This is a genomic window from Nocardia sp. NPDC004860, from assembly GCF_040609015.1.
Classification (GTDB): Bacteria; Actinomycetota; Actinomycetes; order Mycobacteriales; family Mycobacteriaceae; genus Nocardia.
Window position 1 is genome coordinate 1 of the sequence record NZ_JBEXJI010000022.1, and the last position, 55860, is coordinate 55860.

55 protein-coding genes and 3 pseudogenes (1 of these 58 only partly in view) are annotated in these 55860 nt (G+C 66.0%); 34 read left to right on the forward strand and 24 right to left on the reverse strand.

Annotated elements, in window-relative coordinates:
- Positions 1 to 76 precede the first annotated feature (76 nt).
- The 3 genes from ABZV44_RS31145 to ABZV44_RS31155 all read left to right on the forward strand — a co-directional run bounded on the left by ABZV44_RS31145 (position 77) and on the right by ABZV44_RS31155 (position 3281).
- On the forward strand, positions 77 to 280 hold the full coding sequence (locus ABZV44_RS31145) for a hypothetical protein (protein ID WP_354844022.1): 204 nt from the start codon (positions 77 to 79) through the stop codon (positions 278 to 280).
- Positions 281 to 835: 555 nt separating this feature from the next.
- Positions 836 to 1402 (forward strand): type 1 glutamine amidotransferase domain-containing protein, encoded by a 567-nt coding sequence (locus tag ABZV44_RS31150; RefSeq protein ID WP_354844024.1) that lies wholly within the window; start codon positions 836 to 838, stop codon positions 1400 to 1402.
- A 67-nt stretch (positions 1403 to 1469) separates the two neighbouring features.
- On the forward strand, positions 1470 to 3281 hold the full coding sequence (locus tag ABZV44_RS31155; protein ID WP_354844027.1) for a glycoside hydrolase family 15 protein: 1812 nt from the start codon (positions 1470 to 1472) through the stop codon (positions 3279 to 3281).
- A 109-nt stretch (positions 3282 to 3390) separates the two neighbouring features.
- Here ABZV44_RS31155 and ABZV44_RS31160 read toward each other — a convergent pair whose 3' ends face one another.
- Together ABZV44_RS31160 and ABZV44_RS31165 are read right to left on the reverse strand one after the other, a co-directional pair.
- Positions 3391 to 4377, reverse strand: a complete 987-nt coding sequence (locus ABZV44_RS31160) for a TIGR03557 family F420-dependent LLM class oxidoreductase (protein WP_354844030.1) — start codon at positions 4375 to 4377, stop codon at positions 3391 to 3393.
- 154 nt (positions 4378 to 4531) lie between these two features.
- Positions 4532 to 5341 (reverse strand): annotated as a pseudogene (locus ABZV44_RS31165) (lysophospholipid acyltransferase family protein); the annotation flags it as partial.
- Between the two features lie 939 nt (positions 5342 to 6280).
- Between ABZV44_RS31165 and ABZV44_RS31170 the strand changes: the two are divergent.
- From ABZV44_RS31170 to ABZV44_RS31185, 4 genes are all read left to right on the forward strand, one after another.
- A complete protein-coding gene (locus tag ABZV44_RS31170) occupies positions 6281 to 7348 on the forward strand; it encodes an iron-containing redox enzyme family protein (protein ID WP_354844033.1) in 1068 nt (355 codons plus the stop codon).
- Positions 7348 to 8001 (forward strand): HemK2/MTQ2 family protein methyltransferase, encoded by a 654-nt coding sequence (locus tag ABZV44_RS31175; RefSeq protein ID WP_354844461.1) that lies wholly within the window; start codon positions 7348 to 7350, stop codon positions 7999 to 8001. The genes ABZV44_RS31170 and ABZV44_RS31175 overlap by 1 nt, the downstream gene beginning before the upstream one ends.
- 34 nt (positions 8002 to 8035) lie before the next feature.
- Entirely contained in the window at positions 8036 to 8179 is a 144-nt protein-coding gene (locus ABZV44_RS31180; protein WP_354844464.1) for a CDGSH iron-sulfur domain-containing protein, read from the forward strand.
- Positions 8180 to 8329: 150 nt separating this feature from the next.
- On the forward strand, positions 8330 to 8818 hold the full coding sequence (locus ABZV44_RS31185; RefSeq protein ID WP_354844036.1) for a DNA starvation/stationary phase protection protein: 489 nt from the start codon (positions 8330 to 8332) through the stop codon (positions 8816 to 8818).
- Between the two features lie 37 nt (positions 8819 to 8855).
- Here the strand turns inward: ABZV44_RS31185 and ABZV44_RS31190 are convergent, their stop codons facing one another.
- Both ABZV44_RS31190 and ABZV44_RS31195 read right to left on the reverse strand, forming a co-directional pair.
- On the reverse strand, positions 8856 to 10310 hold the full coding sequence (locus ABZV44_RS31190) for an ornithine decarboxylase (RefSeq protein WP_354844039.1): 1455 nt from the start codon (positions 10308 to 10310) through the stop codon (positions 8856 to 8858).
- A gap of 43 nt (positions 10311 to 10353) precedes the next feature.
- The gene (locus ABZV44_RS31195; RefSeq protein WP_354844042.1) at positions 10354 to 10497 is read right to left on the reverse strand and encodes a hypothetical protein; all 144 of its coding nucleotides are present in this window, start codon (positions 10495 to 10497) and stop codon (positions 10354 to 10356) included.
- Between the two features lie 453 nt (positions 10498 to 10950).
- Between ABZV44_RS31195 and ABZV44_RS31200 the strand changes: the two genes are divergently transcribed.
- The 4 genes from ABZV44_RS31200 (at position 10951) to ABZV44_RS31215 (ending at position 13087) form a co-directional block, all read left to right on the forward strand.
- Complete coding sequence (locus ABZV44_RS31200) at positions 10951 to 11556, forward strand: alpha/beta hydrolase (RefSeq protein ID WP_354844045.1); 606 nt, start codon at positions 10951 to 10953, stop codon at positions 11554 to 11556.
- The gene (locus tag ABZV44_RS31205) at positions 11541 to 11810 is read left to right on the forward strand and encodes an alpha/beta fold hydrolase (RefSeq protein WP_354844047.1); all 270 of its coding nucleotides are present in this window, start codon (positions 11541 to 11543) and stop codon (positions 11808 to 11810) included. The genes ABZV44_RS31200 and ABZV44_RS31205 overlap by 16 nt, the downstream gene beginning before the upstream one ends.
- 98 nt (positions 11811 to 11908) lie before the next feature.
- Positions 11909 to 12109: a hypothetical protein gene (locus ABZV44_RS31210; RefSeq protein ID WP_354844050.1), complete on the forward strand. Its 201-nt coding sequence runs from the start codon at positions 11909 to 11911 to the stop codon at positions 12107 to 12109.
- A gap of 558 nt (positions 12110 to 12667) precedes the next feature.
- Positions 12668 to 13087, forward strand: coding sequence for an STAS domain-containing protein (locus ABZV44_RS31215; protein WP_354844053.1), 420 nt, complete (start codon positions 12668 to 12670; stop codon positions 13085 to 13087).
- Between the two features lie 994 nt (positions 13088 to 14081).
- Here ABZV44_RS31215 and ABZV44_RS31220 read toward each other — a convergent pair.
- The gene (locus ABZV44_RS31220; protein WP_354844056.1) at positions 14082 to 14633 is read right to left on the reverse strand and encodes a hemerythrin domain-containing protein; all 552 of its coding nucleotides are present in this window, start codon (positions 14631 to 14633) and stop codon (positions 14082 to 14084) included.
- A gap of 420 nt (positions 14634 to 15053) precedes the next feature.
- Here ABZV44_RS31220 and ABZV44_RS31225 point away from each other — a divergent pair.
- From ABZV44_RS31225 to ABZV44_RS31250, 6 genes and pseudogenes are all read left to right on the forward strand, one after another.
- Positions 15054 to 15257, forward strand: a pseudogene (locus ABZV44_RS31225) (gas vesicle protein K); the annotation flags it as partial.
- Positions 15258 to 15514: 257 nt separating this feature from the next.
- Entirely contained in the window at positions 15515 to 15670 is a 156-nt protein-coding gene (locus ABZV44_RS31230) for a DUF6131 family protein (protein WP_354844059.1), read from the forward strand.
- 355 nt (positions 15671 to 16025) lie between these two features.
- Positions 16026 to 16199, forward strand: a complete 174-nt coding sequence (locus ABZV44_RS31235; RefSeq protein ID WP_354844062.1) for a CsbD family protein — start codon at positions 16026 to 16028, stop codon at positions 16197 to 16199.
- A gap of 170 nt (positions 16200 to 16369) precedes the next feature.
- On the forward strand, positions 16370 to 18481 hold the full coding sequence (locus tag ABZV44_RS31240; RefSeq protein ID WP_354844065.1) for a catalase: 2112 nt from the start codon (positions 16370 to 16372) through the stop codon (positions 18479 to 18481).
- A 297-nt stretch (positions 18482 to 18778) separates the two neighbouring features.
- Positions 18779 to 19171, forward strand: coding sequence for a phage holin family protein (locus ABZV44_RS31245; RefSeq protein WP_354844068.1), 393 nt, complete (start codon positions 18779 to 18781; stop codon positions 19169 to 19171).
- Between the two features lie 48 nt (positions 19172 to 19219).
- On the forward strand, positions 19220 to 19876 hold the full coding sequence (locus ABZV44_RS31250) for a UdgX family uracil-DNA binding protein (protein WP_354844070.1): 657 nt from the start codon (positions 19220 to 19222) through the stop codon (positions 19874 to 19876).
- Positions 19877 to 20057: 181 nt separating this feature from the next.
- Here the strand turns inward: ABZV44_RS31250 and ABZV44_RS31255 are convergent, their stop codons facing one another.
- From ABZV44_RS31255 to ABZV44_RS31265, 3 genes are all read right to left on the reverse strand, one after another.
- Positions 20058 to 20279 carry a hypothetical protein gene (locus ABZV44_RS31255; protein ID WP_354844073.1) on the reverse strand — a complete coding sequence of 74 codons (222 nt, stop codon included), beginning with the start codon at positions 20277 to 20279 and terminating at the stop codon, positions 20058 to 20060.
- 89 nt (positions 20280 to 20368) lie between these two features.
- Positions 20369 to 20689 (reverse strand): hypothetical protein, encoded by a 321-nt coding sequence (locus ABZV44_RS31260; protein WP_354844075.1) that lies wholly within the window; start codon positions 20687 to 20689, stop codon positions 20369 to 20371.
- Positions 20629 to 20901 (reverse strand): hypothetical protein, encoded by a 273-nt coding sequence (locus ABZV44_RS31265; protein ID WP_354844078.1) that lies wholly within the window; start codon positions 20899 to 20901, stop codon positions 20629 to 20631. The genes ABZV44_RS31260 and ABZV44_RS31265 overlap by 61 nt, the downstream gene beginning before the upstream one ends.
- A gap of 146 nt (positions 20902 to 21047) precedes the next feature.
- Between ABZV44_RS31265 and ABZV44_RS31270 the strand changes: the two genes are divergently transcribed.
- A complete protein-coding gene (locus ABZV44_RS31270) occupies positions 21048 to 22484 on the forward strand; it encodes a CYTH and CHAD domain-containing protein (protein ID WP_354844080.1) in 1437 nt (478 codons plus the stop codon).
- 112 nt (positions 22485 to 22596) lie between these two features.
- A complete protein-coding gene (locus tag ABZV44_RS31275; RefSeq protein ID WP_354844082.1) occupies positions 22597 to 22992 on the forward strand; it encodes a hypothetical protein in 396 nt (131 codons plus the stop codon).
- Between the two features lie 296 nt (positions 22993 to 23288).
- Here the strand turns inward: ABZV44_RS31275 and ABZV44_RS31280 are convergent, their stop codons facing one another.
- Positions 23289 to 23864 carry a TetR/AcrR family transcriptional regulator gene (locus tag ABZV44_RS31280; protein WP_354844085.1) on the reverse strand — a complete coding sequence of 192 codons (576 nt, stop codon included), beginning with the start codon at positions 23862 to 23864 and terminating at the stop codon, positions 23289 to 23291.
- A gap of 26 nt (positions 23865 to 23890) precedes the next feature.
- On the opposite strand from ABZV44_RS31280, the gene ABZV44_RS31285 reads away from it, so the two are divergent.
- Both ABZV44_RS31285 and ABZV44_RS31290 read left to right on the forward strand, forming a co-directional pair.
- Positions 23891 to 24535, forward strand: coding sequence for a nitroreductase/quinone reductase family protein (locus ABZV44_RS31285; RefSeq protein WP_354844087.1), 645 nt, complete (start codon positions 23891 to 23893; stop codon positions 24533 to 24535).
- Positions 24536 to 24986: 451 nt separating this feature from the next.
- Positions 24987 to 25793 (forward strand): hypothetical protein, encoded by an 807-nt coding sequence (locus ABZV44_RS31290; RefSeq protein ID WP_354844090.1) that lies wholly within the window; start codon positions 24987 to 24989, stop codon positions 25791 to 25793.
- Between the two features lie 308 nt (positions 25794 to 26101).
- On the opposite strand, the gene ABZV44_RS31295 is transcribed toward ABZV44_RS31290, so the two are convergent.
- From ABZV44_RS31295 to ABZV44_RS31310, 4 genes are all read right to left on the reverse strand, one after another.
- Positions 26102 to 27808, reverse strand: coding sequence for a thiamine pyrophosphate-binding protein (locus tag ABZV44_RS31295; protein WP_354844093.1), 1707 nt, complete (start codon positions 27806 to 27808; stop codon positions 26102 to 26104).
- A gap of 59 nt (positions 27809 to 27867) precedes the next feature.
- Positions 27868 to 28653, reverse strand: a complete 786-nt coding sequence (locus tag ABZV44_RS31300; RefSeq protein ID WP_354844096.1) for a type 1 glutamine amidotransferase domain-containing protein — start codon at positions 28651 to 28653, stop codon at positions 27868 to 27870.
- A 216-nt stretch (positions 28654 to 28869) separates the two neighbouring features.
- Entirely contained in the window at positions 28870 to 30150 is a 1281-nt protein-coding gene (locus ABZV44_RS31305; RefSeq protein ID WP_354844100.1) for an MFS transporter, read from the reverse strand.
- A 59-nt stretch (positions 30151 to 30209) separates the two neighbouring features.
- A complete protein-coding gene (locus ABZV44_RS31310) occupies positions 30210 to 31172 on the reverse strand; it encodes an alpha/beta hydrolase (RefSeq protein WP_354844102.1) in 963 nt (320 codons plus the stop codon).
- 105 nt (positions 31173 to 31277) lie between these two features.
- On the opposite strand from ABZV44_RS31310, the pseudogene ABZV44_RS31315 reads away from it, so the two are divergent.
- The 3 genes and pseudogenes from ABZV44_RS31315 to ABZV44_RS31325 form a co-directional block, all read left to right on the forward strand.
- Positions 31278 to 31526: pseudogene (locus ABZV44_RS31315) on the forward strand (alpha/beta fold hydrolase); the annotation flags it as partial.
- A gap of 187 nt (positions 31527 to 31713) precedes the next feature.
- Complete coding sequence (locus ABZV44_RS31320; RefSeq protein ID WP_354844105.1) at positions 31714 to 31911, forward strand: three-helix bundle dimerization domain-containing protein; 198 nt, start codon at positions 31714 to 31716, stop codon at positions 31909 to 31911.
- Positions 31912 to 31923: 12 nt separating this feature from the next.
- A complete protein-coding gene (locus ABZV44_RS31325; RefSeq protein WP_354844108.1) occupies positions 31924 to 32157 on the forward strand; it encodes a hypothetical protein in 234 nt (77 codons plus the stop codon).
- Positions 32158 to 32236: 79 nt separating this feature from the next.
- Here ABZV44_RS31325 and ABZV44_RS31330 read toward each other — a convergent pair whose 3' ends face one another.
- Together ABZV44_RS31330 and ABZV44_RS31335 are read right to left on the reverse strand one after the other, a co-directional pair.
- A complete protein-coding gene (locus ABZV44_RS31330) occupies positions 32237 to 32665 on the reverse strand; it encodes a response regulator (protein ID WP_354844467.1) in 429 nt (142 codons plus the stop codon).
- Positions 32666 to 32894: 229 nt separating this feature from the next.
- On the reverse strand, positions 32895 to 33383 hold the full coding sequence (locus ABZV44_RS31335; protein ID WP_354844111.1) for a thioesterase family protein: 489 nt from the start codon (positions 33381 to 33383) through the stop codon (positions 32895 to 32897).
- Positions 33384 to 33469: 86 nt separating this feature from the next.
- On the opposite strand from ABZV44_RS31335, the gene ABZV44_RS31340 reads away from it, so the two are divergent.
- The gene (locus ABZV44_RS31340; RefSeq protein ID WP_354844114.1) at positions 33470 to 34153 is read left to right on the forward strand and encodes a helix-turn-helix domain-containing protein; all 684 of its coding nucleotides are present in this window, start codon (positions 33470 to 33472) and stop codon (positions 34151 to 34153) included.
- A 465-nt stretch (positions 34154 to 34618) separates the two neighbouring features.
- Here ABZV44_RS31340 and ABZV44_RS31345 read toward each other — a convergent pair whose 3' ends face one another.
- Entirely contained in the window at positions 34619 to 35194 is a 576-nt protein-coding gene (locus ABZV44_RS31345) for a TetR family transcriptional regulator (RefSeq protein ID WP_354844117.1), read from the reverse strand.
- A 113-nt stretch (positions 35195 to 35307) separates the two neighbouring features.
- On the opposite strand from ABZV44_RS31345, the gene ABZV44_RS31350 reads away from it, so the two are divergent.
- Positions 35308 to 36183: an SDR family oxidoreductase gene (locus ABZV44_RS31350; RefSeq protein ID WP_354844120.1), complete on the forward strand. Its 876-nt coding sequence runs from the start codon at positions 35308 to 35310 to the stop codon at positions 36181 to 36183.
- Here ABZV44_RS31350 and ABZV44_RS31355 read toward each other — a convergent pair.
- Both ABZV44_RS31355 and ABZV44_RS31360 read right to left on the reverse strand, forming a co-directional pair.
- Positions 36168 to 36470: a hypothetical protein gene (locus ABZV44_RS31355; RefSeq protein ID WP_354844123.1), complete on the reverse strand. Its 303-nt coding sequence runs from the start codon at positions 36468 to 36470 to the stop codon at positions 36168 to 36170. The two genes, ABZV44_RS31350 and ABZV44_RS31355, sit on opposite strands and share 16 nt — an antisense overlap.
- 78 nt (positions 36471 to 36548) lie before the next feature.
- Positions 36549 to 37238 carry an alpha/beta hydrolase gene (locus ABZV44_RS31360; protein WP_354844126.1) on the reverse strand — a complete coding sequence of 230 codons (690 nt, stop codon included), beginning with the start codon at positions 37236 to 37238 and terminating at the stop codon, positions 36549 to 36551.
- A gap of 387 nt (positions 37239 to 37625) precedes the next feature.
- Here ABZV44_RS31360 and ABZV44_RS31365 point away from each other — a divergent pair, with 387 nt between their 5' ends.
- Both ABZV44_RS31365 and ABZV44_RS31370 read left to right on the forward strand, forming a co-directional pair.
- Positions 37626 to 38366 carry an SDR family oxidoreductase gene (locus ABZV44_RS31365; RefSeq protein WP_354844129.1) on the forward strand — a complete coding sequence of 247 codons (741 nt, stop codon included), beginning with the start codon at positions 37626 to 37628 and terminating at the stop codon, positions 38364 to 38366.
- A gap of 353 nt (positions 38367 to 38719) precedes the next feature.
- Positions 38720 to 40225, forward strand: a complete 1506-nt coding sequence (locus tag ABZV44_RS31370; RefSeq protein WP_354844132.1) for a catalase — start codon at positions 38720 to 38722, stop codon at positions 40223 to 40225.
- Between the two features lie 240 nt (positions 40226 to 40465).
- On the opposite strand, the gene ABZV44_RS31375 is transcribed toward ABZV44_RS31370, so the two are convergent.
- From ABZV44_RS31375 to ABZV44_RS31385, 3 genes are all read right to left on the reverse strand, one after another.
- Entirely contained in the window at positions 40466 to 41851 is a 1386-nt protein-coding gene (locus ABZV44_RS31375) for a mercuric reductase (RefSeq protein ID WP_354844135.1), read from the reverse strand.
- A 100-nt stretch (positions 41852 to 41951) separates the two neighbouring features.
- Positions 41952 to 42524: an NADPH-dependent FMN reductase gene (locus ABZV44_RS31380; protein WP_354844137.1), complete on the reverse strand. Its 573-nt coding sequence runs from the start codon at positions 42522 to 42524 to the stop codon at positions 41952 to 41954.
- Between the two features lie 369 nt (positions 42525 to 42893).
- On the reverse strand, positions 42894 to 43394 hold the full coding sequence (locus ABZV44_RS31385) for a transglycosylase SLT domain-containing protein (RefSeq protein WP_354844140.1): 501 nt from the start codon (positions 43392 to 43394) through the stop codon (positions 42894 to 42896).
- A 376-nt stretch (positions 43395 to 43770) separates the two neighbouring features.
- Between ABZV44_RS31385 and ABZV44_RS31390 the strand changes: the two genes are divergently transcribed.
- Positions 43771 to 44442 (forward strand): cyclase family protein, encoded by a 672-nt coding sequence (locus ABZV44_RS31390; RefSeq protein WP_354844143.1) that lies wholly within the window; start codon positions 43771 to 43773, stop codon positions 44440 to 44442.
- Here ABZV44_RS31390 and ABZV44_RS31395 read toward each other — a convergent pair whose 3' ends face one another.
- Positions 44443 to 44934 carry a helix-turn-helix domain-containing protein gene (locus ABZV44_RS31395; RefSeq protein ID WP_354844146.1) on the reverse strand — a complete coding sequence of 164 codons (492 nt, stop codon included), beginning with the start codon at positions 44932 to 44934 and terminating at the stop codon, positions 44443 to 44445. It abuts the gene before it with no gap.
- 95 nt (positions 44935 to 45029) lie between these two features.
- On the opposite strand from ABZV44_RS31395, the gene ABZV44_RS31400 reads away from it, so the two are divergent.
- Positions 45030 to 45536: a hypothetical protein gene (locus ABZV44_RS31400; RefSeq protein WP_354844148.1), complete on the forward strand. Its 507-nt coding sequence runs from the start codon at positions 45030 to 45032 to the stop codon at positions 45534 to 45536.
- 292 nt (positions 45537 to 45828) lie between these two features.
- Here the strand turns inward: ABZV44_RS31400 and ABZV44_RS31405 are convergent, their stop codons facing one another.
- Entirely contained in the window at positions 45829 to 46338 is a 510-nt protein-coding gene (locus ABZV44_RS31405) for a transglycosylase SLT domain-containing protein (RefSeq protein ID WP_354844151.1), read from the reverse strand.
- A 411-nt stretch (positions 46339 to 46749) separates the two neighbouring features.
- Between ABZV44_RS31405 and ABZV44_RS31410 the strand changes: the two genes are divergently transcribed.
- Positions 46750 to 50031, forward strand: coding sequence for a protein kinase (locus tag ABZV44_RS31410; protein ID WP_354844154.1), 3282 nt, complete (start codon positions 46750 to 46752; stop codon positions 50029 to 50031).
- 290 nt (positions 50032 to 50321) lie between these two features.
- On the opposite strand, the gene ABZV44_RS31415 is transcribed toward ABZV44_RS31410, so the two are convergent.
- A complete protein-coding gene (locus tag ABZV44_RS31415; protein WP_354844157.1) occupies positions 50322 to 50831 on the reverse strand; it encodes a transglycosylase SLT domain-containing protein in 510 nt (169 codons plus the stop codon).
- Positions 50832 to 51210: 379 nt separating this feature from the next.
- Here ABZV44_RS31415 and ABZV44_RS31420 point away from each other — a divergent pair, with 379 nt between their 5' ends.
- From ABZV44_RS31420 to ABZV44_RS31430, 3 genes are all read left to right on the forward strand, one after another.
- A complete protein-coding gene (locus ABZV44_RS31420; RefSeq protein ID WP_354844160.1) occupies positions 51211 to 54474 on the forward strand; it encodes a protein kinase in 3264 nt (1087 codons plus the stop codon).
- A 129-nt stretch (positions 54475 to 54603) separates the two neighbouring features.
- Positions 54604 to 55233 (forward strand): PAS and ANTAR domain-containing protein, encoded by a 630-nt coding sequence (locus ABZV44_RS31425; protein ID WP_354844470.1) that lies wholly within the window; start codon positions 54604 to 54606, stop codon positions 55231 to 55233.
- A gap of 159 nt (positions 55234 to 55392) precedes the next feature.
- A protein-coding gene (locus ABZV44_RS31430) for a HoxN/HupN/NixA family nickel/cobalt transporter (protein WP_354844473.1) crosses the window boundary here: on the forward strand, positions 55393 to 55860 show its beginning. The gene runs 606 nt beyond the window's last position; the window shows 468 of its 1074 coding nt (coding positions 1-468); it begins with the start codon at positions 55393 to 55395; its stop codon lies off the right edge, out of view.

Here is a 55860-nt window from a genome sequence, read left to right on the forward strand (position 1 = left end):
AGCGCGAGGCCCAGGCCGAGAAGGACCGTGCCGTGGCCCAGGCTCAGGAAGCGCGTCAGCGGGCGCAGCAGAATCGGTGACGGGTCGCGGCCGATCTCCCAACGACAAGGACGAGCTCGCGACCGTGGTGCGCCTCGCCGAGGCCCTCTCGCCCACCCGCCCGCATCCGGAGGTGGGTGTCTCCCTGGCCGCGAATCTCCTGATCGGCCCGCCCCTGGCGGTGTTCGACCGGATCGGTGACGCCATCCGCGGATGGCGTCGGCAGAGCAGCATCGCCTAGCGCCGCGTCTCGCGGTACCCATATCGAAATCCCCTGGCCTGCAATGGAAAAGGCCAGGGGATTTCGGGCGGTCCGAGTGAATCCCCAGTAGCGCTGATGCCCGCCGTTCGGAAGGCCGGCCATCCCGAGCAGCAAAGCCGCCGACGGCGACATCACCGAGACCGTCGGCGACCTGCCTTCGAACCTGCACGCCAACGGCGAGCTCGGAGGAACGCGACGTAATCCCGGGTGCTGGTTGATGCCGGTTGGGTTGGGTACCCGACGGATATCTAGATCAGATGGTCTGGCAGTGCACTACTTCCGGCGGCAGTCGCGGTCCGTATAGGACGCACCGGCAACGGCGGCGGTACCTCAACGGCGAGGTAGGCGAGCGAACCGCGACAGCTGAGGCGGAGAGTCGGCCCATCGCTGACGAAGGGAACTGCGATGACGTATCGGCACATCGCACTCACCGATGCCGTTGCACGGCAATCGTTGTCACGGCTCGAGTATGAGGTGGCAATCGCCGGGCTCTGAAGGAGTCCGGCGAGACGACGAGACGAGAGGAGAACTCCTGTGTCAGTAGAACTCGAAGGCGTCCGCGTCCTGATCATTACCGCCAATACGGGGGTGGAGCGCGACGAGATAGCGGTACCCAGGGATCAACTACGTGCCCGCGGCGCGCACGTGACCCACGCCGCGGTGGAAGCGATCGATGTGTACACCTTCCGTCACGATCTCATTCCGTCCGAAACGCTGCGGCCGGACGCCGCCCTCGCCGATGTGGATCCCGGTGCGTTCGACGTATTGGTCATTCCGGGTGGCACGGTCAATGCCGATAAACTCCGAACCGACTTCGGGGCAAGGGAACTGGTCCGATCCGTAGTCGCGGCCGGCCGTCCGATCGCGGCGATATGCCATGGTCCGTGGCTGCTGGTCGAGGCCGCGGTGGTGGCGGATAGGACGGTGACGTCGTATCCGTCGTTGCGTACCGATCTGATCAATGCCGGCGCGGCCTGGGTCGACGAGCCGGTCGTCCGCAGCGATGGCGACGGCTGGACGCTCATCACCTCACGCAATCCCGACGACCTACCCGATTTCGTCGACGCCATCACCGCGGAGTTGAGCGTCCGGACGTCGTGACGCAGCAGTCCCCTCTCGCGAGGGCGATGTGGTTCAGCGATTACCCGCAGCAATCGCGTGGTAACCCGTGAGCGTGGAGCCGACGCCGATCGAGCAGCCGCATGTGCTGCGGGAGTACGCGTTCGTCGCCGACGGTGAACGCGGCGCGCTGATCGGTCCGCGCGGTGACATCGCGTGGCTGTGCGCACCCCAGTGGGACGGTGCCCCGGTGTTCGACACCTTGATCGGGGGCGCGAGTGTGTACTCGGTGACGCCGGAGGAGCGCTTCGTGTGGGGCGGCTACTACGACTCCGGCAGCCTGATCTGGAATTCGCGCTGGGTGACCAGCTCCACGGTGATCGAGTGCCGCGAGGCGCTGGCCTTTCCCGCTCACGCGCACCGGGTCGTGGTGCTGCGCCGGATACGCGCACTGGACGGTGAAGCGCGGGTCGTGGTGGAGTTGAACCCGGCCCACGAGTACGGATCGGCCCCCCTCCGCGACGTTCGGTGTGCCGCGGGGGTCTGGGAGGCGCGGTGCGGTCGGCTGCGGCTGCGGTGGAGCGGTGGGGCCGCAGCGGTATTCCACGAGAATTCACCCTGCCCCGGTTGGCGATTGCCGGTGCGAGTGCCGGCCGGGCATCACCACGACCTGGTGCTCGAACTCTCGGACACCGGCTGGACCGGCCCGCCACCAGACCCCGGAACCTGCTGGCAGGCAACAGATCTCACATGGAAGCGGGAGATTCCGGCATTGCGAGCGAATGCCGCCCCGCGCGACGCCACCCACGCGTATGCCGTGCTGCGCGGAATGACCAGTGCCGGAGGCGGCATGGTCGCCGCGGCCACCACAGGCTTGCCCGAACGGGCGGAGGAGGGAGCCAATTACGACTACCGATACGTGTGGATCCGCGACCAGTGCCTGGCCGGGCAGGCCGTCGCCGCGGCCGGGGCGCTGCCGCTGCTCGATTCGGCTGTGCGGTTCACCGCGGAACGGCTTCTCGCTGACGGGCCGGCCCTGATGCCCGCCTATACGTTGCGCGGTGAGCCGGTGCCGCCGGGTCGGGCCGTCGATCTGCCCGGCTATCCGGGTGGTCAGGCGGTGGTCGGGAACCGGGTGCGAGAGCAGTTCCAGCTCGACATCTTCGGTGAAGCACTGCTGGTGTTCGCCGCGGCGGCCCGCCACGACCATCTGCCCGGCGATTACCAGCGGGCGGTCGCCCTCGCGGTGGATGCCATTGCCGCGCACCGCGATCGCCCCGATGCCGGCATCTGGGAGATCGACGACGAGTGCTGGACCCACTCGCGGCTGATCTGCGCGGCGGGATTGCGTGCGGTGGCCGAGTTTCCCGCCACCGGAGCCGACGCAGCGGCCTGCCTGCACCTGGCAGTGGCGCTGGTGTCGCAGGCGGCACGCACCAGCGTGCATCCCACCGGACGCTGGCAACGGTCGCCTCAACACCCGGAAGTGGATGCCGCGTTGCTGCTGCCGATCATCCGGGGTGCGTTACCGCGCGGCGATCCACGCGATCGGGCCACGGTGGTGGCGATCGCGCGCGAATTGTCCAGCGATTTCTACGTGTACCGCTATCGCGAAGGGCACAGTCCACTCGGCAGCAACGAGGGCGCGTTTCTGCTGTGCGGTTTCGCGATGGCGATCGCGGCGGCCGACCTCGATCATCCCGTCGTCGCGGCGCGCTATTTCGAACGCAACCGTGCAGCATGTGGCACACCGGGATTGTTCGCCGAGGAATTCGACGTCACCCAGCGCCAGCTACGCGGCAATCTGCCCCAGGCATTCGTGCACGGGCTACTACTGGAGGCCTCCAATCACCCGGCCCTGCAACGGGAATGGGCCGAACTCGAGCGCGGAGACCGCGGGCAGGGACAGGATCGACCGTGACCGGCTCACCGACCACCGGGATGGTCGGCCCTGTCGGAGACCGTGGGATGAGCCAGCCGGTGTGCTCCCCGGCGGCACTCGATCGCCGCGATGCTCTCATCGGGCGCGGTCACCCGTCGGCGGCGCGGAGTTTGGTCAGTAGCGGTTGCGCGGCCTCGGCGAGGAAACGGTCCTGCAGTTCGTCGCCGACCTGGACGAGAGCGATATCGGTGTATCCCGCCTGCTGGAAGGGGCGCACCGCGTCGATGATGGCGTCGAGGTCGGGTCCGCACGCGATCGTGTCCGCGATGTCGTGGGGGCGCACGAACTGCGTCGCGGCCGCGAAGCTCGCCGGGGTCGGCAGGTTCGCGTTCACATCCCACCCGCCCGCCGACCACCGGAACTGCTCATGGGCACGCTGAATTGCCTTGTCGCGGTCGGCATCCCAGCTGATCGGCAGCTGTCCGGTCACCCGCGAAGTAGCCGGGCCGGAGTCGTTGACGTGCGCGCGATGCCAGGCTTCGACCAGTGCGGGCGCGGGGCTGGTGCTGATCATCTCGTCGGCCAGTGGTGCGAATCGTTGCACCGAGCGGGGGCCCGACACCGCGACCGCGATCGGCACCGGCTGCTGGGGCAGGTCCCAGATCTTGGCGGCGTCGACGCGATACCAGTGGCCGTGCCGATCGACCGTGGCTCCGGTGTGCAGGTCGCGAATGATGCCGATGGCTTCGGCGAGGCGGTCCTGCCGCTCCTCGAGCCCGGGCCAGCCCGCCCCGACGACATGCTCGTTGAGGCTTTCACCGCTGCCCAGACCGAGGGTGAATCGTCCCTCGGCCAGGATTTGCAGGGTCGCTGCCTGCTGGGCGACGACCGCGGGGTGATACCGCATGGTCGGGCAGGTCACATAGGTCATGAACGGGATCCGCGAGGTCGCCTGGGCGACGGCGCCGAGTACGGTCCACGCGTGCGGCGCGTGGCCCTGTTCCTCGAGCCATGGTGAGTAGTGGTCGCTGCTGACCAGGAAGTCGAATCCGGCCGCTTCGGCGGCGACAGCGTAGCGGACGAGCTCGCGCGGGCCGCTCTGCTCGGTCATCAGTGTGTATCCGAATCGGGTCACGGTCACTCCCTTGTCGCTCGGCTGGATATCGGGGGGCTACCCGCTGACGAGTCGCCTATCCGCGCGGATGTCTTCGATCGCGCCGATGCCGGCCTGTAGGGGTCGAACTGGACGAAGAGTCACGTCAGCCAGGCAAGACGTGCCGGGACTATCGCTAGCCCGTGAACGGATTGCGACGCTCGATCAGCCGTCTGTACAGCGTGTGCTGGATCGTTTCGCGGACCTGATCGGTGATCTCGAACATGGTCATCGGATCGTCGGCGGCCTCGGGGCCGTACGCGCCGGTGGGGATGGGCTCACCGAACTCGATGTGCCACTTGGACGGCAGCGGGATAGCGCCCAGCACACCCAGGTGGGGGAACAGTGGCGTCACGGGGAAGTACGGCAGTCCGAGCAGCCGGGCCAGCGGGGTGAGGTCGGCCAGTTTCGGATAGATCTCCTCCGAGCCGACGATCGAGCACGGAATGAGCGGCACACCGGTCCTGAGGGCCACCGAGGCGAAGCCGCCGCGCCCGAACCGCTGCAATTTGTACCGCTCGCTGTAGGGCTTGCCGACGCCCTTGAAGCCCTCGGGGAATACGCCCGCCAGCTCGCCGGTGCGCAACAGTCGCTCGGCGTCGGTGGGGCAGGCCAGCGTGTGCCCGGCCTTGCGGGCGAGTTCGCCCAGGATCGGCAGCTCGAAGACGAGGTCGGCGGCCAGCAGTCGAAGCGCCCGCCGCTTGGGATGGCGATCGTGCACGGCCACCTGCAGCATCAGCGCGTCCAGCGGCAGCACGCCGGCGTGGTTGGCGACGATCAGCGCGCCGTCGAACTCGGGGAGATTCTCGATGCCAGTGACCTGCACCCGGAACCACAGCTGCGACAGCGGCCGCAGGGCCGGCAGGATCAGCGATTCCAGCAGGTGCTCGTCGAGGCCGAACTCGTCGAGCCGGTAGTCCCCGGTGAGGCGGCGGCGCGCGAAGTCGACCGTGCCGCGGACGCCAGCGGTGATATGGCCTGCCACCAGATCGCCGAGGGTCACGCGAGGACCGCGACGACGGCGAGTTTCCCGATACGCATGATGTGAGCCACCGTTCGATTCGTTCTTCGGAACTGCAATCGTGGAGTGTGGTGCACAGAAGCGGGGCGAGCGGTTCGATCTTATCCCGGTCCGGTCCCGCCCGCCGGGGCGGGTGAGGGCTTCGACGGTCTTGGCCGGCTGGGCCCCGGTGTTCGTCCCACCGATGCCGGTCGAACGGAAGCCCCTGCCGTCCAAGGAATTTCGGCATCGGCAGTGAGAGCGGGGTGGCACGTGTTCGCGGGATCGGCACTGGAGTTCATCCGGCCCGACATCGGTAGACCCCCGGGTCAATGCCTTTTCCTCGTCGGCGGCGAGGCCCGATGCTGGTGGTAGAGCCTGCGCGGCGAGGGTTCGGCTCGGCTCGTGGATCTCGCCGCGCAGGGTGTGCGGACTGCGACCCGCGGTGATCTTCTCGCCTGGCTCAGGGGCGGGATCTGCAGGTCAGTCGGGCGGGCGGTCCCGACAGAACAACGGTGTGCCACACCGTCGAGTAGCTCGCGACCGCGAGTGCGCACGGATGGCCCCGATCAAAACCCGCGCGTGTGTCGACTCGGGCTCTCACCACTGCTGCCGACGATAGGCCATCCCCACCTCGGCCGTCGGGTGTTCGGCCGAGGAAATGCTTCCGCCGATGCGCTACACCGCCACTTCACGGTCGCCATCGTCGTGTTGGTGATCTGGGTATTCGGATTTGTTTCCCTACGCCGATTCAGCAGGCAGCCGTGGGCGCTGGTACCGCTGGTAACGGCTCACTGTCCGCGCGGGCGTCGTGCGACCCGGTTTGCACCAGGGGGAAATGAGTAGCCTGGGAAGACAACCCGTCCGCGTTCGGAGGAGTTGATCGTGTGGACCGAGGCCTCTGGAAGAAGGGTGCTTCCGCACCCGTGCGGTGAGCTGTCGGCGGGCGTGGTCGAGGCGCTCGGAAAGCCCCCCGGCTCAGCGATCCCGGCGGCATCGGCGCCGGCTGATCCCTACGGCCGCGATCTGCATTTGGCGCTGCATACGTGCTATGGCCTGTATTACGAGGGTTTCGACGGTGTGGACGCGGGCTGGGAATGGGATCCGGGCCTGTTGTGCGTGCGTGCGGAGCTGGAACGCCATTTCCTCGCGGCGCTGCGCGCCGATGTCGCCGATGGCGTTGATGTGGAGACCGAACTCGAGGAACTGTTGATCGTTCCCGACGAGGAGTCCGGTGTCGCGGCGTTTCTGCGGGACCACGGCAAGCCATGGCAGGTGCGCGAGTATTTCGTGCACCGGTCGATCCTGCACCATCAGGAGGCCGATCCATACGCGTGGCTGATTCCGCGGTTGCGCGGCCGGGCCAAGGCGGCACTGGTGGCCGTCGAGTTCGACGAATTCGGCGGTGGCCACGGTGACAGGATTCATCAGCGGCTGTATGCGAATCTGCTGGAGGGGGCGGGCCTGGACCCGTCGTATCTGGCCTATCTGGATGTGGTGCCGGCGCCCATGCTCGCGATCGTGAACATGATGTCGCTGTTCTGTCTGCATCGTGGCCTGCGGGCTGCGGGTGTCGGTCACTTCGCGGCCGTGGAGATCACGTCCTCGCCGGCGTCGCGCCGCATGGTCGAAGCATTGGAGAGACTTGGAGCCGACCCGGCGTGTATCACGTTCTATCGCGAACATGTCGAGGCGGATGCGGTGCACGAGCAGCTCATGCGACGTGAGGTGATCGGGGACCTGCTGGCACGCGAACCGGACACACGCGCCTCGATAGTTTTCGGTATCCGGGCCACGAACCTGCTCGAGGACCGTTTCGCCGATCACCTGATGAGCTGTTGGCGTGACGACCGCACGTCCTTGCTCGGCCCGGAAGCACCCGATGGAAAGGATCAAAATTCGATGGTCCATTTGCGCATACCCAGCGAATTCGTGGCTATTCACCGTAGGTGATGTTGATTCGGACACCAGGTGTGTACAGGCCCCAGGCCGACACCCACCTGCTCATCACCGCGATGTCCGCTGCGGGCATCCCGCCGCACGGTCGTGTGCTGGATGTGGGTACCGGAACCGGGGTGCTGGCGATCGAAGCGGCCCGGATCAAGGCCGCGTCGGTCACTGCCGTGGACATCTCCCGGGCCGCGCTGGCGTCCGCGTGGATGAACAGCCGGCTGCGGGGCCTCGAGGTCGAGTTGATCCACGGTGACTTCGGCTCGGTGTTACGTGGCCGGCGCTTCGACGTGGTGGTATCCAATCCGCCGTACGTGCCGTGTCTGGACAGCAAGCGTCCGCGGGGTGCGGCGAGAAGCTGGGACGCGGGGGTAGACGGCAGGGCGGCGATCGACGCCCTGTGCCGGCTCGCACCCGAATTGCTTTCCACGACTGGAATCCTGCTGATGGTCCATTCCGCGCTGTGCGGCGTCGACAGCACCTTGAACCGCCTGCGGGAGGCCGAGTTGAAGGCCGCGACAATCGCGAGGGCGAGTGTCCCGTTCGGCCCCGTGCTGCGCCGGCGTGCCGGATGGATGGTCGATCGCGGGCTCTTGCGCCCCGGCCAGAGTCACGAGGAACTGGTGGTGATCCGTGCCGATCGAACCCGAAAATGACCGACGAACAATTACTTACACCGTAGACGGGCCCATGCTGGTCGAGGGACCGGTGCGACTGGTGACCGCTGACGGCCGCACGATTGTTTGCGACCGGTGCGTGGTGGCACTGTGCCTGTGTCGCCGCTCGGCGATCTATCCGCTGTGCGACACCAGCCACCGCAAACGTCGCCGCTGACCGGCGTCACCGTGGACGAATGGTCATCGGTGATGGCGGGCTCATTCTGGCTCACCGGTAAATCTCCGAGTACCGGGCGGTTGGGTTGAAACCGGACGGGGCGGGTAGGGCGTGAGGGAATCGTTGTGCTCACGGAGGAGGTCAGACAGCATGCCCGATCAGCCCATCACCAGCCCGCTCGACATCGATCGGCAGCGTGCGGCCGGAACCGCGCTGCGCGAAACGGTTGTCGATCTGATCGATCTGTCGTTGATTGCCAAGCAGGCGCATTGGAACGTCATCGGCCCGCATTTCCGGTCGCTGCATCTGGCTCTTGACGAAGTAGTCACCGCCGCACGGCAATTCACCGACGCCGCGGCCGAGCGGGCGACCGCGATCGGGGTCAGTCCGGATGGTCGCGCTGCCACCGTCGCACAGGAATCGGCGGCTGCCGGGATCACCGATTGCTGGCAGCGCGATACCGCGGTCATCGACGCCATGGTCGGCAATCTGTGGACGATCATCATCCGGCTACGCCAACGCATCGAAAGCACCGCGACCGCGGACCCGGTGACCCAGGACCTGCTGATCGATATCGCCGCCCGTCTCGAGCAGCTCCACTGGATGTGGCAGGCCCAGCAGGCGCCGGTGCCGAAATAGTCGTGCGCCCCGGAGAAACACGGCAGCCGGGTACGCCTCAGCGGGCGACTACTCGCAGTGTTCGTAATTCGGCGTCGGCGGGGTCGGGTACGTTCATGCCGGCGGCGAGTCCGGAGCGTAGATAGTCGACGACCGCGATGTCGATGAGTTCCCCGGGCACGATCACGGGGATGCCCGGTGGGTAGGGGGTGACCTGTTCGGCGGCGATACGGCCTGGTGCGTGTTCGATGGGCACGGTGTCGTAGGGGCCGAAGAACGCGTCTCGCGGCAGCAGTACCGACTCGAGTTGCAGGTCGCGTGGTGAGGGCAGCCGAATATGGTGGGGGACAGGGTTGTTCACCTGAACCCGCCAGGCTGTGAGCGCGTCCACCAGGGCGTCGACGGTGGTCTGGTCGTCGGCGATGGACAGGGTGGCCATGATGCGGCGGTGGTCGATGTGGCCCAGGTCCAGGCGCCGATTCTCGCGCATCCAGTCCGCGACCTGGTATCCGGTAGCGCCGGTGCCGGAGATGTCCATCAGCACCTGCAGGCGGTCCAGATCGTGGGAGGCTTCCGCACCGAGCAGTTCGTCGTGCATGACGCTGATTCCGGGGATCCGGGCCAGGGCCTCGCGTGCCCGATCAGCGGTTTCCAGTGCGGCGCTGAGTAATTCGTGGCCGTGTTCGACCATCTGCCGTCGCCAGCCGTCCATCGCGGCGTAGAGCAGCACGTTGGGGCTGGTGGTCATGAGCAGGTCCGCGCACTGGCGCAGGTGATCACGGTCGACCAGATCGCCCTGGACGTGGAAGATCGACCCTTGTTCGAATCCGGCGCCCATCTTGTGCACGCTCACCACACAGATGTCGGCCCCGGCGTCCATGGCCCAGGTGGGCAGGTCGGGGTGGAACGGCAGATGTGCGCCCCAGGCCTCGTCCACGATGAGCGGTTTGCCGTACGCATGGCATATCTCGGCGATGGCGGCGATGTCGGCACACGTGCCGTATGGGCTGGGGCTGACGATGAGCGCGCCGGCGGCCTGCGGATGGCGCTGCCAGGCCTGCCGCACCTGCTCTGGTGAGGGTGGATGCGAAAAGTGCCGTGCCGCATCCCATCTGGGTGCGATCCAATACGGCCGGACCCCGGAGAACACCAGCCCGGCCACGATGGATTTGTGGCTGTCGCGACCGAGAATGAGCCCACCGTCGCCGCCGGCCACCGCCAGCATGGCGGCCTTGATCGACAGCGAGCTGCCGCAGGTGGAGAAGAACGCGTAGTCCGCGCCGACCGCGTCGGCCATCAGTTCCTCGGCCCGTGTCAGCCGATGGCCGCGGGCGAGTCGGTCGTCCATGCCCGGCGATGCCAGCACATCGGCGCGCAGCGCGTCGCCCAGCACCGCGGTCACCCGCGGGTCCGCGCCGCGACCCTGCCGATGTCCGGGCGGGGTGAAGCCATAACGGCCCAGCCGCCTGTAGTCGGCGAGCGCGTCGAGTACCGGAGCAGTCGAGTGATCCATCACGCCTCCCGAGTGCGGGCAGCCGCCGGCGCTCGACCGGTGGTCATTGGCCCGGGTAGTTGTGCTCGCGCAGCAGCCTGGCCACGTGTGCGGTGTTGCGAGCGCGGGTCGCGTTGGTCCTGGCTCCGGACTCGGCCGGTGACTTCTTCCGGGTGCAGACCAGAGCAACGGCATTCGATTCGGTCATCAGAATTCACCACCTTCCGATATCGGTCCTTACCGAGGGCTTCGGCCGATTGCGGCCGTCGGTGCTGTGTGCGGTTCATCCCTGGACAGGAAGCCGTGCCGGGTGCGGCGAACCGGTTGGACACGGGCGCGATACCCGGCGCGCAGTCACGCAAACGCGGCCGACGTTCGGCCCGAGCTGTGGCGCGATGTTCGACCGCCATGGATCGGAGACGACATCGACTCATACGTCATGATGTGATAATATCACAAGGTGACATAAAGATCGGGCTGATTCGGGCTCGGCGCGCACCTCACACTCTCGCGGATGAGGCAGTCGTCCCCTGCGGCGAGACCAATCTGGATACCGGCCGGATGAAACAGGCCGGGCGATCACCGGCATCGCTCTGATCGATGCCGTCGCGGGCAAGGCCCGCGGGGTCTCTTCGCGGACAACGAAGTTCAGAACGAGGCGATGACAATGATGTCGGCCACCAGGCGGCCCACGAACCTGCCGTCACTGAAAGCCCTGCACACCGGGTCCGGCGAGCCCCTTCTGCTGCTGCACGGGTTCATGATGTCCCCGCGCTGCTGGGAGCCGGTCGCGGCACGGCTGTCGGACACGTGTGAGGTGTTCGCCCCGGCTTTGATCGGCCATTGGGGCGGACCCGAGCTGCGGGCCCGATACCTGAATGTGGCGGCGCTGGCCGACGAGATCGAAAACCAGCTCGACGAATTGGGATGGCGCACCTGCCATATCGCCGGCAATTCACTCGGCGCCTGGGTCGGTTTCGAACTGGCCTACCGGGGCCGCGCTCGCACCCTCACCGCGATCGCGCCGGCCGGCGGCTGGGATTGCCCCTCGCTGCTGCAACTTCGAATCGGGCTGAAGTTCCTGGCGCTGGTGCCGATCGTGCAGCTGGGCAAGCGACTCGGTCCGGCGCTGCGATTCAGCGGTCCCGCCCGCCGGCTCGCGCTGGCGGCGCTCAGCGGCGACCCCTCGGCGGTGCCGGCCCCCGCGGTGACCACGGCGATCACCGCGGCACTGCACTGCACTGCCCGGCCATGCTGCCGCTGCTGATCGGCGGCCTGCGTATGCCCGGACCCGACCACCTGTCGACGCTGAAAACCCCGGTACGCCTGCTGATCTGCGAACACGACCGGGTGACACCCAACCTCGCCTACGCTCAGCATTTCCTGCGTGAACTGCCCGACTCGGCCGACCGCATCCTCGTGCACGGTGCCGGACACGTCCCCATGCTGGAGGCGCCCGACCGCATCGCCGCCCTGATCGGCGAACACGTCCACGCCGGCCCACATCAGCGCGCCGCGTGAAAATGCCGGTGATTATCGACCGACAGCGGGGGGTAGATCGACCTTGTGGCGGCGCAGGATCGTCTGCATCCCGCACGCAGAACCCGAAGGGGAGTTCCATGCCCGATTCGAGCAATCCGGGTCAATTCGGCAACCGGCCCGACACCCGGGAGCAGGCGCGCAAGGGCGGCAAGGCCAGCAGCGGCAGCTTCGGTGAGCCCAATGCGGCCGACCCGCACTTAGCCGGCCGCAAGGGCGCCCAGGCTCAGCCGCCCGAAGCGAAAGCGAAAGGCGGACACCACAGCCACGGCCGGCACTGACCGCGCGCACGACAAATAGACGAGGACGACGGGCCCCGGGGTGGCCCGAGATCCGCGCCCTCGTCCAGGTTCGAACTTCTTCGGAGAGTTCCTGTTCGAGCCGCGAGGCCGTCGGTACATCGGAGGATGTCGGCGCAGCGCGTGACCCAAGTGTCCGAGCCGATACGAGGATCGCGTCCTGAGGCTCACCCGTCGCAGCTCGGGGCGCGATCCTTGGCCAACCGTCGAGCTTGCCCCGACCATCATCGGGGCCCGGCGTCGTGCATGCGACGGTGTCGTCCACCGTCGCCCAGGGCTGCCCACACGACAGACCCGCAGATCCCGCCCCTGACGCAGGCGGAAGGTCACTGCCGATCGCAATCGGATACCTGCCCCGAGCGGAAGGTAACGGGTTTGTCTCGCTGGCGTAGCGGGTATTCTGTATGCACGGTTGAGAACACCAGCCCAGTCGGTGCCACAGTCACGGTGCAGGCGACAAACCGTGTGGTAGAACCTCCATTTTCTCGAGTCGTCCCACACACCTGGACAAGGGATTTGATCCTGATGTCGAGTTCGTTCATGGTTGCACCCGGATCCACACCAGCCCAGCGTTGCGGCCCGCCCACACGGCTGGGCATCACCCACAGCAGGCCGTCGCCGTCCATGACGGTCCTGACCGCCACCGGCGAGATCGATTGCTGCACCGTCGAAGCATTCCGCGAACACCTCACCGAGGCCATCGATACCAGTAGCCGCGTTGTGGTGGTGGACCTGTCACGGATCACCTTCCTCAGCATCTCGGGGCTGCTGGCCGTCCTCGATGCCGACGACGCTGCTCGCCGCCACCACATCCGCCTGCGGGTGGTCACCGGACCGCGGTGCGTGGACCGGCTGTTCGAGGTCTGCGGCCAGGCCACCGACCTGGCAATCACCCACACGATCGCCGCCGCCTGCACACCCGGGCCTCGAGCCCTCACACCCGCGCGCACGCTGCCCTGATCGGATCACCCAAGCCGGTAATCGGCTGTGCCCGACCCCGCTCCGGGCTCTGGCACAGCCGCACGCAGGGCTAACGGGGTCTCCTCGGCCGGCACCATCCCTGGGCGCAGGATACTGAAACGGTGACCGAACCCGGTGACCGTGCGGCTGCGTGCCCGAATGGGTGCGACCGTCTCCGCGTTCGACCACATCCCGCTCACCGTCCACGACCGCATCCCGCCTTCGTGATCCGCACCAGCCAGTGGTGAAACGTCAGCCGCGAGCGCGGTGGCAAGAGTCCAGGGTGCTCATCGGTTGTGCGCGATCACCGACCACGGCCTCTTCGATCCGGTGGCTTCGCCGCACGGGTGCCGCGGGTAGATTGTGGCACCGCGGCCCCCGCACGATCGCAGCCCAACATCACGGTCTTCCACCACTCGTCGAGCGGACTCGGATCGGGCCACACTGCAGCCGGTTCGCTGAATTCCCATCTGCTGGCGACCCTTTCGCCAGATTGCTCGGTCACCGCCGCAGCCCGTTCGCCGAGTCTGTCGACGGGGCCGCTGCTGATGACGCCACGTCTGGCGTGGTGCGCTGTCCTGTCCCTGATCGAGGCAACTGTGTCGGCCCGATGAACGTCGATGATTCCGGCTGGGCCGCCATGACGTACCTCCTCGTTCGCACTGCCTCTACGAATTCGCAGTGCAACTCACGTTCCAGCACTACCCGCCCACCGGACTTCGAACCTCCGAAAAGGCCAACTGTCACCTCTTCGAGAGTTCATCCTTCCCGGCCGTCGAACTCGGCCCCGCCTGCGGGATACAGAACATAGAAACGTCGCGACCGAAAACACCACGCGCCGTGGCCCTCTCCGGAATTTCTCGCCCGCCATGGACTGCGTGGGCGATCTGGCGCCAGCCTCGGGCAGCCGAGATTCAGTGGACCGGGCGGTGATTCGGTTCTTGCGGGCGGCCCGGGATGACGGTATGCCGATTCAGGTCAGCGTGTGCGCCTGCTAATTCTGTGATCGCCAGTCGCGCACCGCGTCTCGTATCCGGTCGAACACCGCCAGCGGCGGTCCGGCGATCAGGTTGGCCGCCGGGGAGGATCCGGCGTGCGGATGCGGCCGGGTGGGGGCCATCGCTTCCGCGGCACGCACCGAACCTGCCCAATGTTCGAGCTGGCTCACCGAGTATTGGCGACGCAGCAGCACGAACTCCTCCGCCTCCTCGTGCGCCGCGTGCTTCGCCACCGCGTCGGCGAAATCGGCGAGTTTGGACGAGAAGTCCGGGTGATCGACTCCCAGGTCATAGAGTTCGGCGAGCGCCTTTTTGGCGTGATCCTCTTCCTCCACGCGCGCGTCGACCATCTCCTCGGCGCCGAACTGCGCGCGCTTGGCGACGGGATGGACCACCTCTTCCTCGGCGCTCTCGTGTACCGCGAGCAACCGGACCAGTTCGGTGAACAGTTCCTGCCGGTCCTCCCGTCCCGAACGCAGTTGTTCGAGCAGGGTGGAGATCTGTTCGTGTTGCGCGGTCAGCAGGTCGACCACATCTTGCTCGGCCATGGCTATTCCTTCCCTCTTGCCTGCAACGTGATTCGAGCCGATATTGCGTAGAAACCTGACACCCGAGGGGCATCACAGCTGTGCGATACCCCGTCGGCTGCGAGCTATTCCCGCACGTGCATGCCGCTGCCGGTCCTGCGCGGCCTGGATCGATTCCCCGCATGGGCCGAGTTCACCGAGGACGCGACAGGCATCGCGACCGGACTGGCCGGCCGATCAACTACCAGCGCCCGTGCCGGCGGTCATTCACGTGTTCGAACGTGCAGCCGGACCATGGGCAAGGCGGTGACGGGTGCACCGGCGGCCGCCTCGATCGTTGCTCGCAGCTTCTTCCAGGCTCGGGGGTGGTGGCGGCGGTATCGGCCGAGTGCGTCGGCGGACTCGCGGGGTTTCATCTGAGGAAGGCATTTCCGCAGGTCGACCCTGGCGGAGCTACTGCGGCAATTGATGGAGCGGCAAGCGCTACGCCGTGTCGACGCCGGTTATCTCACCAACGCCCGGATCGAACGCATCGGCACCACCCTGATGCTGCTCGAGCAACCCATGGACGAACTACGCGATCACTCCGGACTCGCCCCGGACGATCTCGCTATCGACCTCGGCCCCCTCGGCACACTACTTCCCGTGAACCGTGCGATCCCTCGATCAGGTGACCACGATGGGGCAACGAACGATCGCCCGAGCAGGCGGGACAGGCCGAGTGCGAGCTGGCCGGCCGTCGATTCATTGCAACTCGAAAGACATTGCGAGGGCGCTGGGACATTGGACGATTCGGTGCGCTGATTGAACCGCCGACGTGAGGGTATGCGCGTCATGACCGATATCAGCACCGGAGGGCTTCTCGGGCCCTTCGGTCGCAGCAGCGAAACCAGGTAGTGGCCATGATCATCCTCGGAATCATCCTTCTCCTCGTCGGGTTCATATTCGGCATTCCGATCCTGTGGACCATCGGGATCGTGGTGCTCGTCATCGGGCTCGTGTTACTGCTGTTGGGGTCGATGGGCCGTGCTGTCGGCGGCCGTCGCCATTACTATTGACCCCCAATCGCGCGTCTCCAACCGACGACCACCGCAACGAATCTGTCGCAAGCCCCTGAAGATCGACCGGTAGCGAATTCTCGCTCTCCGGCGGTGCTGCAACGTGGATGTCGACTCTCAGAACCCACCCCTGTTCGAATCTGGTGCGGCGCAGCCAATCCGGCTGGCCGAGTACGCATCGGCAGATGCTGCTGTCGCGAGTCGGGTGACATTCCCGTCGAGAACACCGCGAGCGATCACGGTTTCGAGGTTTTCTCTCCCTCGCCCCGGGTAGTGCGGTCATGTGTGGCCGACCAGCGGGTCGCATGCGATATCAACCGCGGCCGGACACGGCCGCAGTGAAAAGGAGAAAGTGATGAGCACTACGGACAAGGTCAAGAACAAGGCCCAGCAACTCGGTGGAAAGGCCAAGGAGAAGGCGGGCCGAGCGACAAATAACCCCCGGCGCGAGCAGGAAGGCAAGACCAAGCAGGTGAAGTCCGACCTGAAGTCCGCAGGAGAGAAGGTCAAGGACGCCTTCAAACGGTAGAGCGACGGCGGAAGGAGTCGACGCAAAGGCCGCGGGACGCCCGCCCGAGAGAGTTCGTGCGTGTCGATTCGACAGGGGAGAACGTGATGCGCAGCGTGAGTGCCCGGTTCAAGGGCATGCGGGGCGTGTGGGCGACACCCGTGGTCGGCCGTCGAACAGAGGAGAATCGAATGGGTAGAGAGTTCGATAGCAAACAGCGCCAATTGGATTCATATCGGGTCGACCGTGAACAGGGGCGTCTGACGACGCAACAAGGCGTCCGTGTGGAGAGCACTGATGATTCGCTCTCGGTCGGCGAACGTGGTCCTACTCTCCTGGAGGATTTTCATGCCAGGGAGAAGATCACTCACTTCGATCACGAACGCATACCCGAGCGGGTCGTGCACGCGCGTGGAGCGGGTGCGTATGGCTTCTTCCGGCCTTACCAGAGCTGGCTCTCCGACTACACCACCGCGCGTTTTCTCACCGATCCCTCCGTGGAAACCCCGGTTTTCGTCCGGTTTTCGACGGTCGCGGGCTCGCGAGGTTCGGCGGACACCGTGCGTGACGTACGCGGCTTCGCGACCAAGTTCTACACCGCCGAGGGCAATTACGATCTGGTCGGCAATAACTTTCCGGTCTTCTTCATCCAGGATGGGATCAAGTTCCCCGACTTCGTGCACGCGGTGAAACCGGAGCCGCACAATGAGATTCCGCAGGCCGCGTCCGCACACGACACTCTCTGGGATTTCGTCGGGCAGCAGCCGGAAACACTGCACGCGATCCTCTGGTTGATGTCGGACCGCGCGCTGCCGCGCAGCTATCGGATGATGCAGGGGTTCGGTGTGCACACCTTCCGGCTCGTCGATGCCGATGGCCGGGGTACGTTCGTGAAGTTCCATTGGAAGCCCGCACTCGGTGTGCACTCGCTGCTGTGGGAGGAATCCCAGCAGATCGCCGGCCACGATCCGGATTTCAACCGGCGCGACCTGTGGGACTGCATCGCCGCCGAGCAGTTTCCGGAGTGGGAGCTGGGCGTGCAGTTGATCCCGGAGAATCGGGAGTTCGACTTCGACTTCGATCTGCTCGATGCGACGAAACTCGTTCCGGAGGAACAGGTTCCGGTACGTCCGGTTGGTGCCATGGTCTTGAACCGGAATCCGGACAACTTCTTCGCTGAAACCGAGCAGGTGGCCTTCCACACGGCGAACCTGGTGCCGGGCATCGATTTCACCGACGATCCGCTGCTGCAGATGCGCAACTTCTCCTACCTGGACACGCAGTTGATCCGGCTGGGCGGGCCGAATTTCGCGCAGCTGCCGATCAATCGGCCGGTCGCCGAGGTGCGCAATCATCAGCAGGACGGGTATGGGCAGCACGCCATACCGCGCGGCGAAGCCGCGTACACGGTCAACACGATCGGTGGCGGATGTCCGGCCGTGGGGGGCGGCGGCGCATTCCTGCACTCGCCGGAAGCGCTGTACGGCGCCGCGATTCGGCGGCGCGCCGATAGTTTCCGCGAGCACTATCAGCAGCCTCGCATGTTCTGGCGCAGCATGTCCGAGCCGGAGGCTGACCACATTGTCGCGGCGTTCGCCTTCGAACTCGGGAAGGTGACGCGGCCTGCGATCCGCACCACGGTTCTCGAGCAGCTGCTCCACGTCGACCCCGAACTCGCGATTCGCGTAGCGGACGAGCTCGGAGATTCGAGCCTGCCGGCCGAAGCCCCAGGTTCCTTGGACGGAATCGTGTCGCCGTCGTTGTCGCAGCTGGACACAGCGGCCGACACGATCGCCACCCGCAAGATCGCGATACTGGCCGCGGAAGGCGCGGATATCGAGGGCATCCGCCGAGTTCGTGGCTGGCTCTCGGATCGCGGCGCGACCTCCGAAGTCATTGCGCCGCGCGGAGGTCGGGTGAACGCAGCGGACGGTATCGACGCGGACCTGCGTGTGGATCGCGCCTTGGCGACGGTGTCGTCGGTGCTCTATGACGGCGTTCTCGTCGCCGGCGGATCCGAAGCCGTCGACATATTGGCGAGCAGTGGTCAAGCCCTGCACTTCGTCCTGGAAGCCTTCAAACATGCCAAACCGATCGGCGGGTTCGGTGCCGGTGCCACATTGCTCCACACAGCCGGCATCGCAGGGGACGACCCCTCCGATACCGGCTTCGATCGGGCAAACGGGGTGATAGTGACCACGTCGACCGGCGGTGATATCGGCGAGGACTTTGTCACCGACTTCGCGGAAGCGCTGGCCAGACATCGAATATGGTGGCGGTCCACCGCCGCTGTGCCGGCCTGAAACCCTGGACGCTACGGCCCGATTCATAGCGATGTCTCCGGGCCGTAGTTACGGGCCGCGCGGTATTCCCACCGTGTAGAACGCCGCGCGGCCCTCGAACCCGCCGTGCTTTGCCGTGATACCGGCTCTCGGCGGCCCGTACGGAATGTTCGTCAGGTGCAGGGACTGCCAACGCGACAGCACAGAAGCACAGGGCAACCAGATATAGACGCACGAACTTTCCTTTCTCGAATCCTGTGTCCGGGTTCGCTCAGCGGGTAAGTCGGTGGCATCAGCGATCAGCGAGGAGGTGTGGATATGGCGGAGGTACCCCGCAGCGAAGGACCGAACCTGTCCCCGTTGTTCGAGGCGACGGGCGTGACTGGCTCGGAGGTGAATCGGATATTGCGCGAGCAGATCGATCTCGCGATGCGCGACACCGTCAATGGAATGATGCCGCAGCTGCGTGCGCGAGCCAGGTGGTATGCGACGACGGTCATGCTGGCCCTGTACGGCGGGGGTGCGTTGGTCGCGGCGGTGCTGCTGCTGATCACGCTGGCGGTGCCCGCCTGGGTGGCCGCGCTCATCGTAGGGGCGATTCTTCTGATCGCGGCGGCAATCGTCTACGCCCTCGCGAAATCCCGCACCCATCCGGAGTCGAGCCCGGTTCCGGGGAAATTGCTCAGTGGCGAACCGCACCGGCCGAGATAGCGCCGCCTCGCGGTCCGACCGCTCATCGAGGAACATCGCGCATTTTGCTTGGCTGCTCGCCGAACAGAACCATCCCGGACTACAAGGCGGAACAGAATGATGAGCGCAGCGGACTTTGTTCCCCCTCACGCTGGACTCTCCGGACTTCGCAGAGCCGCGCGTGACTGCCATGGCTGCCCTCTGTACCGGTACGCCGAACAGACCGTTTTCGGTGAGGGACGCGCGGATTCCGACATCGTGATGGTCGGTGAGCAGCCCGGGGATCGAGAAGACCGCCAAGGACATCCCTTCGTCGGACCGGCAGGGCGCTTGCTCGATCGCGCACTGGCCGAGGCCGGAATCGGCCGTGATCAGGTGTACCTGACCAACGCGGTCAAGCATTTCAAGTTCACCCGGCGCGGTAAGCGTCGAATACATGAGCAGCCCAATCGAACCGAGGTGGTCGCGTGCGCGCCCTGGTTCGAGGCCGAAGTGGAGGCCATCCGGCCACGTCTGGTGGTGTGCCTGGGACGGATCGCGGCTCAGTCGATCCTCGGGCCCGACTTCCGGGTCACGGCCGAACGGGGACGATTCATCCCACACGCCGGCTATCTGGTGCTGACCACGGTGCACCCGGCGTCGGTCCTGCGCAGCCCGGATCGGGAGCACGCGTACGCGGAGTTCGTCGAAGACCTGAAGCGCATCACACTAAAACTGGCCGATTGATCATCGTCCGACCCGGAGCACTGCGGCCCGACCAACTGCCACGGACCATCGCATATTTCCGCACCGCACGCGATGTGCCGAGCATCCAATTGCCCAGCGCCGGAGGCGAAGACGAGTCCGGCGCCCCAGGCACGATCGATCACGTCGATGCCAGCCGGTGCAGTACCCCGCACCGCCGATATCAATCGTCATCCGGCGTAACGTCCGGTTCCTCGGCGGCCAGTCGCCGCACCAGGCTGTCATCACCGGGTGTGTCGCTCAGTTCCTCATCCGTGGGCTCCCATCGATCGGGAGGATCGGCGGCCTCCTCGATCGGATCGGCATCCAACGTGTCCTCGTCGAGTTGCTCGGCCGTCGAGGGTATATCCGGCTCGCCCGTCGGATCGCTCGGAAACGGATTCATGATCACACCCCTTACGACGATAAGTTGCCTGCCGTGAAAAGCACGGTCAGCGTCATATCCACTCGCCTACCCGCGCATGATCAGGTTATTCACCACATGGTCGTGTGATTACGGGGCTGCGTCGCCAGCACTCGGTGAGCCACCTCGAACAGATGGCGGGTTCGGTGCGTGCCGCGGAAGCGGTGGCCCCCGGCCGCGTCCCGCCCGACCGCTGGGATGTGCCCGGTCGGGTACGGGCAGATCCACACCCTGCTCCGCGCGGGTGGAATCGCCAGCGCCCGAATGCGATCCCATGTCTGCTCGTCGGTCATGCGCCCGTTCGCGGTCGTGGTGTAGGAGTGGGTGTCTTTCAGTCGTTGCGAAACTGGTCGGCGCGGTGAGACAAACGCTCGGCGAAGGTCTCCACCCATGCCACCGACTCCGATTCGTCAGCGGTCTGCGCGGCCTTCGGTGCGGCATGCGCGCCGTGCTGTGAGGTCTCTTCGGACCGGGCCTGCAGGGCCAATAGGCGCATCCCCCAGGAGGCGTAGGCCTCTACGCACATTCCCGCGCAGTCGGCTGCGTGATGAAGGACGCCCCAATCGTTCTCGTCGACGATCACCACGATCTCCCTGGTCGCCATGCTCGGCAACGGTAGTCCCCATACCCCGCACCGGCTTGGACCGACGCTGCGCAAGTTGATTTCCCCGCGCCCTCCGGCCCGCTGATACCCGTCCGGATATCGCTTTTCCCTGTTTGACGTGTGGTTTGCCGGGAATACGCCAACACATGAAGGACGTACTCGAACGTGAGAGCAAATGGGCGGTTGACCGGGACTTCGCTCTTCCGAGGCTCGACGACGTTGTCGCGAACAGCCGCATCGAGGAGATCCCGGTCGAGCTCACCAGTACCTATTTCGACACCGCCGAGCGAGATCTGCTCGCCCACGACCTGACGTTGCGTCGCCGTGAGGGAGACGACGAATCCGGCTGGCAATTGAAGATCCCCCAAGCTTCGGGTCGCGTCGAGGTAACCGCCCAACTGTCGGACGAGCTGCCGCCAGAACTCGCCGAGGTTGTCAACGGCGCAGCACTGGGTAGACCTTTGAACGCGGTCGCCAGGGTTCATACATTGCGCCGCCGTCACCGCATCCTCGGTTCGGACGGCGAACTGATCGTCGAGATCGATGACGACACGGTGGACTCGACCGCAGCCGACCGGCCTGCTGAACCGGTCGCCTGGCGTGAGATCGAGGTCGAACTCGGCCCTCACACCAACGAAGTCCCGGCGATACTGCTGGACCGGCTCGCCGAGGCAGGCGCCCGCGAGTCGAGCTACCGCTCCAAGCTGTCTCATGTACTGCCGGAGCGATCCGGACCGGCCGCCACCAGTTCGCGGGCGGCACATGCCATGCACGATTACATGACCACACAGATCGACCTGATCTTCGCCGGTGACGTCGGGCTCCGCCGAGGCGAGGAACCAATCCACGACACCCGTGTCGCGACGCGGCGACTGCGCAGCACGCTGCGCGTGTTCGGCAAGCTGATGGACCGCTATGTCGTCGGCGAGATCGACACCGAGCTGAAATGGTACGCAGCGCTGCTCGGCGACATACGCGATTGTCATGTCCAACGCCGACGCCTCGCCGATGAACTCGACGCCCTACCGCCGGAACTCATCTTGGGTCCTGTCGCTGCGCGGATCGACGCGAGGCTGCTGGCTCGGCAGTTGCCGAGCCGCAATGCGCTCGCTGAGGCAATGAACTCGCCTCGCTACCTGCGACTGCTCGCGACCCTGCAGGCATGGAAATCACAGCCGCCGTTCGAGCGACGGATCCGGCGGCGCCAACTCGTGAAGCGGGCCCGCCGCGCCGCGGACAAAGCCGACCGCCGGTTGGTGACCGCACTGCACAATCACCGACACGAATCGCTGCATCGCGCGCGTAAAGCCGCCAAACGCGCACGCTATGCCGCCGAATTGCACAAACCTGTTCGAAAGCGGGCGCGGGCAAAATCGAATATCAAGCACTACAAGAAGATTCAGCGCCTACTCGGCGACTACAACGACAGCGTCGTCTCGTCCGAATTCCTGTGGCGAACCGCTACAACAGCGGGCACCGCAGGTGGTGAGAACGGCTTCACCTATGGCCTGCTCTACGCGAACGAGATGCAAGCAAAGGAGGGCGCGCGCCGGAGTGTCGCGGCAGTTGCCAGAGGCGAATAGATAGCGGTCCCGGGGACAGTGCCGGGCGATGCATGCTCTGGTTGCTTATTTTCCCAGCTCGTGGGTAGTCGAGTGGCGTAAGGATTACCGGGGGAGTGCGAGGAGTCGAAAAATGAGCACCACCATTGTGATCGTGATCATTGTTGTCGCTGTTGTGGTCATTCTGCTTGTGGCCTGGGCGTTGATGCGCCGACGGCGCGAACACCAGCGGGTCGAAGCCAAGGGCATTCGAGACCGCGCGGCGAAACAGGAACTCGAGGTCGGTCAGCGGGAGGCGCGGGCGCAGGAGATCGCTGCCCGCAGTCGCGCGGCACAGGCCGAAGGTGAGATCAAGGCGGCACAGGCCGAACAGCTTGCCCAGCAGGCGGGCGTGCATCGCAGCGAGGCAGCGGATTCGCGAACCGAATTGGACAAGGAGTGGGAGCGCGCGGACAAGGTCGATCCGGACTCGAAGTCGGGTGAGAAGCAGCGCCAGGCTGATCCAGAACAGCCGTCGCGCAGCTCCTGACAGTGATCCTGAGGTTTTTCCGACCTGGGTCGAGAATTCCGCACTGCGATGTCCCGGCGCGTGTACCGTCGCGGTGGATTCGACCTGCGCGCCGGACAGCGAACTGCCATGGGCGGCTGGGATGGCTGTCTATGGCCGACACTCCGATGGCCGAATGCCAATTCGGTCATCGCTTGAAGGCGTTCTGCGGATTTCAGGTCCGACCCCTCACTCGGCGGTTCAATCAGCGCACCGAATCGCCCAATTCCCCGGCCTTTGCACTGTCTCTACGAATGGCGTTCGATCTGGGCATCGATCTACGAGATGAGCGACCGTACGTGTAGCGACAGCGCGGCGGCTAGTTCGCCGCGCGGGTAGAGCTCGCGGCTGCTGACCGCGTCGAGTGCGAGACCGTCGACCGTGGCGAGCAGTATCGCGGATCGTGTCGAGGGGTCGGGGATGTTCGCGGCGGCCAGTTGGGTCTCGAGTTCCCGGCGAATCTCGGCCAGTGTGCGGTGTTGGATGCCGGCGAGGGTTTCGTTGGTGGCCGCGCGCGCGGCGAAGGAGACCATCACCCGGGCCTCGTGCTCGCGTTCGTCGTCGAGTGGAAGCAGTTGGGACAGTGCGGTGATCAATCGGTCGGTGAGGGGGGCCCGTGGGTCGATGGCGCTCATGCGGGCGCGCACCCGGGCGGTGAGCTGTTCGAAGGCGAAGGCGTAGAGCTCGTCCTTGGTAGTGAAGTGGTGCTGAACGGCGCCGATGGAAACCTCGGCCGCGGCGGCGATCTCACGGATGCTCGCGGCGTCGAGCCCCCTCGAGCCCGCGATGGCGAACACCGCGTCGGCGAGCTGCTCCGAGCTGGTTGATCCGTATTTGCGCACATCGACAACCATACACTCGTATGGAACAATACGAGTGTATGGAAGTATTTCGAAAAGCCCGCTCGCGCACCGTGATCACCGGTTCCGCGGCCCTGGCCGCCCTGGTGTGGATCACGTGGAAGGTCGACCCCACGGCCTCCTCGTCCCCGCTGGTTCCCTCCGTGGAGTCGGCGCTTCTGCTCGCCAATATTCCGCTCACCATCGGGTGGCCGAGCCGGAAGCGCGCCGCGGTGGCGGCCTTCCAGCGCTATCTGCTCAATCCCGTTGTGCGCCTGTTGTTCCGGATCGGCTTCGTGCCCTTCGGCTATGCGCTTGTGGAGACGGTGGGGCGGCGAACCGGACGGCGATACCGAACACCGGTGGGCAACGGATCGGCCGGCGACGTCTTCTGGATCATCGCCGAACACGGGTACCAAGCCGGATACGTCCGCAATCTCATGGCCGAACCCACCGTCCGGGTGAAACTCCGGCAGGGCTGGCGCTTCGTCTGGCGCACCGGCCAGGCGACAGTTCTTCCCGACGAGGATCCGCTGGAACGGCAACGGCGACTGGCTCGTTGGCGACCACTGCGGATTCTCAACGCGATCATGGTCCGCGCGCTGGGCGCCGACCTGCTCGTCATCCGGATCGACTTGGACGAGCGTCTCGACTTGGTTCAGGGGCGCGGCCGCGCGCTGACCTGAAGTACTGCAGCCCACGGTAATTGCTCGCGTATGCGGTTCGTGAGGTAGTTGTATCGAGGGCGCCCCAACGGTCTTCCGTTGCGATGGTGGAGCGCTGGCAGCGTCGCGTGCTCGCTGCCGTGGGTCCGAGTGTGGTTGTGCTCAAAGCATTTCCGACATATTGGAGCTGACAGGTCGTGCCGTAGCGCGCAAGACCGTCCTGGCGATGGCACGCGGGCGGTGGTGAGCATCGTGACCGAGTGAGAAGCGTTGCCCGTGGGGGCAGTTGACAGTGGACTCGCCTCGAAGCGTGCCGCACCAGGTATTCGCGTCCACGTCCAGATTTAGGATCAGTCAGACCGAATAGCCTTGCGGTACGAGTGGTTCGGACGTATCAAGTAGTCCAGGTTCTATCGAGGCGGGTCGCGGTGCCACCGTGTTCGAGCCTGGTTTCGGCGAGAGAAGACCTCACGTGGTTGACGGAGTGCTGCTGGATACGAACTTCTTGTCCCTGTGGCACAGCGGATCGTGTGAAGCGCCCGAACCGGGTGCTTACTATGCGAGCACCACGACCCTGCAGGAGCTCTACAGCATGCAGGCGCCGCAGGGCTGGGGGTATCGATATCTGCTGCCGAGCCTCGCGAGGGACCATCTGTGGGGTCTGCCCGATATCAATCACCTCGTCGAGCTGTACCGGGGCCGAATACTCAAGGGTCAGGCGGGGATGGCCCGCACCGACAAGTTGCTGATCAACTTTCCGGCCAGTCTCGCGGGTCATGGTTTCGCCGCCTACCTGGAGAAGTCGCATCAGGCGGTGGCGAATGTGCAGAATGCGCGGGCGTTCGGACTGATCGAAGGCATGGCGTCGGTCGCGATCGACCGCAATATCGGGCGGATCGTAGGGGTTCGGGCTCGGTTCCTCAGCGACGTCGAGGTGGCGCCACTGCCGTTGACGATGAGTGAGATCACCATTGCGGTCGATCTGCTGCAGGAGGTCCTGCGCGCCAGGATCAACCTCAAGCAGCATCGCCGAAACTCCTTCAACGACTTGCTGATCCTCGCCACGGCGCTGCGATGGGGCCTCCGGCTCAAGACCGGCGACAGGCTGCTGCTCGAACTGGCCCTGCGGGCCGGAATGATCCAGACCGACGACGCCAGCGGAGTCGCGAGCCTGATTCCGCCGGCCGCTACCGCCGGTACCCCGCCCTCGTACGAGTCGAAGCGCTACATCAATTCTCGATGGCGGGCGCGGCGTCCGGCGGGCCGTCCGCGGTCCTGACATGACGGTGGCACAGTGCTCAACCGCGCGGCCCGGGGCGATGCGATTCCGATTCCGCCGAGCGCAAGGATTCACCGCTGTGGCCGTGTCTGTTTCGCTGGAACGCGAAAGGAGTCATCGCTCCGGTGTGGTCGGAGCGACAGGCGCTGCTGTTCTCCGCGCTGCTGAATCCGGGTGACAGTGTGGCCGTGGAGCGGGCCGGCTTCCCGTTGGCGGTGTGAATCCGTGCCGCTCGGCCACATTCACGCCGCGCTGACGGCAGGTGTCCGTGCCGGCACCTGTTGGCATCCACCGATCTACGCCGCGGGTCACACCGGCCGGAGTTGGGTGCCTTCGTGGTGTTGCGGGCCACGGGGCCCGTAGTCGAGTTCGGCTCCTCTGTTGCTGCTTTCGGTGACCGGGGCGGGAGAATCGAAGGGATCCATGATCGATTCGATGAAGATCAAGCTGTCATTGGGTGCGGAGAGGGCGTTGTGCAGGTCCGCCGGAGTCTTTGCGACGAATGATCGCGCCGTGGTGTCGGGGCGAAGCACCTTCGGCAGATCCGCGTATGCCCACGGGGCGATGTCGTTGTAGGACTCGGTCTTTCCGAGGTAGCCGCGCTCGATGGTGTATCCCCCGTTGTTGATCAGGAAGATCACCGGCTTGTGGTCGTGCCGCAGGATGGTCGACAGCTCCTGCGCGGTCAGCTGGAACGAGCCGTCGCCGACGAACAGTAGGTGGCGCCGGTCCGGTGCCGCGGTCAGCGTGCCCAGCAGGGCAGCGACCGAGTAGCCGATCGACCCCCAGTTGACCGATCCGACGAAGGTGCAGCCCTGCGGGAGTTTCAGGCCGAAGAGGGCGTATGACGTGCCGTTATCGACGAGCAGCACATCCCCGGGCCGGATGTAGTCCTGGATGGCTTGCCAGTACGCCGCCTGCGTCAGCTTGGCAGACCGGTCGGTGTGAGCGCGTGGCGCCGCTGCCGCGGGCCGGGGTGTGGTGCGATCGGCAACGCGCGGCGCCGCGTCGATGACGCCGCGGAGAACTTCCTGGAGCGAAACCGCCTGGTAGTTGTCCTTTCCGACGTCGGCCGAGTGTGCGCGCAGGTGGATCGTGTCGGCGGGCAGCGAGACCGTGAAGTCGCCCGTGGTCGCTTCTATGGGTCGGTATCCGATGCAGAGCAGGCAATCGGCGGCCTGCATCGCGTCGAGTGTGTGCTGCGCACTCGCTTCGCCGTTGTAGACGCCGGCGTAATAAGGGAACGTTTCGTCGATTACCGCCTTGGCGGTGTTGCTCACCGCGACCGGAAGTCGCATCTTCTGGGCGAGTTCCATGACCTCCGCGGCGACGCCGAATCGGTCCGCGTCCAGATCCACCAGAATCGCCGGTGCCCGGGCGCCGGACAGGTGGGCGGCGACCGCGGCGATGCACGACTGCAGCCGTTCGGGGTCGCTGGATGGCTGTTCGAGGACCAGCGGCTCGACCGGAACCTCGATATCGAGGTAGGCGATGTCGGACGGCAGCTCCAGGTACACCGGCAGTTTCTCCCGCCAGGCGGTAAGGATCAGCCTGTCGATCTCGATGGCGGCATTGCACGGGGTCAGTCTGGCCTGTGCGGCGGTCACCTGCGCGAACGCGCCGAGGAAGCGGTCCCAGGTCCCGTCGGCCATCGTGTGGTGCATCCCCAGGCCCCGATCGATGGACCTGAGTGGAATCGACCCGCAGATACAGACCACGGGAACATGCTCGGCATAGCAGCCGGCGACCCCGTTGATCGCACTCATCGCGCCTACCGCGTTCGTCACGAGCAGTGCGCCCATGCCTTTCAGCCGCGCGTAGCCGTCCGCCGCATAGGACGCATTCAGCTCGCCGCAATTGCCGACCCATTCGATGGCGCTGCGGTCTTGGAGTTGCTGGAGAAACTCGAGGTTGTAGTCGCCGGGGACGCCGAAGAGGTGGCTGATCCCGGCCTCCGTCAAACGGCGGAGCAGAAAGTCACCGATCGTCATTCGTCGGGTTTCGCGCATGGACATCACGTGCTCCTCCGAATCGCGGGGTCACGAAAAAATCGTCTCCACCCTGGCCGAATCGGTCAGGCACCTTTCAGAATCTCGACCATCCGGTTGCCGAGGACGGCGGCCGAGGCCGGGTTCTGGCCGGTGGTCAGGTTGCGATCCTCGACCATGTACGGCTCCCATATCGGCCCGCGGCTGAAATCGACGCCGATCTTCTCCCTGAGGTCGGTCTCGAGTAGCCATGGCGCGAGTGCGGCGACGCCCACGGCCTCCTCTTCCTCGTCGGTGAAGCAGGTGAGGCGATAACCCTCGAACGGCGACTCGCCTCCGATCCTGGTGGACAAGATCGAGGCCGGCGCGTGACAGACGATGAAAAGCGGTTTGCCCGAGGCCAGCTGCTGCGTCAGCAACCGCCCGCAGTCAGCGTCGAACGCCAGGTCCGCCATCGGACCGTGCCCGCCGGGGATGTACACCGCATCGAAATCCTCGAGACGCACATCCGACAAGTGCAACGGCCGCCGCAATGCCTCCGCTTCGCGAATGATCGACTCGAGCCGCAGGGCCCCATCCATGCCGCCCGCCATCTGAGGGCGCAGACTCATCATGTCGACTGTCGGGATCACACCGTTCGGTGTAGCGACGACCACCTGGTGCCCGGCATCGATGAGGATCCGATACGGGTTGGCGAACTCCTCGGCCCAGTATCCGGTCGCATATCGTGAGCCGTCCTTCATCACCCAGTAACTGGCACCACTGACGATAAAGAGCACCTTTGCCATCGCGAAAGCTCCTCTCGGATCCCACATGCCCGTTAATCGGAAAACATTTGGCAACCGAACCGCAATCTCCCCGATCCTACACAACGGCCTGCCCCGTGCCAGCAGGCTAACGGTCCGCAGCCGGAGTCAATCAGCGGCGGACCCTGCAAGAAACAGCAACGGCGACAACCGCTTTCGCGATGCCCCGGGTACCCCACCCGATGGCATCGCTGCGTTGGCGCGGATTCCCCCCCAGCCGCTGCGGGCCTGGGGGCTCAGGCAGTCCGCACCGGCTGACCTGCGCGGCGGGCACAGCTGACTTCACTCGGGCCCGTCGGGTCCGTCCGGATGAGGCGGCGTGCGTACCCGTCCCGCGATGGCCGCGGCCACCAGGCACGAGAGCGCGCCCACCAGCAGCGCCGCCCGTGGCCCGGAGGCGTCGATGATCCACCCGGTGATCAGGCTGCCGATGGGTGTGGTGCCGAGGAAGACGAAGACCCACAGCGCCATGATTCGCCCGCGATAGCTCGGATCCGCGTGCAGTTGCAGGGCGGTCGATGCCATGGTGACGAAGCTGAAGCCCGCGAACCCGGTCGCGATCAGGGCTGCGCAGGCGGTGGCCAGATTCGGTACGACTGCCGTCGCGGCGAGACTGATGCCGAAGGCGGCTGCGGTCGTAACCAGATAGGTGCGGCGGGGATGGCGTACCAGTCCGACTGCGAGCGAGCCGCCCACCGAACCGATGCTGAGCATGGTCGACAGCAGGCCGTAGGTGCCGCCGGTGCCGTGAAAAGTGCTCTCCGCCAGCACCGGGAGCAGCACCGGGAAGTTGAAGGCGAACAGTCCGACCAGCGCCATCATCGTCAGCGGCAGCCACAGTTGCTGGCGGGTGCGGGCATAGCGCAGTGCGGACAGCACCCCGTCCGATCGCGCCCGGACGGCAGCAGTAGCCGGTGCGGTGGGCCGGATCGCCACCAGCGCCCCGACCACCGCGAGGTAGGAGATGGCGTTCACCGCGAAACACGGTGTGGTGCCGATGAATGCGATCAGCAGTCCCGCCAGCGCGGGACCCACCACGCGGGCGCTGTTCATCACCACGCCGTTGACGCTGGCCGCACTGGCCAGATCCGTGGACGGAACCAGTTGTGCCACAAAGGCCTGCCGTGCGGGCGAATCGACGATCTGTACCACGCCGCCCGCCACGGTCACGCCGATGACCAGCGGGATCCCCGCCCTCCCGGTCACCGCCGCCGCCCACAGAACCGCCGCCAGCAATCCGGAGACCACCTGCGTACCGATCAGCAAGCGTCGCAGATCGACCCGATCCGCGACCACCCCGCCCCACGGTCCGAACAGCAGCGGCGGCACCCCGCCCGCGGCCAGCACCACACCCAGTGAGGCCGGTGATCCGGTCAGCTGCAACACCAGCCATCCGACCGCCGTCGCCTGCACGAACGTGCCACTGGCGGAGGCGATCTGCCCTGCGAAGTACCACCGGAACGGGCGCGACCGCAGTGCGCGAAAGGCATTCGCGCGCTCCCGTCGCGGAATCTGGTGTGCCGTGGCCGCTTCGGGCACGACCGTCACTGCGTCACGATCCATCGCGTTCGTATCACCCTCGGGTCGGCAGTTGCATTCTGCCCGTGGCGGCCGGGCCGGGGTCAGTCGTGCAGGGCCCGGGCCAGAACGCTGACCGCCTGCGCCACCGCGGCTGTCGCGGCGTGGGTGTCGTGCAGGGTGTTGAGCATGACGAAGTCGTGGACGATGCCGCCATAGCGGACGGCCGTCACCGGGACACCGGCGGCGCGCAGTTTGGCGGCGTACGCCTCGCCCTCGTCGCGCAGGACGTCGGCCTCCGCGGTGATGACCAGGGCCGGCGGGAGGCCGGCCAGTTGGTCGAGGCTGGCGCGCAGCGGGGACACGGTGATCTGGGCGCGATCCGAGTCACTGGTCGTGTACTGATCCCAGAACCATTGCATGCCTTCGAGAGTCAGGAAGTAGCCGGTGGCGAACTCGCGGTAGGAGCCGGTGTCGAAGTTGGCGTCGGTGACGGGGTAGAACAGGACCTGCTGGCGGAAGGAGACGTCGCCGCGGTCCTTGGCCATGAGGGTCAGGGCGATGGCCATATTGCCGCCCACGGAGTCTCCGGCGACGGCGATGCGGGTGCTGTCGAGCCCCTTGACGGCGCCGTCGGTGGTGACCCACTGGGCGACCCGGTAGGACTGCTCATTGGCGACCGGGTAGTGCACGTCGGGGGAGCGGTCGTACTCGGGGAACACCACGGCCGCATTCACCCCGACCGCCAGGTCGCGGACGAGGCGGTCGTGGGTGTGGGCGTCGCCGAAGACCCAGCCCGCGCCGTGGGTGTAGATGATGACCGGGAGGGTCCCGGTGGCGTCCTTGGGCTTGACGATGCGTACCCGGATCGATCCGGTCGGCCCGCCCTCGACGGTGATCCATTCCTCGTCGATTTCCGGCTTGAAGATCGGGGAATCCTGCACCCCGTCGACAGTCTTACGGCCCTCCTCCGGCGAAAGCTGGTACAGGAAGGGCGGTTCCGAGGTTGCGTCCACAAAGGCCTGGGCGGCGGGTTCGAGTGAGATGCCGTGCGGATTGCCTGCCATGATCGTTCTCCCTAGCGTCGCGTCGTGAGCGCACGCGTCGGTGCACCTTCCTCCAGCTTTCCCGCCGACGGTGGGCGACGGCCCCGCTTCATCGGCCAGGAATCCCTGAATTCGGGACACCGGCCGATCGGCTGGCGAGCGTGCGTCGCCTCCGTCCGGGCGGTCGCCGAGGCCATCGACGGCCCGGTGCTGCTGGCCGGTCACTCCTATGGCGGCGCGGTCATCACCGTCGCCGGTGTCGCGGACAATGTGGCCGGACTCGTCTACGTCTCCGGCTACGCGCTCGAGGAGGGGGAGAGTCTAGGCCAATTGCAGGGCGGCTTCCCGGATTCCGACCTCGCGGCGAACCTGGTCTACACCCCCTCGGGCGAGCAGTCGTCGTTGCCGCCACGATGCCGCCGGAACCTCCTCCTCGGCGGCATCGTCAATCACTGTGGCGTAGAACGTGATTGCCGTGCTGGTCGCGATCGAACGTGACATACTCCCCGAACCGAAAATGCCGGTGGTTGACGACGCAGGGGGTCGCGGACAACCATGAACCATGGCAGCACATGACGAAGATCAGCAGATCGCGGCACTCGTCCGACGCCTTGCCGCACAGTTTCCCGCACTCGATACCGGCGCCGTCGAGGGCGTCGTCGCCGAAATACACCGTGGTTTCGACGGCCGGCCGGTTCGCGATTTCGTTCCCTTGCTGGTCGAGCGTGGCGCACTGCGGAGGCTTTCGGCAACCGGCTGATACGAGCCGCCGGTGAGTGAGGATCCCGAACTCGCCCAGGCGCGTATGTTCCTCGCGGAACTCGAGTATCACGCCGAATGCCTGGTTCGCCGGCGCAGCCAGTGGCGAGACGACAAACCCAACCAGGCCGTCGAGGTCGAACTCGTGCAGGTCCACCGGCAGATCGGGAACCTCCGCCAGCGATTTACCGACCTGCGGCGGATATCCCGATGGTTTCGAGCGAGCGAACAACGAAACGGGGATTGATGGTGTGGTCCGCGGCCGAGACGACACCCCAACCGGGTTCGGTCTTCCACGTGGCGACCGAGGCGGGCTCGGTGATGTTTCAGGCCGCCTGCGGTGCTGTGAGATGGGTACAGATGTGGTCGAGCAGTTCGCGGGTTCTGAGCGGTTTGGGCAGGTAGTCGCATGCGCCGGCGGTGTAGGCGTCATCGATGGCATCGGGATCGCCATCGAGGGAGTTCACGATGATCGGAATCGGGGAACGATTCCGCAGCTGCCGGCACAGATCCGCGCCCGGCAGGTCCGGCAGGACCAGTTCGAGCAGCACCAGGTCCGGATGCCATCGTCGCGCGACGGTCAGAGCGCACTGCGCGTTGGGGGCAGAGATCACCTCATGGCCGGCATTGGCCAGCACGAGCGCCTCGATCTCCGCCATCGCCGGGTTGCTCTCGACGACAAGGACCTTGCCGGACCGAACCGCAGGGGTCCGCGGAAGCGTGAATTCTGTTGCAGAGCGCGGGAATTGGCTAATGGTGAATCCTTCGCAGACGGGTCCCCGACTGTCGAATCCGCAGCGTCACGGAGCTGAATGGAGGCGATCCTGCGCTCGCAATGTCGGTGCCGCGATCGAACGACTACGACACTATGCCAATCCGCAACCTTTCAGCAATGAATCTGTGAACAGTTTTCATGGCGTTCACATGACACGTCCACTCCCTGGCATCCCACTACCGGTACGCCCCGCCAATGTGCGACATCGTTCAGCGGTTTGCCAGAGGTGAGGGCAGGTCGGCGAAGTCGATGGTTCGGGCAAGGTCGCGCAGCAGTGTCAGGAGGTCGTCGGGCGGGCTGGTCAGGCGGCGCTGGGTGAGATCCAGCCAGCCGCCGGTGGAGGTGACCGTCGCGGCGACGGTGCCGTCGGCGCGGGTAAAGGTGTTGCGCATCATGAAGCGTGCGCCGTCATTGGACAGGCCTGCGAGGTGCAGTGACAGCCGTGCCGGTTCCAAGAGGCGTAGTTCGGTGCGATACCGCAGCTCGTCGGTCTGGATGACCGGGCCGAACCCGCGCTGCGCGAATTCACCGGCGGAGAAACCGGACCCGGCGAAATACTGCATTCTGCAGTTCTCGGCGGCGGCGAGATAGCCCGTGGTGCGCATGTGGCCGTTCTGATCCATGTCCGACCATTGCGGTTGGAACGCGACCTGGAAAGCGCTGGGGCCGCGATCGAGAATTGCTTGCTCGTTGCTCATGCGACTCATGTTGGCCCAGTGCCCTGGATCGTTCTAGTTCAAACTTTGAACCGATCGGTGGCCCGGTGCGCGGTTACCATTGCCGCGTGGGTGGATATGGTCAGTTCTGTGCTGTGGCGCGGGCGTTGGAGGTGGTCGGGGAACGGTGGACCCTGCTGATCGTGCGAGAGCTGCTGATGGGTGCGGCGTCGTTCAGTGATATCCGCCGAGGTTTGCCGCGAATTCCCAGAGCCACGCTATCGGCGCGGTTGCGGGGGCTTCGAGCCGCCGGAATCGTGGACGCCGACTACAGCCTCACCGATGCCGGGCTCGCCTTGGCCCCCGTGGTGCAGGAACTGGCCCGCTGGGCGGTCCGAACCGGCAGTGCGGCCCTGTCCGAGGACGACCTGGACACCGCGGCCCTGACTTGGGATATGCAGCGCCGCATCGACGCCACCCAGCTGCCCGCCCGCACCGTGGTCCTCGCGCTGACCTTCACCGACCGCCGACCCGCCGACCGGTTCTTCTGGCTGCACGTGTCGCCGACGGGCGTCAACTTGTGCCGGGACGACACCGGAGCCCCGGTCGATGTCTGGCTCACTGCCCCCACCACCGAGGTCACCCGCTGGTGGATCGGTGAGTTGTCCTGGCGCGACCTACAGGACCAACCCGGCGTCGATTTGCACGGCGACCCGGCCCTGCGCCGCCGGATCCCGCGGTGGTTCACTCGCTACGTCTTCACGCCCGAGGCCCTTGCTGCATCGGATGAGATTGTGCGCGACAGCAAGTGAGGGCCCGCGAGGCTCGAGGTAGGGATCGCTCAGGCTGAGCGGCGCTGGCGCTGGGCGAGCATGTGCGGAATGCCGTCGCGCGGCGCGGGTCGTCCGCTGAGGCCTCGACGGTGAACCACTCGGACACGAGTTCGTCCACACCGACACCCGCCCGAGCGGCACGGAGATGATCTCAGCCTGTTGATCTTCGGGGCGCCCGCGCTGGCCGGTTCGGTCAGCGCGGCGTGCGGCTCCGGCCGAGATCCGCCAGATCCCATCGCCGACCGTTTCGAACTCGCTGAAGCCGGTCTGCCACAATCGGTTCCGGTCCATGGGTGGATCGTGGAACACCTTGCACCGCAACATCGCCCATGACTGTCGGTCGGCCCGATAACCGCGCCACAACAGCAGCCCGCGTCGTCGCAGCGGTGCTGATACTCCTGCCCATGGCGAGGGGAGACGGCGCTTCGCCCGCCAGTAGGTTGGCTATTTGACCACCGTCCCGGTGGCGACCGCCTCGAGTTCGGCCAGCGTTTCGCGAATGAACTCGGCCAGGTTGCGGTCCGGCGGGGAATCGGCCCAGCCGGTGTAGGCGATCTTGAAGACCGCGATGCCGACTTCGGCGGTGAGGCCCGCGGTGGGCTCGGGGACGCCGCGCAGGCGTAGCGCCTCGGCGCTGCTTGCCGCGAGCGCGGCGAGCTTGGTCAGTTCCCGTTCCTGTAGTGCGGGGTTCGCGGCGACCACGGACCGGCGCTGTTGGGCGAAGTCCCGGCGTTGCCCGATCAGTTCGGCCACCGCCTCCAGGCCCGCCTCCAGCGCCGCGATCGGTGATGCTGAATCATCCGCCTCGGCAATGGCGTTCGTGATGATGTCGTGCAGGATCTGCTGGTTGCCGAACAGCACCTCACGCTTGTCGGCGAAGTGCCGGAAAAATGTGCGCTCGGTGAGCCCGGCTCGCTCGGCGATGTCGGCGACGGTGGTCTGATCGAAGCCGCGCTCCAGATACAGCTCCATTGCCGCGCGGCCGAGGCGGCCCGGCGCGTTCGGTTCCCAACGACCCATTCCGTGATTGTAAGGCAGTGACGTCAGCAACTGACGTCGAAGTGATGACAGAGGCTGACATGAGGGCTATTCTGATGACAGATGCTGACATCACAAGTCGAGAGGGCTTTCCCATGCGTCTTTTCGTCACCGGAGCTTCCGGTTTCATTGGTTCCCGCGTCGTTCCCGAACTCCTCGACGCAGGTCACGAGGTGGTCGGCCTGGCCAGGTCGGACGCCTCGGCTGCGGCCTTGACCGCGGCCGGCGCGCAGGTGCGCCGCGGCGATCTCCTCGATCCGGATGGTTTGCGTGCGGCCGCAGACGAGGCCGATGGGGTGGTTCACCTGGCTTTCCTCCATGACTTCTCCCAGTTCGAGGAGAATCAGCGCACCGATCGCCGGGTGGTCGACCTGTTCGGCGATGTTCTCGCGGGTTCCGATCGGCCGCTGGTGATCGCCTCAGGGCTGGTTCGGTTCGACACCGGTCGGCCCGGTGTGGCCGATGAACCGATGATCCGCCGCGCCACGGCCGCCGCCACGGTCCGGCTCGCCGAACGCGGCATCCGATCGGTGGTGCTGGGTCTGCCGCCGACGGTGCACGGCGCGGGCGACCGGGGATTCATCCACCGAATCGTCGAGATCGCGCGGGAGAAGGGCGTGTCCGGCTATGTCGGGGACGGTGCGCACGCCTGGTCGGCTGTGCACCGGGACGACGCCGCGCGGCTGTTTCGACTCGCGGTGGACAAGGCCGAAGCGGGAACGGTATTGCACGCGGTCGCCGATTCGGGCGTGGCGACCCGCGATATCGCCGAGGCCGTCGGTCGCCGGCTCGGGGTGCCGACCACCTCGATCGACCCCGCCGACGCGGTCAGCCACTTCGGTTGGCTGGGCATGATGTGGAGCATGCCGATGACCGGCGACGGCGGACCCGCCGCGGCCACGGTGGGCTGGGCGCCGAGCGGCCCAACGCTGCTCGCGGACCTGGCCGAACGCCACTACTTCCAGGACTGAGCCGGGTCACACGCCAGCACGCGGCACTGAGACGGGCCTTCGGTGAACCAGTTGTCGAGGGGGGCCTTCTCGTTGTCTGGACCGGCACCTACCAGGCGGCTCCAGGTCGGTTCGTGCGCCTGTGTCTCCCAGAACCGCGCGGGATCCTCGGCCCACGATCGATACACGGAGTCGAACACGATGAAACCAACTTTGTCTCTTCGGGTTTCGCGATACTCCGCGACGATCCATACCGAGCCGGCCAGCGCCAGGCGATGAGCGCCGGAACCTGTTGCGGTGCAGTACATCCGCGTCCCGATGATCACGCGTGCGCTGTCGGCCCCACTGAGCGTGCGGCCGACAGCCCGTTGTTGCTTACCGCTGGGTCAGACGGCTTCGGCCGCATTTCGGACGATGGCGGCGACCACTTCGGGACGGGACACGTAAATGGCATGGCTGCCAGGCGTTTCGGCCACGGTCGCGCCGATACGTTCGGCCATGGATGCCTGCGCCGCGGGCGGAATCATCTTGTCCTCGGTGACATGCAGGTACCAGCTGGGCTTGGACCGCCAGGCGGCCTCACTGATGGCCCCGCCGAGCGCTTCCACGCCCCACGGCACCTGGGAGTCGGCCAGGAACTTGGCGTCCGGCGCGGCAAGGTCACCGGCGAAGGAATCCGGGAACTTGGCCCGGTCCAGGAACAGATACCCCTGCACCGGCGGCAGGATCGGCGGTTGCGGGCCGTCCTGCGGGAACGTGGCGAGCAGGGTGTTCACCGATTCGCCCTTGTCGGGCGCGAACGCGGTGATGTAGACCAGCGCGGCCACTTTCTCGTGCGTCCCGGCCTCGGTGATGACCGCCCCACCATAGGAATGCCCGACCAATACGACCGGGCCGTCGATTTCGTCGAGCACCTGACGGGTGGTCGCGGCGTCGTCCTCCAGCGACTTGGTCGGGTTCTGCACCACCCGCACCGCGAACCCATCGCGGGTCAGCTCGTCATAGACACCCCGCCATCCGCCACCATCGACGAAGCCACCGTGAACCAGCACGACGGTCTTGTCCTGCGCAGTCATTCGAACTCTCCCTCTGCGAGTGGATTGCCATACGGCACAACCGAATATAAAGCGCGCGACAGCTGAGACATCCGTCATTTGACGTAGATCGGCGAGACCGGAGCGATCAGCAGATGACACGGCAGTCCCAGGTGTAGCCACCCGATCTCGGCTTCCTCGTACGTCGAGACATCGTGGCGGCGCTAGCCTGGTGTTGGGTCCGGGATGTGGCTTGTCCGAAGGACCGGTATGCGGGTTGGACCGCCGTCGCGCGAGATTCGGGAGTCCGGAACCCGGTGCGGTGCAGAACGTCCGCTACTGCCCGGGAGGAATGGTCGTAGTCGACAGCGACATCCCCGATGCCGGGCAAACGGTTCGATCAGATCAACCACGAAGTGAGGAGATCCGATGTCGGAACTGTCTGGACTCTCTGCGCTGGTGACCGGCGGTACCAGCGGAATCGGGCGCGCCACCGCGCTGACATTGGCGCGGCGCGGTGCGCGGGTGGCGCTGTCGGGGCGCGACGAGCAGCGCGGCAAGCAGGTGGTCGCCGAGATCGAGGCGTTCGGTGGCACAGCGGTGTTCATCCCGGCGGATCTGCGCGACAAGGCATCCGCGCAAGCGCTGGCCCGTGCCGCGGTCGCCCGGCTCGGCAAGATCGATGTCTTGGTCAACAACGCGGGCATCTACCCGTTCGGCCCGACGGAACAGACGTCGGAAGCCGATTTCGACGCGGTGTACGCCGTCAACGTCAAGGCACCATATTTCCTGGTGGCCGAACTCGCCCCCCAGATGGCCGAGCGCGGCCACGGTGCCATCGTCAACGTCACCACCATGGCCGACGAGTTCGGTGCCTCCGGGATGGGCCTGTACGGGTCCAGCAAGGCCGCGGTGGCGTTGCTGACCAAGGCGTGGACCGCCGAATACGGGCCCCGCGGGGTGCGGGTCAACGCGGTCAGCCCCGGGCCCATCCGCACCGAGGGCACCGCGGCATTCGAGGGCTTCGACGAGCTGGCGGCGACCACGCCCGCGGGACGGCCGGGAACACCGGAGGAGATCGCCGAGGCCATCGCCTTCCTGGCCGGCAGTCGAGCAGGCTACGTGTACGGCGCGATACTGCCGGTCGACGGCGGGCGCATCGCGATCTAGCCCCTGCGAGCCGGTGGTACCCGGACTCCTGTGCCCAGTGCTGGGTCGGTGCCGACCGGTTGCCGGGTGGGTTGAAAGGGTCTCTCGGACGTGATCGAATTGGAGCACGACGGGATTGGTTGGTCGTGGCAGATACTGGACTGCTTCGCGGTGTCGATCTGCAGGCTGCCACGGGGTACACGGTGTTCATGACTCTCTAGAAGCACCCGTCGCGTCTAGATGCGTTTCGGTCTCGACACGAGCACTCGACTCGTGCTCGCCGCCTGCACGCGGCCGGGTTGTCCGCGGTGCCGTGTTCGACACCGACCCACGACTATGTGGCCGTCGCTCTATGTCTGTGGACAAGGAGAGAGATGTCTGAGCCGAACTACACAACCGATGCCGCCGGAATTCCGGCACCCAGTGATGACCATTCCCTGACGGTCGGCCCGGATGGCCCGATCTTGCTGAACGACGCGTATCTGATCGAAAAGATGGCGTCGTTCAATCGTGAGCGCCTGGCGGAACGGCAACCGCATGCCAAGGGCGGCGGGGCGTTCGGCACGTTCGAAGTCACCCACGATGTCAGTGCCTACACCAAGGCCGCTGTGTTCCAGCCCGGCACGCAAACCGAAGTGCTGGTGCGGTTTTCCGCCGTCGCGGGCGAACAGGGATATCCCGACACCGTGCGGGATCTGCGTGGGTTCGCGGTGAGGTTCTACTCCGAACAGGGCAATTTCGACCTGGTCGGCAATAACACACCCGTCTTTTTCGTGCGGGATCCGATGAAGTTCCAGGACTTCATCCGGTCACAGAAGCGCCGCGCCGACAACAATCTGCGCGACAACGACATGCAGTGGGATTTCTGGACGCTGTCACCGGAATCGGCGCACCAGGTGACCTGGCTGATGGGAGATCGCGGCATCCCGGCCACCTTCCGGCACATGAACGGGTACTCCAGCCACACTTACATGTGGATCAACGCCGCGGGCGAACGGTTCTGGGTGAAGTACCACTTCAAGACCGATCAGGGCATCAAATTCCTCACCCAGCACGAAGCCGATCACATGGTCTCGATCGACATGGACTACCACCAGCGTGATCTGTGGAAAGCGATCGAACACGGCGAGTATCCGAGCTGGACCCTGAAGATGCAGATCATGCCGTTCGACGACGCGAAGACCTACCGCTACAACCCCTTCGATCTCACCAAGGTATGGCCACACGGCGATTATCCGTTGATCGACGTCGGCAAGATGACCTTGAACCGCAACCCGGCCAACTACTTCACCGACATCGAAGAAGCGGCATTCGAGCCCAGTAACGCTGTACCCGGCACGGGCCCCAGCCCCGACAAGATGCTGCTCGGGCGCTGGTTCTCCTATGCCGATGCGCACCGGCACCGGATTGGTATCAACTACAAAGAGCTACCGGTCAATTCGCCACACGCCGCCGAGGTCCGATTGTGGGCTAAAGACGGCGCCATGCGCCACCACAACCCAGGCGATCCGGTCTATGTGCCCAACTCGAAGGGCGGACCGCACGCCGATCCCGCTGTAGCGGGACCGTCTGCAGGTTGGTACGCCGACGGCGAGATTGTCAGAACCGCCTACACACTGCGCGCGGACGACGACGACTGGGGACAGGCCCGCACCCTGGTCCGGACGGTTCTCGACGACGACGCCAGGACACGACTGGTCGACAACATCGTCGCGCACCTGTTCGACGGAGTGAGTCGACCCGTGCTCACGCGAGCGTTCGTATACCTGCGCAACATCGACAAGGATCTCGGTGACCGAGTCGAACGAGGAGTACGGGCCAAGCAGGCGCAACACGAACCGACCGCCGCAGATCGACCGAAGGTCGGCCACCCGAGATAGCTTCGGCGATGGGCGCCGGTACGGCTGGTGGTCGCCACCGCCAGCCGTACATCATGGAGGCTGCGCAGTGCCGGGGTGTGGGAATCCTTGGCCCAGCTGCGATTTGGGTCGGCGCCGATGACTCCGACGCGCGGCGGCCCGGTGATGGCATCCTCGCGCCACCTCTCCATATTCACGAGTTGCCCTGAGCCGAAGGCCCTTTGGATTGGGGTTGTGCACCCGCGCATGCTCCGACACGGCTCAGGTGAACATCGTGAAGAGGGTGTTGAGGCCTTCGGCCAGGAGCGGGTGGGTGAAGATCGCGTCGGCCATGGCGGTGTGGGTGAGCTTGCCCAGCATGGCGACCTGGATCATGGTCATGATCTCGCCGCCTTCACTGCCGAGGACCGCGCAGCCCAGGATCTGACCGTTGTCCGCGTCGACGACGGCCTTCATGAAGCCGCGCGTCTCCCCGGTCTCGATGGCCCGGATGACGGCGCTCATCGGGAGCTTCGCCACCCGAATCACATGTCCGTTCGCCCTGGCCTCGCGCTCGGTCATGCCGACGCGGCCGAGCTGGGGGTCGATGAACACCGTGTATGGGACGGTCCGGTCCCGCGTGCTCGCCTTCTCGTGCCCGATCAGGTTGGCGTGCAGAATGCGGTAATCGTCGTAGGAAGAGTGGGTGAAGGCCGGGCCGGGGGTGACGTCTCCCATCGCGTAGACGCCGGGCACAGTGGTGTTCAGGTACTCGTCGACCTCGACGAAGCCGTGGTCGTCGAGACGGATGCCGGCCACCTCGGGGGTCAGCGCCTCCGTGTTCGGGATGCGTCCGATGGCCGAGAGCAGGTGTGAGCCTTCGAGCTGTCGCTCACCGTCGTTTGTGCGAACGGTCAGCCGCAGGCGACCGCCGGCGGTCGGCTCGACCCGGACCGGCGTCGACGAGGTCGAGACCGTGATCCCGTCATCGCGCAGGAGAGCGGCGACCTCGTCGGAGACGTCCTCGTCCTCGCGCGTCAGCAGGTGGGCGGCGTGCTGGACGATGGTGACCTCGCTGCCGAACCGGCGGAACATCTGTCCGAACTCCAGCCCGATGTAGCCGCCGCCGACGATGATCAGGTGCTCCGGGAGCTGGTCCAACTCCATGATCGACGTCGAATCGAGCACGGGGACCTGGTCCGCGCCGGGGATCGCCAGCGGCTTGGGCCGGGCACCCGTGTCGATGACGATCACCGGTGCGCTGATCTGCCGCCTCCCGCCGTCGGTCGAAGCGACCTCGACCGACTTCGGCCCGGTGAAATGAGCCTCGCCTTCGATCAGGTCGAGCCCGTCCCGCGCCAGGCGGCTCACGTAGTTCTCTCGCGCTCCGGCGACCATGGCCCGTTTGCGCTCGCGCACCGCGGCCAGGTCCACTGATACCGGACCGATTTGCACGCCGTACTCCGCGGCGCGGCGCGCCTGGTGGGCGAGGCGGGCGCTGGCGACCATCGTCTTGGTCGGGGTGCACCCGATGTTCACGCAGACACCGCCGAGTTGGCCACGCTCGACCAGCGCCACCCTTCGGCCCGCCTGCGCCAGCTCGACGGGAAGGAACCGACCGCCCTGGCTGGCTCCGATCACGATCGTGTCGTAGTGCTCATCGGCCATGACGTCTTCTCCCCTCGTCCTCGTTGCACCGGGCGGGTCGGTCGCGGCGGCAGGGAAACCACCGACACGGCACCGGTGCGCCACCGGCCGCGCGAATCGGTCAGCCGAGCTGGGGGACCACGCCGTGGACGCTGTCGATGAAAGCGGAGAAATCCGCCATGAACCGGGTGAGGAACTGCCTCGTCGAGTCGTCGAGGACATCGCCGTCGGGGGTGAAGACATCCGGGCGGAACTGGATGTAGGCCTCCGGGGAAGTCATCTGCGGGGAATTGCAGTAGCCCAGGACACTACGCAGGCTGAGCTGAGCAATCGCGGTGCCGATCTTGCCCGGCGAGGCGCCGATGACGGCGGACGGCTTGAGGGTGAACGAATTGTCGCCCCACGGGCGGCTGGCCCAGTCGATGGCATTCTTCAGCGCGCCCGGGATCGAGCGGTTGTATTCCGGCGTCACGAACAGCAGGGCGTCGACGGCGGTGATGGCTGCCTTGAGCGCGCGGCCCTCCGGCGGGTAGTCGGCGTCGTAGTCGTGGTTGTAGAGCGGCAGATCCTTGATCGGGATCTCGGTGAACGTCAACTGTGGTGGTGACAGCCGGATCAGGGCCTTGGACAGGATCCGGTTGATGGATTCCTTGGACAGACTGCCGATGATGTAGCCGACCGTGTAGGTACTCACGCGATGCCTCCTGACCAGAGATTTCCGATGCTGAACGGAGCGCCTGGCGTCGTAGACGCACGGCGGTTTCGACGGGAGTGCAGGGTCAACGTAGCACTTCACAGCGGTCGCTCGCCCGGGTATCGGACGCCTGCGGTCGGCGGCGGCGTCCGGCAGTGGATCGCCCTGCGAATCCGCTGCCGCCCCAACAAGATTCGCCAGAACTGCGAGACCTACCCGGCGTCGATTCAGTCGGTGGTGCCGCGGACGGATGTGGTTGAGGACAGGTTCGGCTCGAGTTTCCCCAAGGCGCGGAGCAGCACTATCTGTCCGGGTGGAACAAGACTCGCCGAGATCGAAGGCGCGTGGGCGGGGTCGGGTTTCCGGGGGTCAGTATGCGGAGTTGACGTTGTCCATGGATCCGTAGCGTGCGGCGGCGTAGTTGCAGGCGGCGGTGATGTTGGCTACGGGATCGTAGATGTCCCAGGAGGTTCCGGCGACGTGGTAGGCCTGGAACGTCGGATCGATGACCTGGAGCAGGCCTTTGGACGGGGTGCCGTTGGCTGCGTTGGTGTCGTAGAGGTTGATGGCGCTGGGGTCTCCGCCGGATTCGCGCATGATGTTGCGGTGGATGGCGTCGTAGCTGCCCGGAATGCCTTGTGCCGCCATGATATCCAGTGCCTGAAGGATCCAGCCGTCGAGATCGGAAACGTACACGCCGGATTCCGCCGAAACCTTGCCGGAGAGGCTCATGGCTGCCGGAGTGGTCCGTGCCGGCGATTCGGGGACGAGTGCCGAGGCCTGGGCGGTTGCCGTGATCGTCAGTGATGCGGCTGCCAGGGCGTAGATGGCGAGACGGCGGGCGGTCCGGGGACGGGGTCCGGTGGCCATTGAGTTCCTCCTCAGGAATTTCGATGCCGAGCACATGTCGCTCCTTTGCGACCTGCGGGGCGAAAGTGAGCCCTGGCGGCGTTTCGGGGGAATCGGCCGCGCTCGGCAGTGATGACAGCATTGGTCGCGGGCCTGTATAGGCACGACGGCCGATCTCCCGGAGACATACCTATTTCTGCTTCTCGATCAATCCGCCGCGTCGCCGGTACCCGGCCCTGGCGTGGCGGGCGGGTTCCCGCATTCCTCGGACCGCCGGTGATGCTGTGGCCGCAGCCGACTTCCTGGAGAAATTGGCAAGAGCCGCCTGCGGACGCTCGCCCTGGCAACGTCGCCTCCGATCCGAGATCTTCAGCGGGATCGAGGTACGGTTCCTGGCATGAGCAGGACAACCGTGGAGTTGTCCCATCCGATCTCGGACGGCATGCTCACCTACCCGGGATTGGCGGGACCGCGGGTCACCACAGATATTTCGCGTCAGCAGTCGCCGCTGATCGACATGGCCTATGACATCGCGCGGGTGGATATGGTCGGCAACACCGGCACCTATATCGACGCGCCCTTCCATTTCCATGCCGATGGCGCCGATATCGCCGAGTTGCCGCTGGAGCGGCTGCTCAATGTACCGATCGTGATGATCCGCGCGGCGGGCATGCGCGCGGTGGGACCGGATGTGCTCGGTGACCCGGCACGGCTATGGGGCAAGGCGGTGCTCGTGCACACCGGATGGTCGGCTCGGTGGGGGTCCCCGTCGTACCGGGGCCCCGGGCATCCGTTCCTGATCGGTGAGGTCGCCGAGGCGCTGGTCGCTGCGAATGTGGCGGTGGTCGGAATCGACTCGCTCGACATCGACGATATCTCGCTGCCCACGCGTCCCTGTCACCACGCATTGCTCGGGGCGGGAATCCCGATCATCGAGCAGATGACGAACCTGGATGTGGTCCCCGACATCGGTGCCAGGCTGGTCGCACTGCCGGCGCCGGTGCGCGGGATGGGCTCGTTTCCGCTGCGCGCTATCGCCTGGACCGATCACGGCGGCGCTGGTAACTGATCACGATTTCACGAATTGGGCCCCTGGGCCGGGGGCGCGGTGGATGGCCGATGGGGGTAGATGGGCATGGCCCGCGGCGCATTCCAGGACGAGCCGGACCGGGGCTTCGCAGTCGTGATCGGTGTCGGGGGTGTGATGGCGGATCACGACCGACGGGCCCTGCGGATCGGCCAGATACTTGTCGCCCCACTCCAGCAACGCCACCAGGGTCGGCCGCAGGTCCAGGCCGCGCTCGGTGAGGCGGTACTCGTAGCGCTGCCGGGAGCCCGGCTCCTGGTATGGGGTGCGTTGCAGCACACCGGCTTCGACCAGGCTGTCGAGCCGGGCGGAAAGCAGGTTGCTGGCGATACCCAAGCGATCACGGAAGTCGCTGAAGCGAGTCGCGCCATCGATGGCCTCTCGAACGATCAGCAGCGACCAGCGTTCCCCGACTACCGACAGTGCGCGTCCCACCGAGCAGTTGACGGTGTCGATTCGGCGATCCGGGTCCATGTGGCCACCCTATCGGGCTAGGTTGACAATCTCCACTCAGCGGCCCTAGCGTTCGTTCATCTGAGTTTAGAAACTAAATCTAGGAGGTCGTCGGCATGCCGATGCTCGATGTCTACATTCCCGAGGGCACCTTCACGGCCGAGCGGGAAGCGGCGCTGATGAATCAGATCACCGAAATCCTCATCCGCCACGAGGGATTCGACCCCGCCGATCCGGTCACGCGCTCGGTCTCGTGGGTGTTCCTGCACCGCCCGGCAGCGGTCTACGTCGGTGGCGCACCCGCCGACATGCCGCGGTACAAAGTGGTCCCGTCGGTCCCGGAAGGACAACTGGACACCGCCAAGCGAGCCGGCGTCATCGCAGAGGTCACCGAGGCGATACTCGACGCGGAGGACGGCGCATGGCCGCGTGATCCCGGCCGAATCTGGGTGTTCCCCACCGAGATTCCCGAGGGGCACTGGGGCGGATTCGGTGAAGTCAGGCCGTTGAGCCGTATTCTCGGCAGGCTGACCGGTGACGACGCACGGGCCGCCGAGCTGGCGGCGGAGCGGATCGCTGCCAGCCGCGTCGAACGCACCACGCTCCCGCACGGCGCGCGCTGACCACCCGGTACCGGTGCCGCCATCTCGAGGCAGCACCGGCACCGACGGCCTCCGGCAGCCGCGCGGATTATGGTGCGGCTCAGCCCGATTCGAGGCGGGAGCGCACGCCGCCCGAGGTGATGACCGGGAAAACCTCGAAGTCGATGAGGTCCGCCCAGTGCGCCATCCGCGCGCAGCAAGGTCTCGTCGTCGGCATGAATACCTCGTGAAACAGCGCGGTCCCGCCGAGCCCGAACCCGCGCGCGAAGATACTTCATGCGGGCGCGAGTCGGCGGGGTCGGGCTCCCGAGGGTCAGTATGCGGAGTTGACGTTGTCCATCGAACCGTAGCGTGCGGCGGCGTAGTTGCAGGCGGCGGTGATGTTGGCTACGGGATCGTAGATGTCCCAGGAGGTTCCGGCGACGTGGTAGGCCTGGAACGTCGGATCGATAACTTGGAGCAGGCCTTTGGACGGGGTGCCGCTGGCTGCGTTGGAGTCGTAGAGATTGATCGCGCCGGGATCTCCTCCGGATTCACGCATGATGTTGCGGTGGATCGCGTCATAGCTGCCCGGAATGCCTTGTGCGGACATGATATCGAGTGCTTGGCGGATCCAGGCGTCGAGGTCGGAACTGTACACGCCGGACTCGGCCAAAACCTTTGTGCCGGTAGTGCTCATGGCTGCCGGAGTGGTCCGTGCCGACGTTTCGGGGGCAAGTGCCGAGGCCTCGGCGGTTGCCGCGATCGACAATGATGCGGCCGCCAGGGCGTAGACAGCGAAGCGAAGGGCGCTCCGGGATCGGGGACGGCGTCCGGTAGCCATTGAGTTCCTCCTCAGGAATTTCGATGCCGAGCACATGTCGCTCCTTTGCGACCTGCGGGGCGAAAGTGAGCCCTGGCGGCGTTTCGGGGGAATCGGCCGCGCTCGGCAGTGATGACAGCATTGGTCGCGGGTCTGTTTCGGCACGACGGCCGATCTCCCGCAGACATACCTATTTCTGCTTCTTGCTCAATCCGCGTGCGGGGGTCCGCACGTAGCGGCGGAGACCTATCACCCAGCTGCGGGAACGGGCCGGCCCGTGTCCCTGAATTCGGCTGGTCGAATCGCGTTTTCCAACTCTGGAGCGTCTTCCCGATACTCGGTTGCCGAGGTTCGGCGGGGATACGCTGTGCGTTGACGAAGATCTGGCGGGTGTTGCTCGGTGCCGGGTCGCCGGTGGATGGTGGGCCGCTGATGAGTGAGGACGATCGGTTCCTGACAGTTCGTGACGTGTTCGATCGGGTCACGGAGGAGTTGGCCGCAGCCGGGTTCGAGGATGCCGAGGAGATCGGGCGGGGCGGTTTCGGTGTGGTCTACCGCTGCACGCAGACCGAGCTGGATCGGACGGTGGCGGTGAAGATCCTCACCGCCGAACTGGACGCGGAGAACCGGGCGCGGTTCTTCCGGGAGCAGCAAGCGATGGGCCGGTTGACCGGGCATCCGAACATCGTGACGATGCTGCAGGCGGGTGTCACCGCGAGCGGACGACCCTATCTGGTGATGCCGTATCACCCGGTCGGCTCGCTGGATGCACGGATCCGCGGGCAAGGTCCGCTGCCGGTCGAGACCGTGTTGTGGATCGGGGTGAAGATGGCCGGGGCGCTGGAGAGCGCGCATCGCCTCGGCATCGTGCATCGGGATGTGAAGCCGGGCAATGTGCTGCTGACCGATCATGGCGAGCCCGCGCTGACGGATTTCGGTATCGCGCGGATCGCCGGGGGCTTCCAGACGAGCGCGGGCACTTTGACCGGGTCGCCGGCGTTCACGGCCCCGGAGGTGCTCGAGGGCCAGGACCCCGCGCCGGCCGCGGATGTCTATGGGCTGGGCGCCACCCTGTTCTGCGCACTGACCGGGCATGCGGCATTCGAGCGTCGCAGCGGGGAGAACGTGGTGACCCAGTTCCTGCGGATCACCACCCAGCCGGTGCCCGACCTGCGCGAGAGCGGTATCCCTGATGATGTGTCCGCGGTGGTCGCGGCGGCGATGAGCCGCGATCCGCGCGAGCGGCCCTCAGCAGCGGCTTTGGGTGAGGCGATCCGGCAGGCGCAACGCCACCACGGGTTCACGGTCGACGAGATGGCGTTGCACCCCGAACCGGCCCGAGAGCGCCAGGACCGCAAGTCGGCTGAGCCACCAGGGTGGCGTCCGCCCGTGACGACGGCTCCACGCGGAGGCGGTACTTGGCCGCTGGAGTTGACCAGTTTCGTGGACCGCCGCACTGAGCTGGCGGAGTTGAAGAATCTGTTGTCGGCGGTGCGGTTGGTGACGTTGACCGGGATCGGTGGGGTCGGCAAGACCCGGCTGGCGTTGCGGGCGGCGGCGACCGCGCGCCGGGAGTTCGCCGACGGGGTGTGGCTGGTCGAGCTGGCTGATGTCCACGACCCGTCCCTGCTGGTCAATGCGGTGGCGGCCGTCCTGGGGTTGCGCGACGATCCGGCGCGGCCGTTGTCCGAGGTGTTGGTCGAGTTCCTGTCCACGCGGAAGTCGCTGGTGGTGCTGGACAACTGTGAGCAGTTGGTGGCGGGGGTGGCGGAACTGGTCGGGACATGGTTACGGACCTGTCCGGACCTGCGGATTCTGGTCACCACCCGCGAGCCGCTCGATATCGGCGGCGAGGCGGTGCTGTGGGTGGCGCCGCTGACGGTTCCGGACCCGGATCGGGAGCCGTCGGCGCGGGAATTGCGACGCTCCGATGCCGTGACTTTGTTCGCCGACCGGGCGAGCGCGGTGGTGCCGGGTCTGGAACTGTCCGACGACAACAAGGCGGCCGTGGCTCGGATCTGCGCCCGGTTGGACGGTTTGCCGTTGGCGATCGAGCTGGCCGCAGCGCGGATGCGCGCCATGTCGCCCGAGCAGATCCTGCACCGTCTCGACGATCGATACGCGCTGCTGACACGCGCCACCCGGACCGCGCCCACCCGGCAGCAGACACTGCGATGGTGTGTCGACTGGAGCTACGAATTGTGCACCCCGGCCGAGCAGCAGTTGTGGGCCCGGCTGTCGATATTCGCCGGAGGCTTCGAACTCGATGCGGCCGAACAGGTGTGCGGCGCCGATCTTGGTCCCGAGGATCTGCTCGATGTGCTGTCCTCGCTGGTGGACAAGTCGATCGTGATCCGCGAGGAGTCGAGTGGTGTGGTGCGGTTCCGGATGCTGGAGACAGTCCGCGATTACGGCCGAGAGAAGCTGCGCGAGTCCGGCGAGGATCATCGATTACGGCGTCGGCACCGCGACTGGTGCCACCAATTGGCGCTCGCCGCGGAGGCAGGGTGGATCAGCGACCGGCAGCCCGACTGGTCCGCCAGGCTCGAACGCGAACAACCCAACCTGCGCGACGCGCTCGAATACAGCCTGGCCGAAAACACCGAGCAGGCGGCCGAAGCCGGACTACAGATCGCCGCCGCCCTGTTCATGTTCTGGACTTTCCGAGGTCTGTACAGCGAAGGTCGCCGTTGGATCGACCAGCTTCTGCACCACCCGGCCCGGCAATCGGTACCCGACCGTGTCAAAGCCCTTCACGTCGGCTGCATCATGGCAGCGGTGCAGGGCGACGTGCCGGCGGCTGCCGCCCTTGCCGAGGAGGGACGCGTGCTCGCCGAACCGGTTCCCACCCCGATGACCCAGGCACTGATCGTCTACGCCGACGGTATCGTGGCGCTCTATCGCGGTGAGCTTCCTCTAGCGGTCTCCTGCTTGGAACGCGCTGTCGCGATGCTCAACTCGAATCGGCAAGGATCCCTTTACGCTGCCGCTTTGGCCCGACTCGGCGGAGTGCACGCACTGGCCGGTGATACAGAAGTGGCGATCCAGTGTTACCAGCAGTTGATCTCCATCACTGAAGAGGTCGGTGAATCGTACTTCCGATCGCTGGCGTTGTGGGGACTGGGCGTGGCCGCCTGGCGGCAAGGTGAACGGTCCCGGGCAATCGAATTGTTCGAGGATGCACTGCGAGTCAACCGGCGAATGCGCAGTCCGTTCGTTGCCGCGTTGAGCCTAGAGGTGCTGGCCTGGGTCGCCGATGCCAACGGTGACGCCGAGCGTGCAGCCGTACTGATGGGAGCCGCACAAGAAGGACGGCGGTCCTTCGGTAACCCTGCGCCCATCTTGCCAATGGTGGACAATCACGACGAGTGTGTCCGGACAACGCGATCCGCTCTCGGCGCCCGCAGATTCGATGCGGCATTCCGCAAAGGCAGAGCGATGGGGATGGACGACGCCATAGCTTATGCACTCGGCGAGAAACCTGCCGACACCGTGCCCGCATCGGGTCCGGCCGTGGCCCTCACCAAGCGTGAGAACCAGGTCGCGGACCTCATCGCGCAAGGCTTCACCAACAAGCAGATCGCCGCCAAACTGGTGATCTCCCAACGCACCGCCCAAGGCCACGTCGAGCACATCCTCACCAAACTCGGATTCACCTCCCGCGCGCAGATCGCGGCCTGGATCGCAGAAGACGCCGAACGACAGCTTCATTGACCTGCCGAACGGCAATGGGATCCGGTACCCAGGGAAGCTCGAGGGCGAAGGATCGAGACACCATCGAGGTCGAGGCCGCCAGCCCGAAAAGCCCTGGCCCACACCGCAATACCGCCAGATCGGCAGCGTAGGCACCGCCGACGGCAACCGAGCCGACCTGTTCCGCACCTGTGAGCGTGACGCCACGGCGTGGCTGGTCGAGGCTCGGCCCGGCAACCTCGCGACACTGCGAGATTGCCGGGCCGAAGTCGAGGATCACGCCCTTGCATCGAGGGTCGGGTTTCCGGGGGTCAGTATGCGGAGTTGACGTTGTCCATGGAGCCGTAGCGTGCGGCGGCGTAGTTGCAGGCGGCGGTGATGTTGGCTACGGGATCGTAGATGTCCCAGGAGGTTCCGGCGACGTGGTAGGCCTGGAACGTCGGATCGATGACCTGGAGCAGGCCTTTGGACGGGGTGCCGCTGGCTGCGTTGGAGTCGTAGAGGTTGATCGCCCCGGGGTCGCCGCCGGATTCACGCATGATGTTGCGGTGGATGGCGTCGTAGCTGCCCGGAATGCCTTGTGCCGCCATGATATCCAGTGCCTGAAGGATCCAGCCATCGAGGTCGGAACTGTACGCGGCGGATTCTGCCGAAACCTTTGTGCCGGTAGTGCTCATGGCTGCTGGAACGGTCTGCACCGACGTTTCGGGGACGAGTGCCGAGGCCTCGGCGGTTGCCGCGATCGACAATGATGCGGCCGCCAGGGCGTAGACAGCGAAGCGAAGGGCGCTCCGGGATCGGGGACGGCGTCCGGTGGCCATTGAGTTCCTCCTCAGGAATTTCGATGCCGAGCACATGTCGCTCCTTTGCGACCTGCGGGGCGAAAGTGAGCCCTGGCGGCGTTTCGGGGGAATCGGCCGCGCTCGGCAGTGATGACAGCATCGATTGCGGGTCTGTTTCGGCACGACGGCCGATCTCCCGCAGACATACCTATTTCCAGGACTCACCCTTTTCCGGCTCTTGGCTCGATCCGCCGCCCCGCCGGCACCCATATCGGGCATGGCAGAGGTTGCCACCCGGGAACCAACGGCATCCTCGCAGCGCGGTCACGGCCGGTCGCGAGCATTTTTCGTGATGGTCGGACCACTCGCGCAGGGATATTCTGACTGGTGTCCGCTGCTGGCGATTTACGAGTTACCGATGGCTGAAAGTGTTCCATTCGAAACGCAGCGTGATGCCGGTCCCGACGTCGTCACGGAGTTGAGCGCTGCCGGGTTCGACGACGCCCATGAGATCGGGCGGGGCGGTCTCGGGGCTGTCTACCGGTGTACGCAGGTTGCCGCTGACCGCACCGTGGCGGTGAAGGTCCTGACCGGTGAACTGGAGGAGGATCGGGAGCGGTTCTTTCGCGAGCAGCGGGCGATGGGCCGTCTGACCGGGCATCCGAACATCGTCAGCATGTTCGAGATCGGGCAAACGGGCAGCGGTCGGCCCTATCTGGTCATGCCGTACTTTTCCCGGGGCTCGCTGGCCGAACGTCTCCGGGACGATGGTCCGCTGTCTCTCCCGGACATGCTTCATATCGGGGTGAGGATCGCGGGGGCGCTGGAATCCGCACATCGGGCGGGAGTTCTCCACCGCGATATCAGGCCGGCGAACATACTGCTCACCGACTACGACGAGCCGGTGTTGACCGACTTCGGTATCGCCCACGTCTCCGGCGAGTTCGAGACAGAGGCCGAAACCGGCTCGCCGGCCTTCACCGCGCCCGAGGTGCTCGGTGGGCAGGCGCCCAGCCGTGGCTCGGACGTCTACGGGCTGGGAGCCACCTTGCTCGGTGCGCTCACCGGCCACGTCGGGTTCGAACGCCGCCGCGGTGAGCAGGCGGCGACCCAATTCGTGCGGATCACCGCCCCCTCGAATCTCGACCGCTGTGAAATCGGTATCCCCTGGGACGTACGCGCAGGGATCGAGGCCGCGATGTCTCGCGACCCGCACGACCGGCCTACCGCAGCGCGATTGGGCGAGCAACTGCGCCGAATACAGCGAGAGCACGGTTTCGCGGTCGACGAGATGGCGGTTCGCGCCGAATCGGGCTCCGAATCCGAATCGCTGGTGAGTTCGGAACCGTCAGGGCCGCAAGGAGTTCCGCGAATCCGCAGCGACGGATTGCATGAGGGTACGGGAAATCTGCCGCTCGAGCTGACCAGCTTCGTCGATCGACGGACCCAGTTGTCCGAGGTCGGCAATCTGCTGCCCGGGTCGCGCCTGGTGACCCTGACCGGGATCGGCGGGGTCGGAAAGTCAAGGCTCGCACAGCGAGTCGCTCACAAGGTCCGGCAGAAGTTCGCGAACGGGGCGTGGCTGGTCGAGTTGGCGGAGCTCCGCGATGACGCTCTGCTGCCCGATGCGGTGGCCGCTGTCTTCGGAATACGAAGCCAAGGTGTCATATCCGTGCTCGACACGCTGGTCGAGGCGCTGGAACCATATGACCTGCTACTGGTGCTGGACAACTGTGAGCACGTGGTCGACGCGGCCGCGAAGCTGTCGGAGGCGCTGCTGCGGGCGTGTCCGAATGTGCGAATCCTGGCCACCAGCCGGGAGGCACTCGGGATCGGCGGGGAAACCGTGTATCCGGTGCAGCCGCTCGGGATTCCGGATTCGACCAATGAGCGGGCGCTGGCGCACTCCCACGCGGTGGCACTGTTCGTCGAACGCGCCGCCGCGGCGGTGCCGGGATTCGAGATGACCGAAGCGAACCAGCGTGCCATCGCCCAGATCTGCACCAGGCTGGACGGATTGCCGCTGGCGATCGAGCTGGCCGCGGCGCGGCTGCGCACGATGTCGGTGGAGCAGATCCAGACCCGGCTGAGCGACCGGTACGCCCTGTTGACCCGGGGTGGCCGGGGAACGCCGAAGCGGCAGCAGACGCTGTGGTACTGCGTCAATTGGAGCTATGACCTGTGCACGCCCGACGAGAAGCGGCTGTGGGCTTGCCTGTCGGTGTTCACCGGCGGCTTCGAACTCGACGCCGTCGAGCAGGTGTGCGCCGATGACATGACCGAGTCCCAGGTGCTCGATACCTTGTCCGCGCTGGTGGACAAATCGATCCTGGTCCGGCAGGAAGCCGATGGGGCGGTGCGCTTCCGGATGCTCGAGACAGTGCAGGAATTCGGCCGGGAGAAGGCCGAGGAGTCCGGTCGGTTCCCGGACCTGCACTGGCGGCATCGGGACTGGTGTGAACGACTGGTCCGCGAGGCGGACGCCAATTTCATCGGCCCGCATCAACTGGATTGGGTTGCCCGGCTCGAGCGGGAACTGCCGAATCTTCGACAGGCATTGCAGTTCAGCCTGTCCGAGTCCGAGGAAGGCGGGCTCGGGATGATCACGAACCTCTACCTGTTCTGGGGCTCGCGCGGGCGGCTCCACGAGGGTCGTCGCTGGTATGAGCGCGTGCTCGGCCATTCGCTCGACGGCCGGACCACGGGTCGAGCCAGGGCACTGTTCGCCGCCGGCTCGATCGCGGGTTTGAACGGCGACCTGCGGACCGCGAACGACCGGTTCACGGAGCTTCGCGTACTCGCCGAGCAGACGGTGGAACCGCTGGTCGGAGCCTTGGTCAACCACGCCGAGGCAAATCAGGCGCTCGCCCGCGGCAATGTCGGTGAGTCCGACGCGGTTGCCCTGCTGACCGATGTGGTCCGTAGTTACGAGGCGTGCGGTGAGCTCGGCATGCAATTGGACGCTCAACTCTCTCTCGGCTGGGCCTACGCCCTGGGCGGTGACGTTGCCCGGGCCGTCGCCTGCCACGAGAAGACGCTCGCCATGACAGCGGCCTGCGGCGAAACGATCTATCGCTCATGGGCGTTGTTCGCGGCGGGCTTCGCCGTGTGGCGCCGCGGCGACGTCGAACGCGCCAAGCGACTGCTGGAGGAAGGCGTTCGGCTGTCCGCGTTGACTTCCGATCCGCTCGTCGCCGCGGGTTGTCTGGAGACGCTGGCCTGGATTGCGGCCGACCGGAACGAACCTCGCCGTGCGGCGGTCCTGATGGGCGCGGCGGACAAGTTGGGGGGCCTTGCCGGCACCGATACGCTCATGGTCCGTGATCTGCTCGAATACCGTGCCGAGTGCATGCGGAACAGCCGCCGAGCCATCGGCGTACGCGCCTTCGACCGGGCCCGCCAGGAAGGCTCTGCGATGAGTCTGGACACGGCCGTACGGCTCGCGCTCGACCAACCGTCCCCCGCGCCGGAGAGTTCGCCGCAGCAGTTGACGAAACGTGAACGGCAGGTCGCCGACCTCGTCGCGGAAGGTCTGACGAACAGAGCGATCGCGTCACGGCTGGTGATCTCGCAACGCACCGCGCAGGGGCACGTCGAACACATCCTGGCCAAATTGGGATTCACCTCGCGCGCGCAGATAGCGGCGTGGGCCGCGGAAAATTCCGGTGGCAGTCCGGGATGACCGGCCGGCGTCTCGCTGTGGTGTCGGCCGCGCCGAATTGCTCCCCGTGCCGGTGCGGCACCGCATAATTCGGCTGTGACACAAGGCGGTGAGGCTCATCCGGACGATGCGCAGATCCTCGGACGGGTAATGGGCGCCGGTCGCCCACAGAGCGTCGGTAGTTTTCGCTTCTGGTTCGGTGACCAGCGGTGGGAGTGGTCCGATGAGGTGGCGGTGATGCACGGCTACCGGCCGGGCGCGGTGTCGCCGACCACTGATCTGCTGCTCTCGCACAAGCATCCCGAGGATCGTGCCCAGGTCGCGAGCATGATCGCGCGTTCGGTGAACGATGCGCTGCCGTTCTCGAGCCGCCACCGCATCATCGATACCGGCGGGAACGTGCACGACGTGATCGTGGTCGGTGAGCAGATGGTCGACGGCCAGGATCGGGTTGTCGGATCGGCCGGGTTCTACATCGACGTGACCGATGCGCTCGCTGAGCACCGTCAGGAGGCCCTCGACGACAGCCTGCCCGAGCTGTACGCCGCGCGTGCGGTGATCGAGCAGGCCAAGGGGGCGATCATGCTGGTCTACGGTGTCAGCGCCGAGGCGGCGTTCCGGGTGCTCGCCTGGCGATCGCAGGAGACCAACACCAAGCTGCGCGCGCTGGCCGCGCAATTGATGGAGGACCTGCAAGCTCTGGCGGACGCGGCGAAGCCGATTCGCACCCACTTCGACCACCTGCTGCTCACCGCCCACGAGCGAGTACCTGAGCAATGACCCCCGGCGGTTTCCGGGCCGCACCCCGCGGTACGCGAACAATCGGTTGCAGCACCGGCGAGCGCGGGTTTACCGTCAGAGAGTTCGGTGTGCGTCGATTGGCAGATCGTGGCATCAACAACGCAGCAGCGCAGGCCCTTTCGCGCGTTGCCGAAGCCCCTGGCACTGACCCGGCCGGAATCGCTGCACATGGTGGCGATGGCCGGGGTGATCGTCGGCCTGCATGTGCTGGGCTGGTTCACGCTGGTCGCGCTCGTCGTCCCGCAGCATCTCAGCGTCGGTGACCGCACCCTCGGCATCGGAGTCGGCCTGACCGCGTACACCCTGGGTATGCGGCATGCGTTCGACGCCGACCACATCGCCGCCATCGACAACACCACTCGCAAGCTCATGCACGATGGGCAACGTCCGCTGTCGGTGGGTTTCTTCTTCTCCCTCGGACATTCCACGGTCGTCTTCGTGCTGGCCCTGCTGCTCTCGCTGGGCGTGCGGGTCGTCGCCGGGCCGATCGAGAACGACTCCTCGGCCCTGCACCACTACACCGGACTGATCGGCACGACGGTGTCCGGGACGTTCCTCTATCTCATCGCGATCCTGAATCTCGTTGTGCTGGTGGGTATTCTGCGG

Coding starts and splice junctions, on each gene's coding strand:
- ABZV44_RS31175 (WP_354844461.1), top strand. CDS start 7,348: ATGTTGATTCGGACACCAGGTGTGTACAGGCCCCAGGCCGACACCCAC.
- ABZV44_RS31180 (WP_354844464.1), top strand. CDS start 8,036: ATGCTGGTCGAGGGACCGGTGCGACTGGTGACCGCTGACGGCCGCACG.
- ABZV44_RS31185 (WP_354844036.1), top strand. CDS start 8,330: ATGCCCGATCAGCCCATCACCAGCCCGCTCGACATCGATCGGCAGCGT.
- ABZV44_RS31190 (WP_354844039.1), bottom strand. CDS start 10,310: ATGGATCACTCGACTGCTCCGGTACTCGACGCGCTCGCCGACTACAGG.
- ABZV44_RS31195 (WP_354844042.1), bottom strand. CDS start 10,497: ATGACCGAATCGAATGCCGTTGCTCTGGTCTGCACCCGGAAGAAGTCA.
- ABZV44_RS31200 (WP_354844045.1), top strand. CDS start 10,951: ATGACAATGATGTCGGCCACCAGGCGGCCCACGAACCTGCCGTCACTG.
- ABZV44_RS31205 (WP_354844047.1), top strand. CDS start 11,541: ATGCTGCCGCTGCTGATCGGCGGCCTGCGTATGCCCGGACCCGACCAC.
- ABZV44_RS31210 (WP_354844050.1), top strand. CDS start 11,909: ATGCCCGATTCGAGCAATCCGGGTCAATTCGGCAACCGGCCCGACACC.
- ABZV44_RS31215 (WP_354844053.1), top strand. CDS start 12,668: ATGGTTGCACCCGGATCCACACCAGCCCAGCGTTGCGGCCCGCCCACA.
- ABZV44_RS31220 (WP_354844056.1), bottom strand. CDS start 14,633: ATGGCCGAGCAAGATGTGGTCGACCTGCTGACCGCGCAACACGAACAG.
- ABZV44_RS31230 (WP_354844059.1), top strand. CDS start 15,515: ATGATCATCCTCGGAATCATCCTTCTCCTCGTCGGGTTCATATTCGGC.
- ABZV44_RS31235 (WP_354844062.1), top strand. CDS start 16,026: ATGAGCACTACGGACAAGGTCAAGAACAAGGCCCAGCAACTCGGTGGA.
- ABZV44_RS31240 (WP_354844065.1), top strand. CDS start 16,370: ATGGGTAGAGAGTTCGATAGCAAACAGCGCCAATTGGATTCATATCGG.
- ABZV44_RS31245 (WP_354844068.1), top strand. CDS start 18,779: ATGGCGGAGGTACCCCGCAGCGAAGGACCGAACCTGTCCCCGTTGTTC.
- ABZV44_RS31255 (WP_354844073.1), bottom strand. CDS start 20,279: ATGAATCCGTTTCCGAGCGATCCGACGGGCGAGCCGGATATACCCTCG.
- ABZV44_RS31260 (WP_354844075.1), bottom strand. CDS start 20,689: ATGGGTGGAGACCTTCGCCGAGCGTTTGTCTCACCGCGCCGACCAGTT.
- ABZV44_RS31265 (WP_354844078.1), bottom strand. CDS start 20,901: ATGGCGACCAGGGAGATCGTGGTGATCGTCGACGAGAACGATTGGGGC.
- ABZV44_RS31270 (WP_354844080.1), top strand. CDS start 21,048: ATGAAGGACGTACTCGAACGTGAGAGCAAATGGGCGGTTGACCGGGAC.
- ABZV44_RS31275 (WP_354844082.1), top strand. CDS start 22,597: ATGAGCACCACCATTGTGATCGTGATCATTGTTGTCGCTGTTGTGGTC.
- ABZV44_RS31280 (WP_354844085.1), bottom strand. CDS start 23,864: ATGGTTGTCGATGTGCGCAAATACGGATCAACCAGCTCGGAGCAGCTC.
- ABZV44_RS31285 (WP_354844087.1), top strand. CDS start 23,891: ATGGAAGTATTTCGAAAAGCCCGCTCGCGCACCGTGATCACCGGTTCC.
- ABZV44_RS31295 (WP_354844093.1), bottom strand. CDS start 27,808: ATGTCCATGCGCGAAACCCGACGAATGACGATCGGTGACTTTCTGCTC.
- ABZV44_RS31305 (WP_354844100.1), bottom strand. CDS start 30,150: ATGGATCGTGACGCAGTGACGGTCGTGCCCGAAGCGGCCACGGCACAC.
- ABZV44_RS31310 (WP_354844102.1), bottom strand. CDS start 31,172: ATGGCAGGCAATCCGCACGGCATCTCACTCGAACCCGCCGCCCAGGCC.
- ABZV44_RS31320 (WP_354844105.1), top strand. CDS start 31,714: ATGGCAGCACATGACGAAGATCAGCAGATCGCGGCACTCGTCCGACGC.
- ABZV44_RS31335 (WP_354844111.1), bottom strand. CDS start 33,383: ATGAGCAACGAGCAAGCAATTCTCGATCGCGGCCCCAGCGCTTTCCAG.
- ABZV44_RS31345 (WP_354844117.1), bottom strand. CDS start 35,194: ATGGGTCGTTGGGAACCGAACGCGCCGGGCCGCCTCGGCCGCGCGGCA.
- ABZV44_RS31350 (WP_354844120.1), top strand. CDS start 35,308: ATGCGTCTTTTCGTCACCGGAGCTTCCGGTTTCATTGGTTCCCGCGTC.
- ABZV44_RS31355 (WP_354844123.1), bottom strand. CDS start 36,470: ATGTACTGCACCGCAACAGGTTCCGGCGCTCATCGCCTGGCGCTGGCC.
- ABZV44_RS31360 (WP_354844126.1), bottom strand. CDS start 37,238: ATGACTGCGCAGGACAAGACCGTCGTGCTGGTTCACGGTGGCTTCGTC.
- ABZV44_RS31365 (WP_354844129.1), top strand. CDS start 37,626: ATGTCGGAACTGTCTGGACTCTCTGCGCTGGTGACCGGCGGTACCAGC.
- ABZV44_RS31370 (WP_354844132.1), top strand. CDS start 38,720: ATGTCTGAGCCGAACTACACAACCGATGCCGCCGGAATTCCGGCACCC.
- ABZV44_RS31375 (WP_354844135.1), bottom strand. CDS start 41,851: ATGGCCGATGAGCACTACGACACGATCGTGATCGGAGCCAGCCAGGGC.
- ABZV44_RS31385 (WP_354844140.1), bottom strand. CDS start 43,394: ATGGCCACCGGACCCCGTCCCCGGACCGCCCGCCGTCTCGCCATCTAC.
- ABZV44_RS31390 (WP_354844143.1), top strand. CDS start 43,771: ATGAGCAGGACAACCGTGGAGTTGTCCCATCCGATCTCGGACGGCATG.
- ABZV44_RS31395 (WP_354844146.1), bottom strand. CDS start 44,934: ATGGACCCGGATCGCCGAATCGACACCGTCAACTGCTCGGTGGGACGC.
- ABZV44_RS31400 (WP_354844148.1), top strand. CDS start 45,030: ATGCCGATGCTCGATGTCTACATTCCCGAGGGCACCTTCACGGCCGAG.
- ABZV44_RS31405 (WP_354844151.1), bottom strand. CDS start 46,338: ATGGCTACCGGACGCCGTCCCCGATCCCGGAGCGCCCTTCGCTTCGCT.
- ABZV44_RS31410 (WP_354844154.1), top strand. CDS start 46,750: ATGAGTGAGGACGATCGGTTCCTGACAGTTCGTGACGTGTTCGATCGG.
- ABZV44_RS31415 (WP_354844157.1), bottom strand. CDS start 50,831: ATGGCCACCGGACGCCGTCCCCGATCCCGGAGCGCCCTTCGCTTCGCT.
- ABZV44_RS31420 (WP_354844160.1), top strand. CDS start 51,211: ATGGCTGAAAGTGTTCCATTCGAAACGCAGCGTGATGCCGGTCCCGAC.
- ABZV44_RS31425 (WP_354844470.1), top strand. CDS start 54,604: ATGGGCGCCGGTCGCCCACAGAGCGTCGGTAGTTTTCGCTTCTGGTTC.